Origin of the sequence: Faecalicatena contorta, from assembly GCF_001404335.1 — a bacterium.
In the GTDB taxonomy this organism is placed as follows: domain Bacteria; phylum Bacillota; class Clostridia; order Lachnospirales; family Lachnospiraceae; genus Faecalicatena; species Faecalicatena contortus_B.
In genome coordinates this window covers 1-43,167 of sequence record NZ_CYZU01000047.1, presented here as the reverse complement: position 1 = coordinate 43,167, position 43,167 = coordinate 1, and the positions used below count along the sequence as shown (strand labels likewise).

Annotated in this window: 45 protein-coding genes and 2 pseudogenes; 4 read left to right on the top strand and 43 right to left on the bottom strand. The window is 47.8% G+C overall.

The window, feature by feature from the left end:
* From ARB69_RS26210 to ARB69_RS19145, 24 genes are all read right to left on the bottom strand, one after another.
* A partial coding sequence (locus tag ARB69_RS26210) for a PrgI family protein (protein WP_167702511.1) occupies positions 1-155 on the bottom strand: 155 nt, incomplete at its 3' end.
* Between the two features lie 23 nt (positions 156-178).
* On the bottom strand, positions 179-1,048 hold the full coding sequence (locus ARB69_RS19260) for a VirB6/TrbL-like conjugal transfer protein, CD1112 family (RefSeq protein WP_055154719.1): 870 nt from the start codon (positions 1,046-1,048) through the stop codon (positions 179-181).
* A gap of 12 nt (positions 1,049-1,060) precedes the next feature.
* Positions 1,061-1,276 (bottom strand): Maff2 family mobile element protein, encoded by a 216-nt coding sequence (locus ARB69_RS19255; RefSeq protein WP_017144663.1) that lies wholly within the window; start codon positions 1,274-1,276, stop codon positions 1,061-1,063.
* Positions 1,277-1,385: 109 nt separating this feature from the next.
* Positions 1,386-3,257, bottom strand: a complete 1,872-nt coding sequence (locus tag ARB69_RS19250; RefSeq protein ID WP_330377734.1) for a VirD4-like conjugal transfer protein, CD1115 family — start codon at positions 3,255-3,257, stop codon at positions 1,386-1,388.
* A gap of 23 nt (positions 3,258-3,280) precedes the next feature.
* Positions 3,281-3,772 carry a PcfB family protein gene (locus ARB69_RS19245; RefSeq protein WP_055154717.1) on the bottom strand — a complete coding sequence of 164 codons (492 nt, stop codon included), beginning with the start codon at positions 3,770-3,772 and terminating at the stop codon, positions 3,281-3,283.
* A gap of 64 nt (positions 3,773-3,836) precedes the next feature.
* Positions 3,837-4,649, bottom strand: coding sequence for an ATP-binding protein (locus ARB69_RS19240; protein ID WP_055154716.1), 813 nt, complete (start codon positions 4,647-4,649; stop codon positions 3,837-3,839).
* Entirely contained in the window at positions 4,649-5,467 is an 819-nt protein-coding gene (locus ARB69_RS19235) for a replication initiator protein A (RefSeq protein WP_055154715.1), read from the bottom strand. The genes ARB69_RS19240 and ARB69_RS19235 overlap by 1 nt, the downstream gene beginning before the upstream one ends.
* 10 nt (positions 5,468-5,477) lie before the next feature.
* Entirely contained in the window at positions 5,478-6,299 is an 822-nt protein-coding gene (locus ARB69_RS19230; protein ID WP_242857638.1) for a replication initiator protein A, read from the bottom strand.
* Between the two features lie 52 nt (positions 6,300-6,351).
* Positions 6,352-6,744, bottom strand: a complete 393-nt coding sequence (locus ARB69_RS19225; protein ID WP_055154714.1) for a hypothetical protein — start codon at positions 6,742-6,744, stop codon at positions 6,352-6,354.
* A 13-nt stretch (positions 6,745-6,757) separates the two neighbouring features.
* On the bottom strand, positions 6,758-7,156 hold the full coding sequence (locus ARB69_RS19220; RefSeq protein WP_005344165.1) for a single-stranded DNA-binding protein: 399 nt from the start codon (positions 7,154-7,156) through the stop codon (positions 6,758-6,760).
* A 13-nt stretch (positions 7,157-7,169) separates the two neighbouring features.
* The gene (locus ARB69_RS19215; protein ID WP_044921493.1) at positions 7,170-7,568 is read right to left on the bottom strand and encodes a hypothetical protein; all 399 of its coding nucleotides are present in this window, start codon (positions 7,566-7,568) and stop codon (positions 7,170-7,172) included.
* 126 nt (positions 7,569-7,694) lie between these two features.
* Positions 7,695-8,006, bottom strand: a complete 312-nt coding sequence (locus tag ARB69_RS19210; RefSeq protein WP_055154713.1) for a DUF6050 family protein — start codon at positions 8,004-8,006, stop codon at positions 7,695-7,697.
* A gap of 35 nt (positions 8,007-8,041) precedes the next feature.
* Entirely contained in the window at positions 8,042-8,938 is an 897-nt protein-coding gene (locus ARB69_RS19205) for a ParB/RepB/Spo0J family partition protein (protein WP_055154712.1), read from the bottom strand.
* The gene (locus tag ARB69_RS19200; protein WP_055154711.1) at positions 8,928-9,713 is read right to left on the bottom strand and encodes a ParA family protein; all 786 of its coding nucleotides are present in this window, start codon (positions 9,711-9,713) and stop codon (positions 8,928-8,930) included. Before ARB69_RS19200 ends, ARB69_RS19205 begins: the two co-directional genes overlap by 11 nt.
* A 258-nt stretch (positions 9,714-9,971) precedes the next feature.
* Positions 9,972-10,742: a tyrosine-type recombinase/integrase gene (locus tag ARB69_RS19195; protein ID WP_278313781.1), complete on the bottom strand. Its 771-nt coding sequence runs from the start codon at positions 10,740-10,742 to the stop codon at positions 9,972-9,974.
* Positions 10,743-10,893: 151 nt separating this feature from the next.
* On the bottom strand, positions 10,894-12,171 hold the full coding sequence (locus ARB69_RS19190) for a site-specific integrase (RefSeq protein WP_002566647.1): 1,278 nt from the start codon (positions 12,169-12,171) through the stop codon (positions 10,894-10,896).
* A 79-nt stretch (positions 12,172-12,250) separates the two neighbouring features.
* Positions 12,251-12,454 carry an excisionase gene (locus ARB69_RS19185; protein ID WP_002566648.1) on the bottom strand — a complete coding sequence of 68 codons (204 nt, stop codon included), beginning with the start codon at positions 12,452-12,454 and terminating at the stop codon, positions 12,251-12,253.
* 429 nt (positions 12,455-12,883) lie between these two features.
* Positions 12,884-13,123: a helix-turn-helix domain-containing protein gene (locus tag ARB69_RS19180; protein ID WP_002566649.1), complete on the bottom strand. Its 240-nt coding sequence runs from the start codon at positions 13,121-13,123 to the stop codon at positions 12,884-12,886.
* Positions 13,120-13,563, bottom strand: a complete 444-nt coding sequence (locus tag ARB69_RS19175; RefSeq protein ID WP_002566650.1) for an RNA polymerase sigma factor — start codon at positions 13,561-13,563, stop codon at positions 13,120-13,122. Before ARB69_RS19175 ends, ARB69_RS19180 begins: the two co-directional genes overlap by 4 nt.
* A gap of 588 nt (positions 13,564-14,151) precedes the next feature.
* Positions 14,152-15,189, bottom strand: a complete 1,038-nt coding sequence (locus ARB69_RS19165) for a glycosyl hydrolase (protein ID WP_002566652.1) — start codon at positions 15,187-15,189, stop codon at positions 14,152-14,154.
* Positions 15,167-16,459, bottom strand: coding sequence for a glycosyltransferase family 2 protein (locus tag ARB69_RS19160; protein WP_002566653.1), 1,293 nt, complete (start codon positions 16,457-16,459; stop codon positions 15,167-15,169). Before ARB69_RS19160 ends, ARB69_RS19165 begins: the two co-directional genes overlap by 23 nt.
* 21 nt (positions 16,460-16,480) lie before the next feature.
* Positions 16,481-17,668 (bottom strand): nucleotide sugar dehydrogenase, encoded by a 1,188-nt coding sequence (locus ARB69_RS19155; RefSeq protein WP_002566654.1) that lies wholly within the window; start codon positions 17,666-17,668, stop codon positions 16,481-16,483.
* 28 nt (positions 17,669-17,696) lie between these two features.
* Positions 17,697-17,981: a hypothetical protein gene (locus ARB69_RS19150; protein ID WP_018595755.1), complete on the bottom strand. Its 285-nt coding sequence runs from the start codon at positions 17,979-17,981 to the stop codon at positions 17,697-17,699.
* 336 nt (positions 17,982-18,317) lie between these two features.
* Positions 18,318-19,154: a tyrosine-type recombinase/integrase gene (locus ARB69_RS19145; RefSeq protein WP_002573990.1), complete on the bottom strand. Its 837-nt coding sequence runs from the start codon at positions 19,152-19,154 to the stop codon at positions 18,318-18,320.
* A gap of 377 nt (positions 19,155-19,531) precedes the next feature.
* Here ARB69_RS19145 and ARB69_RS19140 point away from each other — a divergent pair, with 377 nt between their 5' ends.
* Genes ARB69_RS19140 through ARB69_RS19130 form a run of 3 tightly spaced genes read left to right on the top strand, consistent with a single transcriptional unit; the run spans position 19,532 to position 21,524 of the window.
* Positions 19,532-19,861 (top strand): plasmid mobilization protein, encoded by a 330-nt coding sequence (locus ARB69_RS19140; protein WP_002566656.1) that lies wholly within the window; start codon positions 19,532-19,534, stop codon positions 19,859-19,861.
* Positions 19,822-21,156 (top strand): relaxase/mobilization nuclease domain-containing protein, encoded by a 1,335-nt coding sequence (locus ARB69_RS19135; RefSeq protein ID WP_002566657.1) that lies wholly within the window; start codon positions 19,822-19,824, stop codon positions 21,154-21,156. The genes ARB69_RS19140 and ARB69_RS19135 overlap by 40 nt, the downstream gene beginning before the upstream one ends.
* On the top strand, positions 21,153-21,524 hold the full coding sequence (locus ARB69_RS19130) for a cysteine-rich VLP domain-containing protein (protein ID WP_002566658.1): 372 nt from the start codon (positions 21,153-21,155) through the stop codon (positions 21,522-21,524). The genes ARB69_RS19135 and ARB69_RS19130 overlap by 4 nt, the downstream gene beginning before the upstream one ends.
* Positions 21,525-21,699: 175 nt before the next feature.
* Here ARB69_RS19130 and ltrA (ARB69_RS19125) read toward each other — a convergent pair whose 3' ends face one another.
* Both ltrA (ARB69_RS19125) and ARB69_RS26805 read right to left on the bottom strand, forming a co-directional pair.
* Positions 21,700-23,091: a group II intron reverse transcriptase/maturase gene (ltrA, locus tag ARB69_RS19125; RefSeq protein ID WP_055154709.1), complete on the bottom strand. Its 1,392-nt coding sequence runs from the start codon at positions 23,089-23,091 to the stop codon at positions 21,700-21,702.
* Entirely contained in the window at positions 23,069-23,269 is a 201-nt protein-coding gene (locus tag ARB69_RS26805; protein WP_157355672.1) for a hypothetical protein, read from the bottom strand. Before ARB69_RS26805 ends, ltrA (ARB69_RS19125) begins: the two co-directional genes overlap by 23 nt.
* A gap of 375 nt (positions 23,270-23,644) precedes the next feature.
* On the opposite strand from ARB69_RS26805, the gene ARB69_RS19120 reads away from it, so the two are divergent.
* On the top strand, positions 23,645-24,811 hold the full coding sequence (locus tag ARB69_RS19120) for a protein kinase family protein (protein WP_002566659.1): 1,167 nt from the start codon (positions 23,645-23,647) through the stop codon (positions 24,809-24,811).
* Between the two features lie 84 nt (positions 24,812-24,895).
* Here ARB69_RS19120 and ltrA (ARB69_RS19115) read toward each other — a convergent pair whose 3' ends face one another.
* The 17 genes and pseudogenes from ltrA (ARB69_RS19115) to ARB69_RS19045 all read right to left on the bottom strand — a co-directional run bounded on the left by ltrA (ARB69_RS19115) (position 24,896) and on the right by ARB69_RS19045 (position 43,145).
* A complete protein-coding gene (gene ltrA / locus ARB69_RS19115; protein ID WP_002578445.1) occupies positions 24,896-26,176 on the bottom strand; it encodes a group II intron reverse transcriptase/maturase in 1,281 nt (426 codons plus the stop codon).
* Positions 26,177-26,704: 528 nt separating this feature from the next.
* Positions 26,705-26,905: a transposon-transfer assisting family protein gene (locus tag ARB69_RS19110; protein WP_055154708.1), complete on the bottom strand. Its 201-nt coding sequence runs from the start codon at positions 26,903-26,905 to the stop codon at positions 26,705-26,707.
* Between the two features lie 3 nt (positions 26,906-26,908).
* On the bottom strand, positions 26,909-30,409 hold the full coding sequence (locus ARB69_RS19105; RefSeq protein WP_242857637.1) for an LPD25 domain-containing protein: 3,501 nt from the start codon (positions 30,407-30,409) through the stop codon (positions 26,909-26,911).
* Between the two features lie 29 nt (positions 30,410-30,438).
* Positions 30,439-31,569, bottom strand: a complete 1,131-nt coding sequence (locus ARB69_RS28500) for an antirestriction protein ArdA (RefSeq protein ID WP_242857636.1) — start codon at positions 31,567-31,569, stop codon at positions 30,439-30,441.
* Between the two features lie 133 nt (positions 31,570-31,702).
* Positions 31,703-32,302, bottom strand: coding sequence for a helix-turn-helix domain-containing protein (locus ARB69_RS19100; RefSeq protein WP_002566662.1), 600 nt, complete (start codon positions 32,300-32,302; stop codon positions 31,703-31,705).
* Positions 32,303-32,404: 102 nt separating this feature from the next.
* Entirely contained in the window at positions 32,405-32,608 is a 204-nt protein-coding gene (locus tag ARB69_RS19095; RefSeq protein WP_002566663.1) for a hypothetical protein, read from the bottom strand.
* Between the two features lie 49 nt (positions 32,609-32,657).
* Entirely contained in the window at positions 32,658-33,134 is a 477-nt protein-coding gene (locus ARB69_RS19090) for a hypothetical protein (RefSeq protein WP_055154707.1), read from the bottom strand.
* 10 nt (positions 33,135-33,144) lie between these two features.
* Positions 33,145-33,300 (bottom strand): hypothetical protein, encoded by a 156-nt coding sequence (locus ARB69_RS27245; RefSeq protein WP_002566665.1) that lies wholly within the window; start codon positions 33,298-33,300, stop codon positions 33,145-33,147.
* A 209-nt stretch (positions 33,301-33,509) separates the two neighbouring features.
* Positions 33,510-35,600, bottom strand: coding sequence for a DNA topoisomerase 3 (locus tag ARB69_RS19085; RefSeq protein ID WP_055154706.1), 2,091 nt, complete (start codon positions 35,598-35,600; stop codon positions 33,510-33,512).
* Positions 35,597-36,364, bottom strand: coding sequence for a DUF4366 domain-containing protein (locus tag ARB69_RS19080; protein ID WP_002566667.1), 768 nt, complete (start codon positions 36,362-36,364; stop codon positions 35,597-35,599). The genes ARB69_RS19085 and ARB69_RS19080 overlap by 4 nt, the downstream gene beginning before the upstream one ends.
* Positions 36,354-36,617, bottom strand: a complete 264-nt coding sequence (locus ARB69_RS19075) for a DUF4315 family protein (protein ID WP_002566668.1) — start codon at positions 36,615-36,617, stop codon at positions 36,354-36,356. The genes ARB69_RS19080 and ARB69_RS19075 overlap by 11 nt, the downstream gene beginning before the upstream one ends.
* 23 nt (positions 36,618-36,640) lie before the next feature.
* Positions 36,641-38,587 (bottom strand): annotated as a pseudogene (locus ARB69_RS19070) (C40 family peptidase).
* A 31-nt stretch (positions 38,588-38,618) separates the two neighbouring features.
* Positions 38,619-41,030, bottom strand: coding sequence for a VirB4-like conjugal transfer ATPase, CD1110 family (locus ARB69_RS19065; RefSeq protein WP_174518419.1), 2,412 nt, complete (start codon positions 41,028-41,030; stop codon positions 38,619-38,621).
* The gene (locus ARB69_RS26180) at positions 40,927-41,376 is read right to left on the bottom strand and encodes a PrgI family protein (RefSeq protein ID WP_007036732.1); all 450 of its coding nucleotides are present in this window, start codon (positions 41,374-41,376) and stop codon (positions 40,927-40,929) included. Before ARB69_RS26180 ends, ARB69_RS19065 begins: the two co-directional genes overlap by 104 nt.
* A 6-nt stretch (positions 41,377-41,382) precedes the next feature.
* Positions 41,383-41,679, bottom strand: a pseudogene (locus ARB69_RS19055) (MT-A70 family methyltransferase); the annotation flags it as partial.
* Between the two features lie 81 nt (positions 41,680-41,760).
* Positions 41,761-41,946: a hypothetical protein gene (locus ARB69_RS19050; protein WP_055154703.1), complete on the bottom strand. Its 186-nt coding sequence runs from the start codon at positions 41,944-41,946 to the stop codon at positions 41,761-41,763.
* 53 nt (positions 41,947-41,999) lie between these two features.
* Complete coding sequence (locus tag ARB69_RS19045; RefSeq protein ID WP_055154720.1) at positions 42,000-43,145, bottom strand: IS91 family transposase; 1,146 nt, start codon at positions 43,143-43,145, stop codon at positions 42,000-42,002.
* Between the last annotated feature and the right edge of the window lie 22 nt (positions 43,146-43,167).

The following is a 43,167-nucleotide window of genomic DNA, read 5'->3' as shown; positions in this document are numbered from 1 at the left end:
GCGATACTGGAACCGATTGGTTTTCTCATGAACAGATAAAACGGAATTCCCACAACTGCGGCAAGTGAAAAGAAAATCAACTGCCGCTTTGTCAGATTTAACGCTACTTTTGTTTTGACCTTGGTAAGGTCTTTTGGTACTGGTACATACGCCATGGTATGCGCTCCTTTCCTGCCCGTTAGTGGGCATTGAATATCGATTTGCTAAGGCTTCCGGTCTTGAATAATGAAAATGCAAGAATCACGGTATAAGCCGCTACTGAAAACATTGCTGCATGAAGGTCACTGGATATGGTCATTGCATTTACTAAAACTGCATAAATTCCCACACAGACCATCATGAAGAATCCCTGAAATGCCAGTGCGAACAAGCCTTTTAAATAGTTGTTTCCGATATTGCCCCATTCCTTATTGGTCATGGTGGCAAACGGAATTGGTGCTATGGAAGTATAAAGGTAAATTTCTATCATTCTTCCGTACAAAATAACGGTTATGATGATCGACAGAATCCGCATGGTAATACTGATCAGCAGCGTTTCCATGGATAGCAGGAACAAATCCCCTAACTCCATATCCTCCAGGGCATCCACAATTCGTGTAATTGCTTCTGTTGCATCCACCGCAGTGTTTCCTGATATCACCCCGGCGGCATTGTTGACCACATGCTGGCCAACGTCAAAGACCGCCATCGTGATATTGAACGTATTTGTCACCAGATAAATGGCTACATACGCTTTGAAGATCCAGAGAAAAATATTGTAAGTCTCAAATTCATGGAAATTGTTTTTCTGTGTTACCATCGTGATCAATTCATAGCACAGGACAAAGGTGATGATCAGTCCCGCAATGGGGACAATCACCGCTTGGGATATATTCTGAATCAGATTAAAAATCCCTGCATTCCATCCCTGCGGTGTCTGTCCCACCTGCCCGGCTATGGTTCCCACCTGCTCATTGACAGACGTGAACATGTTATCCAAACTTGACTTGATAAGCCCGATCAGGATATCCTTTATCGCTTCCGTAATTCTCTCAATGATGGTGTTCATCTACCACTCCTCTTAAGAGAACAATGTTGCCAGCTGTGGAATCAGGGTAGTTCCCAGCAGCATGATTCCGGCACCAGCCATGAGCTGTTTGATGCCCTGGCTCTTAGCGCCGGGATTGTCATTCCCATATCCTTCCAGAAGGTTTACGACACCCCACACGCCAAGACCTGCACCGATTGCGACTACAAGAGTTTTTAAAGTTGTAATTGCACTGCTAAAAAATGCCATATACATTCACCAAAACTGACTTTTTTCAGGTGTTTACGGGAATGAAAAAACACCGACTAAAAAGCCGGCGCACCTAATGTCAGTTATTCCTTTCCTCATTATTTTTCGTTCATTCCCAAGGTTCCTCCGACAGATCCACCTGAATTACCTCCACCTCTTCTTCGGGTTTCGGTGTGTACTGCGGATTTAACTCTTTTTCTACTTTGTATCGGTTTTTCTCATTTTCATCTGCAAGAAACCGATAGTTTTTGTGTTTCGTGATATCATATTTATCTGAGAAAAATGGTCTGGCTCCACGGATCTGCAAGATACATTTCCCGCCATCCATAACTGCGATCTCATCTTCTGTCATCAGCTGTTTGCCTGTTTTCTGGTAATTCAGTCCAAAGGATTTCTGATTACTCCTCGTCTCCGAAGTGTTATACAGGTCAATAGTTTCCTTACCCAGAAGCTCGCTCATTTCCTTTAAAGTGGTTTTCTCTTTGCCACCAAGGAAAAGTGTAGTATCACAGTTGCCCAGAATGGTATCTGCACTATCCTTGTACATTGCCTTTAACTGGCTCTGTGACTGCAAAATAATAGAAGCAGAGATTTCCCTGCTTCGGATGGTTGCGATCAGCTTGTCAAACTGTGGAATCTGCCCGATGTTGGCAAACTCATCAGCAATGACACGCACATGCACCGGAAGTCTTCCACCATATACATCGTCTGCCTTATCGCAAAGCAGATTGAAAAGCTGTGACTGTAACATGGCAATCACAAAGTTAAATGTGGTATCCGTATCAGACATAATCAGAAACAAGGCTGTTTTCCTGTCCCCAATCTTATCCAGTTCCATTTCATCATAAGACATGATCTCACGAAGCTCTGCGATGTCAAATGGGGCAAGTCTGGCTCCACAGGAAATCAAAATCGATTTTGCAGTTTTGCCGGCGGCCATTTTGTATTTTTTATACTGTCTGACAGCAAAGTGCTGCGGATCTCTTTCTTCCAGTTCCTGGAACATCATATCCACAGGATTCTGGTAAGTTTCATCCTCTTCACGGGTTTCGCTTTCATTCAAAAGATCCAGAAGGGTATTCAGATTTTTTTCCTCTTCATCACCTTCATACCAGATAAAAGCAATCAGTGCTGTATACAGCAATTTCTCTGCTTTCACCCAAAAATCTTCGGAAGCTTTTTCCCCTTCGCCTTTGGTATTAACAATGATTGTTGTAACCAGCTTCAGGATATCTTTTTCAGACCGTATATAGGCAAATGGGTTGTAATGAAGAGACTTGGAAAAATTGATGGTATTCAGAACCTTAATCACATATGGCTCATGCACCACTTTTCCAGCCTTGTTTTTAATAACATTCCCATCTTTATCCCGCTTCGGTGGCCCCTTTGCCAATAACTTGCCACATTCCTCCACTAAACCGCCTTTGGGATCTGTAATGACCATGGAACAGTTCATCTGCATAATTGACGGCTTCACAAAAAACCGTGTCTTACCGGAACCACTGCCGCCGATGACCACTATATTTTTATTTCTTGCATACTTTGGCTGTTTTGGTCTGCTTTCCATAGTCAATGCTTCTGTTGCTGTCAACGGAATATTCATCCAAGGATCTTCCGACATATAAGGTTTGATATCCTCTGCAGTTCCCCATCTGGCTGAACCATACTCGATGCCTTTCCGTAATTTCTTTGCGTCTGCCTGTTTCTGCCAGACCAACACTTTCAGAACGACTGCAACAACAATACCTGCTAGCAGATCTTTCCAGTTATTGCTTAACACAAAACCAGCAAAAATCCGGTCTGCGTGTTCCATTGCATATAAAAGTTTGTTCCCCATATCTTCTCCCGGACTGTTCCGGTAAAGAAAAAATGCCCGGTCTGCATAGAAAGCAGCCAGAGCATAAGGGATATTTGTAAGAACCAGTTTCTTTTTATCCAGGGCGGACAGCTTACCCCCGATTTTATTCTTCCACTTCTGCATCAGAGTTTTACCGCTTTTCTTTTTCATCGACTCTGCTCCTGATGCCGGTTCTTTACTTTGTCCTTCGTCTTCTTTGGCATCATTGACCGGTAAGCTGCAAGACGCTTATGAATGGAAGGCTTATTCGCTTTTTGAATCTGTTTCTGGGAAAACTCACGGAAAGCAGCATTTAGGGCATCCTGATCACGTCCCTTGAAAAATACCAGATAAACCGGAGGATCTTTGCTCTTGTCTTTTTTCAGAGCATAATTGATCCCGTATTTTCTAGCATACCGTTCAAAGGACTTGATATTTTTGTCCGTGATCTCGATATTGACCATCCCGGCATTCTGTTTTGCCAGCTCTTTTACCGTGACCTTTCCCTGTTTCGGCTGATTTTTCTGTGCTTTCTTCTCTACTGATTTCTGCTTTTGATGACGCAGATACGCAACAAGAACCTTTTTCAACAGGTCTGCCGTAATCTTAGTAGCCCGAATACAGAACGTGACCGTTTTCTGAGTTACCTCTTCCTGCATGACTTTTCCCTCCTTTCAGCGATTCAACTGCTGTCCAGATTTGTAATCATGGCAATCACCCCCTTTAATGAAAAAAGACAGATTTACCAGTAATCAGGTTCTGTACCTGTACGAGTTTTTCTGTCCCTTCTTCTTTTCTCTTATCTTCTCCACCACAATAGATGGGAACACACATTTCAAGTATTCTGCTATAAATACGCTGATGGGCAGTATCTAAATCTGTGGATTTCATTTCATTCAGTCCCAGATTCGTTGTTACGATCAGCGGAAGCATTTTACAATAACGGCTGTCTATCACATTATAGACCTGCTCCAAAGCAAACTCGGAATTTCGTTCTATTCCTAAATCATCAATAATCAGCAGCGGATAATCCACAAGATTTTGTATAATCTGGTTCTTATCTGCCTGATAGCTGGTCATTTCATTTAAGATTCTGGAAAAATTCGTCATCATGACACGTTCTCCCTGTTCCAAAAGTGCATTTGCAATACAGCCTGCAAAGAAACTTTTCCCAGTTCCAACTGGTCCCATCAAAAGCAATCCTACATTTTTCCTCTTCATATCTGCCCAGTTTTCTACATACTGCCTGGCGATTAGTATCTTCTGGTTACTTCCATTGTCATTTTCAAATTTCCATTCCCAGAATCTTCTTTCCCGAAGTCCGACGGATTTTCTCTGATAAAGCAGTCGCTGTGCTTCTTCCCGCTGCATCTTTTCATCCAGTTCCTGTCTGGCTTTCACCTCGCATTCACACAAACAGGACACTACATGCTCAAATCCCATCAGACTGACTTTCATCTGTTTTCTTTTTCCACAGATGCCACAATGAAGACATCCCTCTTCATCCAGATAATCTGCTGTTACTTTATTTTCCATCACAGGCTTTCTCCTTCCTGAAATTCATATTTGTCCATTCCTGCCCTGGCACCATCCCGTTCTGCCCAAAGACAGATTGTTGCAAAATGATTCTGATACTCTTTTCCACTGGATTTCATATAAACAGAAAGATGATCAATCCGTTTCTGATAATCCCATGGAAATATTGTCATCAACTCCTGCAGTTCAGCTTCCGACAGAACAACATTTTTAAATCTACCATACTGACTGAATCTTTCTTCCAAAGCGGGAGTATTGCTCTTACTCTTATCAGTATAATTCTTTTCAGTCTTATTTATCTTAGTATTACTTCCATCCAGATTCTTGCAGTCCGGACTTCTATTTTTTTGCGTTCCGGACTTCCAGTTTCTTGCAATCCGGATTTCCAATTTCTTGCAATCTGGATTTCCAGTTTCTGGCGTTCCAGAAGCAAAGTATCTTACTGGCTTTCCTCTGCTCCGTTTCACAAAATTTTTCACATATATGACAGAAGGACGATTATTCCCCTGCCGATACCGCTCGATCAATCCAATCCCATGCACACTATCCAGCTCATATAGAAGCTTTGTCACTGTCGTATGCGACATTCGCAACAGCTCCTGCAATTCTGCAATCGTGTAAATGATATAGACATAACCATCACTGTCAATCCAGCCATTTTTCTTGGATAGGCTGATTCGATCAAGCAGAATTCCGTAAAGGAGCTTTGCGTCTGTAGACAGGCTTGCAAACTCTTTTTCTGTGAACAGAGCTTTTGGTATCCGAAAAAAAGAAAACTGGTCAGATTCTTCTGCTCTGAAATATTCAAAATCTGCCATAGCTTATTTCCTATTCTTCCTCATTATTAAAATCACACCCTGCTGCACTACCTGTTCCATGACACATCTCATTAAACACAAAGTTGAAGCACATCATTAACTCGCTCAGATAATAATTTCTTGCTTCTTTATTGCAGGCATACATATCCTCGATATAAACCTCCTCGTTTCCATTCATTCGTGCGATCGTTTCCAGAACTTTCATAAACTTCTTATTAGAGCAGCACTCATACTGTTCATTTACATATTTCTGAATTTCCAGTACACGTTCAGGCTTTCCATCAAAAACAGATAACACGCCAAATGCCAGATCCATACCAAACTCATAGCCATCGGCTTCTACGGCATCAATATCAAGATTACCTTCTTCATCGTAATAGCCACGCTCTTCCATAGGAGTCAGTGGTGTCTCATATTCATCCAGATATCCCATATCTGCAATTGTTCCCAGAATATCTCTGGATGCTTTCACCATCTTGTCCATGATATTTTCTCTTTCTTCCATCGGCATATTTGCCATAATTCTGTCTAATGTCATCATTGATTCTTCCTCCTTCTCATTTTCATAAATATCATTGATATAAAAGTGGTTCGCCTTTCCATTGTTTGGAACAATACGCACCAGCTTTCCAATCTTAACAAGTTCCTGTACTGCCTGATCTACTCCATATCGAGTCGTATTCAGGTCTTTCTTCATTTCGCTTTTCGGATAGATAACAAACAGATCCCCATTATGATCTAGCCAGCCATTCTGCACCGAAAATTTCAAACGATCCAGAAATAAGCTGTATAAAATCTTTGCTGTATTTGACAGATTTTTGTATTTTTCCATCTAGAACAGCACCTTCGGCACCTGCAGACAATCTACCGGCATATACTCCATCTTACTCATTGATTGTTTCCTCCTTCTGTTTGTACAGCACTTCAGCTGAATTGATATTGATTTCCAACATCCCTACAAATACCTGATAGTACAGCAGGCATATCTGTTCATCCTCCCTTGCCAGATACAATCCTTCCAGTTCATTGGACGGATGTTTCATTCCATATACTGCCTGACAGATATCATGGATTTTCTCACATTCCACACTTCTCAGATGCATCTCCAAAGTATGGTTAAATCTCTGCCAGTCCTCCAATTTCTGATTTACTGACATCATGCACTGGAACAGTTCCGCTGCTTCACATGCTGCTGACAGCACTACATTTTTGTTATTGATACTTCCATCGGCATTTTTCATATGCCCTACCATATACGCCTGATCTACTGAAACCATCTTTTATCCTCCTCTATCTAAACGGCATTTCCTCTTCCATGCCCTCCGGTATCTCTAAAAACCCTTCCGCATCTTCTGGAAACGGTGGTCTGTCAACCATTTTTGCACCTGCAAATTCAATCCGGTTTGCATACACTTCGGTGGTATAGATCTTTTTCCCGGTATCTTTATCTTCATAATTACCCGTGACAATCTCGCCTTCCACCATGACCTTCGTTCCCTGCATCAGATAATCTCTGGCAAATTCTGCTTTCTTTGCAAAAGCCTTTACCGGAATAAAACTGACTTCATCAGAATAATTTCTTCTAACTGCCAGAACAAACTTGGCAATCTTATGAAGTCCTTTTTCATTCTCCACTTCGTTGTATCCGGGATTTCTTACCAATCGCCCGGAAATAACTGTTGTATTCATTGGCTTAACCCTCCTATGCTTTCATTGATTTGTAACAGATACCGATACATGGTCCACATTTTCCATAGGCACATCCGTAACATTCATCTTTTTCCAACTCTTCCTGCTTCATTTCATCAGCAAACATTCCTAACAGCGTTGTGTAAATCTTTTTCATTGCCAGGAACTTTTCTTCTGCTTTTTCCATCTTCTCTTTGTAAAATGGAATCAGTTCACGAAGAACTGGATGGAAACGTTCATTTTCATCATCCCAGGCACAGGTTTTCATCATACAGCGTGGCTGTTTCTCATAATTGCCCAGATAATACGGGCAGAACGTACAACCTCTTTCTTTAACAATTTCTACCGGAATCACTGGCATCTGACTTTTGATTTCCTTTGTTACATGCTTACTTTCAATTCGCTCTCTCATCTAAAAATCCTCCAAGAATATATATTTGCAAAAGGGATTTCCCCCGAATTGCCTGATTTAGGGTACAAAAAAAGAGGCAAGCTTACGATTTTATTTTCGCAAGCCTGCCTCTTATCAAATATTCAATTATTTCCCGATGATATATCGTAAGAAAACGTATACCGCACGGATTACATACACTGGAATCATGATACTTCCAATCAAGGCTCCAATGATGACACTTAATGCAGCCATCCCAAGTGTTGCTGTTATATCCATTCCTTTTGGAATCAGGATTAGCCGCATTTTATGTATTCCAAATGGAAGTCCAGAAAGAAATATCCACCAGAACAAGTCTGTCTGTCCACTGACTTTCATGATGGTGGATACCATCCAGAACCAAAATAGCATAAATGCCAGTGGCAATATTGATTTTTTAATTACATATTCTATCATCATCTTTTTATTCCTTCTGTCCAATTTCACATATCATATTATTGTTTTTCTGCCCATGATGCCAGGAGCATAAATATCACTTCTTCCATCTGAGCCTTTGAATATGACTCCGGAAAATACTGTTTCAGCTTTTTCGCCGGAATCTGTACCTGTACTTTCTCAGTACTTTCATTCATACAAATCTGGTCAATTTCTGAATACGTCAACAACCGCTCTTTTGAAATCTGCTTCAATTCCTTTGCCTGCTTTATGGACGGTACCATATTGTGATTACTCATATACTGAAGCAATATCTGTTGTTCTTCACTTCTCAAATATGAAACTTCAACAGCTGTATTAAAGGGAAGCTTCTTCTCGTCTGCCAGTTCTAAAAGCTCTTCTATTAACTCTGTCAGATGAATGTACCGAAGAATCTGTCTGGAACTATCCCCTGTATTCTGACTGACTTCTTCTGCCGCCAACTTCTTGCCAACTTGGCAAGAAGTTAAATCGGACCGTTTCCCCTGACGCTTTAACGCCTCATATTTCATTTTATAAGCGAATGCCTTTTCGCTGATCAGCAGCTCTTCTCGTTGAATGTTGGAATCTACCATGATCACCGTCGCTTCATCATCTGTAAGATCTTTGATGATAACAGGCATTTTCTCTAATCCCGCAAGTTCACATGCTCGTTTTCGCCTATGACCAGCTACCAGCTCATAACCACCGGACTCTCTCAATCGCACAATACCAGGAACCAACACGCCATATTGTGTAATGCTTTCTGATAATTCTTCCATTTTCTTATCATCTTTTACTTGAAACGGGTGATTTGGAAATGGATGAAGGCTTCCTATTGCTATCTCACAAATTCCATTGTTTGTTTCTTCGTTTGTTCCAAACAACGCATCAAGTGGCTGTAAGGAAATGGGAGTTGCTCTTTTTTTAGATGGCATCTTTCAGCACCTCCTCCGTCACTCTCCGATAAGCTTCTGTAGCTTTGCCTTTCGGATCATAAGAGAAAATACTCTGTCCTTCTCTGACTGCTTCCTTCATTCTTACAGAAAATGGAATATAATTATCAAAGATATGAATTTGACTTCCATATACATTTCTGAGAAGTTCCATATTATTTTTAGCATCATTTGTATGAGCATCGACCATCGTAAACAGAATCCCACCGACTTGTAGCTTCGGATTGATCTGCTTACGGACCTTACCGATCGTTTTTAATAACTGCTGCAATCCTTTGATTGGCAGGTAGGATGCTTCAACCGGAATGAGGACTTCATCTGATGCAGCCAGCGCATTGATCGTAATCATTCCCAATGATGGCATACAATCAATGATGACTGCATCATATTGATCCTTGATACCATATAATATCTGTTTCAATACATATTCTCTACTCATTGCATTTACTAACTGTACTTCCGTACCTGCCAGTCCAATGTTAGAACAGATAATGTCTATCCCCTCTGCCTGATGTCTGATATAGCATTCGGAAGGAATATCTTCATCTTTCATTACTGCATCCATAAGAGCTGTAAGTGTTTCATTACTGTCATCACAATCACGATATCCAAATCCTGCGGATACATCAGACTGCGGATCGGCATCTACAATCAACACTTTCATATTCTTTTGTGCTAATCCTACTGCTAAATTAGCTGTACATGCGGATTTTCCCGTTCCCCCTTTTTGGTTTACAATAGAAATAATTCTAGCCATTTTTTCATCACCTTTCATCGTCGTCAATCAAAAAGAGGACTGAATTAGACAGCCGAAATCTATATTCCGTGCGAGCTAATTCAGTCCTATAATTACAATAATTCTGTTGTTTTTACTCTTGTCTTACACAAATCCATTTCCAGTCTGGATCTGTAATAATTCATAATCTGGAATGACAGCGCTGCCTTATTTTTCCCTTTTCAGGGAGTTAAAAATAAGGACTAAATTAGTGCAACCCCTTGTATTTACTGGAGTTTTCTAACTTGTCCTTATTATAACTCGACCATGAGGTGTTATACGCTCAAACTCATTTCCGCTTTGGTTGATCTGCTTTATTATGCGGTCAATTTCATACTGCACCCGATCCCGGCTTAACGGCTTCCCCTCTTCTGTGCAAAATACATACCTCCTTATATTTACGATCTTCTCTCCCCAGTAGTACTTTTGTGCATCCAATAGTTTTTCAACATCCCGGGTTAATGGAATGTCCCTCCGGGAAGACTTGGTTTTTGGTGTATCCTCATAATATCCTTCCCCCTCCTCATATTTTAATGTTCTGCGAATATGAATCACTCTCTTTTTCTTGTCAATATCAGAAAATTTAAGCCCCCGCAGCTCACCGTTCCGCAATCCAGTTCTAAGTAACATGGAATAGAAATTGAAAAGATAGCTGTCTTTTGCATATTCCATAAACATGTGTTGTTCTTCCTTGGTCATTGCTTTTATGATATGCTCTTCCTTATCACTTGGTACTTCTGCCAACTTTACAGGATTGCGCTCAATAAGTCCATTTTTAAAGGCCTGCTTAAAACATCCACTTAGAATAGCCGCTACTATTTTGATACTGGAAACAGCGTACTCCTCTTCAACCAGATCATTGTAAAGAGTTTGTATGTGCTCACCTCTGATATCGGTAATATACTTTTTGCCTATTTTGCCCTTCACCATGTAACTATATTGTTTCTTATATGTCGAAATAGTTCCTTTTTTGAGTTTATTCTTCTTATAATCATTTAATAGATTTCCAATTATCTCGTTAGATGTTCTTATATGCCGGTATAGCCCTTAACTTCGGGCTTTTCCGGCATTTTTCCTATCGGAAGAACCTCACAAACATTCTTATTACCCCTCATGTTTTCGTTCTCAAACGTAGTACAAACAGTAGTACATTCTGCGTATCTTATGCGGCCTTGGATTCCTGGGCGCTCTCTGACGCAGGCTGCGCGTTGACTGCGGCGGCGGTCTGTGACTTGGCTTGCAGCCGTTCCATTTCCTCCTGTGCGGAATGGAACGTGGCGTGGGCGTAATAGTTCAGCGTCATAACGATATTGGAATGCCCCATAATGTACTGCAATGCCTTGGGGTTCATGCCCGCATTTGCCATTCTGGTACAGAATGTATGCCGCATGGTGTGTGGCGTCATGACCTCCGGCAGCGGTTCCGCATGGAACTTGTTGAACTTCTTGGCAAGGCCCTGAAACATGGAATCATAGTTGACAGCCGCTTTCGGCAGTCCGTCCCGATTTAAGAACAGGAATCCCTTATACCCGTCCACCACAACGCCTTTGCCGTCCTTTCGCCTGTGCAACACACGCTGAAATGCTTTGTAGGCCGCTGCGCTCATAGGCACCTGGCGATAACCGCTGTCTGTCTTTGGCGCTTCGATGTAGTAGCCGTCCTCGGTGCTTCTCAAAAGCTGGTGGTCTACATTCACAAACCGCTTGTCAAAATTCAGGTCGGCAGGCGTCAGGCCGCAGAGTTCGGAAACGCGAAGTCCGGTTTCCAGCAGAATCAATACCTCGTCATAATACTTGGCATAAACGGGGTCACTCTGCATGAAGCCCAAAAGCTCCTTTTCCTGTGCAGGGGTAAGCGGCACCTTTGGTACGGTATCGTCGTTGATAACCTCATTGATCTGGAAGTCAAAGGGATTCTTGCGGAGGCAATCGTCCTGTACGGCCATGTGAAAAATGGCTTTCAGGGAACGCTTGCCGTTGCAGATGGTATGATAGGCCACGCCCTTTTCCTGCATACGCAAGGCCCATTCTTTGGCGTCAGACAGCTTCACGCTGTCGATGCTGGCCCCTCCGATTTTATCCTCGGACAGAAGTTTCATTAACTGCTGGCGGCTCTTATGGGTTCCCCGTTTCACATTGCCCCGCTGCCGGATATACTTTTCATATAGCTGGCACACGGTCATTTTCTTACCGATGGTGTCAATCCCATCGTCAAGGTCTTTTTGTATCTGCTTGATTTTCTCACGCAGAGAAATATCCGGGCGTTTTCCGGCAGGGATTTTGTCCGTAGGGACTAACTTCCATGAGTACACAAACTTCGGTTCTCCAAAGGTATCCGTATATTTGTAGGCGTATCTTCCGTCTGTTCGCTGGCTCTCTCCAGATTTCAAAAGGCGGCCTTTGCTGTCCCGCCTTTTTTCATCTCGTTCTTTTTTTGACATTTCGTCATGCTCCTTTCCATGACGGAAAGAGCCTTGACACGCTTTAAGAGTATTATAGCATAGTCAAGGCTCTTTTTCACTAGATTGTGTCAAGAGAATCAATGATTTTTTCAAATTTTTGCCGTTTGATCTGGATGCGGTTGCCGTTCAAAATCACCCAGCCAGCGGATGGGTTTTCCTCGGCAAGCCGACGCAGTTTGTTTTCTCCAATGCGAAAATATTTCGACGCTTCCTCAATGGTAAGCGTATACTTTTCCCAAATAGGCACATCGTTATTACTCATAATATGGCCTCCTTCTGTTCAAAGCAAAGGTTCCTTGTAAATGTGGGCAAAACACGGACGGCTGGCGGCCCAGCTCCACGGGCTTTTCACCCCCGTGTGGTTCTCACACGGCCCTACCCATTGCCTGTGACGCTTTTAACGCTCGGACTGTGGCTGTAAGGGAGTATCATTGTCCTGCCTGCACGTCATCGCCCATAAGCAGCTACGCTTATTTTGCGGCTGGGTGGTTGTCGCTCCGCTGTTTTCGTAGAAACCAGCATCATGGCGCACCCGCCGTCCGGCTCGGTGTAGACAGAATGTGTCCGTATGCCCTATGACGCGCCGCCATTGTCCTGCGGGCGTATTTGTCAAGGTACATACATCAGCCACCGAGCCGGCGGAAATGCGGAAAGAGAGTAATAAGACATTTCCGTTACCGTGGCCGGGTCGTTACTTCAAGGCAACGATGATGGAATGAATGAGCTTGATTTCCAAACGGTGCTTCATATACTCGTCCACGCACACATAGGGGATGCCGTTGCTGTCATACAAGGTGCGGATGCAGAGCTTGTTTATGTAGTCCTCATAGTACCGCAGCACTTGCTCCATAGCCATTGCATCCCCAGCGTGGGCAGCTTCCATCACCGAAAGGGGAAGAAGCTCTCTGCCGTTGAATGTAGGTTCCTTCATCCGCGTTTACCTCCCTCTGGCATGAACGCCATCAATTTCATACGCAACTGTTTCAGGGTCCTTGTCCTGTGACGCTGTACGGCGCTGCGGGACATTCCCATGAGGCTGCCGATTTCTCCGTCTGCCAAATCCAGAACACAGTGCAAAATCAAAATGCTTTGTTCCTGTTCCGGCAGGCTGGCGAACGCCTCGGCTACAAGCTCGTTGTCGATCAGCAGGTCATACCCATACGACGAAAAAACGTAGCTGTCGCTGGGGTAATCATCCACGACTGAGAGCTTGTCCATTTCCTCTTGTGTCAGAGCATCCAGCGACTTTTCACGTTCGCGGCGATGCGCCATCTCCGACCAGTAGCTTTTAGCCTCATTGCGGAGTACCGCTTTGCAGAAAGCATCATAGCGGTGCCGCAGGATAAAATCATTGCGGGGGATCGTTTCCATCTTTTCACCCCCTTTCTGTGGGGGATTTCGGTGGTTTTCTCCCTTTCCGCCAAAGTTACTGTTGAAAGGCCTCCAGCTACCCGCCAAACACCACTTTTTTAAAAAAATTTTGAAAAAGTGTTTGACCGATAGAGCGGGCCGAAGGAAATAACAAAATTCGCCCGGAAGGGCATAAACCCTCCGGGCGAACAAAAAAATAGTATGATATTTTATTGCATACGCAAATTCATGGTTCCGGCCACATTTCCCACGGGCCGGGGGATGTTTTTTTTAACGGTGTTACTCCCATTTCCGTTGGTCGATATCCCGTTCTACACATGACGGCTCCCTCCTGAAACCGCCAATGGGATCAGCGTTAGGGGGAATTGCTCCCATCCAATACCTTACGAACCGCGGTGTGGTTGCTCGGGGCGATCCGGCTGATGTAATGACGGCCTGATTGCGCAACGTTCCTTTGGTTTGATGTTCCATCTTTCACTTTCTCCATTTTTTTAGAAAATAACTTCGATACAAAATCCAAGGACAACAAACAGTAAAATGCTGATAATCGTTCCAACTCTCGTCATGATCTGATACTTTGTAAACTTCTTATTTCGCACAAATGTAATCCCTCGCATTCTCAATAAATGTATCTAATATCAATTCGCAATCTGTAAACTTGTATTGTCTTGCACTTTCTATATCTTGATTTAAGAAAATAAAACCGATGCATTTATCGTAGGTTCCAAGATAATCAAAAACAGATTGTATGTATTCATTGCGAACTTCATCACTGGTGCTATGCTCCGCGATCTCTCCAAAAATAATTGGCTTATTATATGCTTCCAAATAGTCTCTTTGACCTTCATTTTCATAGAATTGCTGAAAACTCTCACGGGAATCCAATGTGTTATTCAATGTCAATCCGACATAATCAACATACTCATCACCTGGATAATATTTCGTTGTGTATTCGTCTGCCCTGTTGGGAGACCATACCCACTTAACATTGGGAGCATATTCCCTACCCAAGTTCACAATGTGAACCCAAGCGTTTACATATGCGTGAGCATCATCTGTTTGCCAACTGTACCAACCAGATTTGTAAGAGGGCCTCATTTCCATTTCATGCGCTAATCGAACAAAAAGTTCTGTATTGGCTCTGTTATCCGAAGAGAGTTTCTTAAAATATTCAATAATTAAATCATCATAATACCCGTCAGAAACCAATTTTAAGTCCCAGTCGGTAGGCTGCAAAGTGATAAACGCTATATATTTATTGTCGTCTAAACATAAAGAAATCTTGTAATCACTTGTCTGATCAAAACGATCAAACCAAGCTAAAGTATTGATGCTGTCAGCTAAAACATCAGTCTCTTCGGGGCCTTGAACATAAACGCCCAAATATCTTTGTCCCTCTGTAATAGGATAATATTCAGACTCGACAACTGAGGATTCTGTTACAATAGATTCCGTAGTTGGTTCTTCCAGTGTAGCTTGACTATTACTCGGAGCCTCAATAGACGCAATGCTGTCAGAGCCATCGGCCTTCTCGGTATCGACAGGCTGTTCGTTGCAACCAACCCATAATATAAATATAGCAGCCGCGAATATACAAATGCAATTAAGGAACTTCCACTTTATCATTGTCCTCCTCCAATTTCCGGGTGCCCCATTCCATATCGTCAGAGCAGAGCATAAGGCCTAGCAATCGGATAGGAACCATGACAACAGTTAAAACAAGGATGAATACTGGAAGCAGTAATGTATAATACCACTTCACACTTCTCATAACCTTAATATTTCGTGAACCAAAACTAATGATACAACCAAGAAGAATAAAGAGAATGATCTGCCACCATGGAGCGGTATATGCCAATGTTGGAATCGCGCAGCCAAGTATATTTAACACCTTGCAAATTATAGTATTGGCATAAACGCTAACCAGCATCATCGGACTAATCATATCTGACCAGTAAATAAAGCACATCAGCTTGGCGTTTTTTAACATCCAAGGAGTCATTCTCAGATTGTTATACTGTGAACCTTCCGACCATCTTAACTGCTGCCTGATAAATTTTTTCCATTCGGTGGGCGCATCTGTATAAATTACTGAGGTGTCTTGCATAACTGTTTTGTACCCCTTTCGGAGCGTCAGGTTTGTGAGGCTTCTGTCATCGGATACTTCTTTGTGAAATCCCATGAATGTCTCATTCATAAAGTCATACATCACATCTATCAAAATCTGAGTACGGAAAGCAATTGTCCTGCCGGGAAGGCAGCCCACTTTGCCTGTAACGCTCATTGCTTTCATCGTTCCTTCAGCTCTGATCTCTTCAAGCAAATTTGCAAACATGGTTACGAGTTTGCGGTCAGGATCAAGTATTTTCTGTCTGGTTGTAACACCGCCAATTTTTTGATCACAAGCAAAAGGCTTCAGCAACTCGGACAAAGTATCCTCTGTCCATACCGTATCACTATCCACAAGCACTGTTATATCGGAATTCGGATTAATGTGCTCCATTGCCACACGGATCCCATTTCTCTTACCGGCAACAGGTGTATAATAATGCTGAACAGGAGTAAAGCAAATTGGTAAATTCCTGTTGAAATCTACACACAGGTTTTCAAGCCCCTCGTTTTTTGGCCCATTAATGACAACTATAATCTCAGACGGATTCTGGCGTGCTATTTTCATCAGAACACTATAAAATAGATCTAATGGTTCGTCAACGACTGGGAGCAGCACCGATGTAAAATAATTTATTTCTTTATCTTCATAATCATATGGCTTATATCGAATAGCATGGAAAAATACTATTCCCCATCGAATGAAAATGAATGCGAAGAAAAACATAAAGAGGTGAAGGTTATGAGTTTTGATATAATCCTCGACCATCAAGAAAAATGTGTACATTACAATCACCGCCTCGCCGGGTCAATCTCTTCCAAAGATGTCTCTTGTATAAACCTTATACATAACTTCCGAGAGTTCACTGGAAACTCTATTAGCAACAATAACATCACATGAACGCTTAAACTCCGCAAAAGAATGTACAACCTTATAACCCATAAACTCTGCGGCATCGCCTAATAAGGGTTCATATATTACAATTTCTTGTTTTTCTTTGGAAAGCCCCTCCATAACACCCCAAACAGCACTTGAACGGAAATTGTCAGAATTAGACTTTGCCGTTAAGCGGTAAATACCAACTGTGCCAGGATGTTTATTCAGAATTCCCTTTATGACATGGCCTTTTTTGGTGTGGTTTGCCTGACACACAGCGGTAATCAAATTTTCAGGAATATCATGAAAACTTGATTTCAACTGCTTTGTATCTTTCGGGAGGCAATATCCACCATAGCCAAAAGATGGATTGTTATAATGCTTACCAATTCGAGGATCATGACAAATTGCATCTATGATGTTCTTTGTACTTAACCCATTCATTTCTGCAAAGGTATCCAATTCGTTAAAGAACGCAACACGCATGGCTAAATAAGTATTAGCGAAAAGTTTAGCGGCTTCTGCTTCATCAAGCCCTATAATCAAGACGGGAATATCTTCTTTATTTGCGCACTCTTGCAAGATGGTTGAAAAAACCTGTGCATGGATAACCATAGCAGGGTCTGCAATATCTGTACCAACAACAATTCTGGAAGGGTACAAATTGTCGTATAGGGCTTTCGTTTCTCTTAAAAATTCAGGGGAAAATAGAATGTGGCTGGTGTTATATTTTTTTCGCACACTCCTTGTATACCCAACAGGAACCGTACTTTTGATGATCATAATGCAATGATCATTATTTGCCATACAAATTTCTATGGTGGAATCAACCGCATGAGTATCAAAGCTATTGGTTTCATCCTCATAATTAGTAGGTGTTGTAATAATTACATACTCGGCGTCTTTATATGCTATTGCCGTATCTACAGTGGCTGTCAAATTTAGTTTTCTTTCGGCAAAAAACTTTTCGAGATATACGTCCTGAACGGGAGAAATACGGGAATTAACTTTCGCAACCTTTTCTTCATCAATATCAAGCACTATTACTTCATGCTTTTGGCCTAACAGAGTGGCAAGAGATAACCCCACATAACCTGCGCCTACAACAGTAATTTGCATAGCATTCTAACCACCTTTCTATTCAAATTCATTCTCGGCTCGGATGACGTTGCAAACCGCTGCAGTGTTCCGATAGATGCTTCATCAACGTTTCTTTCGCGGCGGATGCATCCGCTTGCTGGGAAAGACCCGTCAGATAAGCCAAGGCGTCATTCCACGTTTTTAGCGAAAAGGCTTCCGAAGGAACATGTAAAAGCTCCCTGGACAGATGGAATTGCTCCCATGGGCTGAGATACCGCAAATCCGACAGATACCCACATCCGGCCTTCTGGGCCAAGCACTCCAACAATTCTACCGACCATCTTTCTTCCACTTTATTCACCTCCTGCCATTTCAAAGGGAATATCCTAACCACAAACTTTCCTTTTCTGAACGATTCAATTACCGCAGAATAATGATTCTGGGGTAATCGTTACTGCTTCTAGGAAGAAAATTATTATTTTAATCAACTAAGGGCGTTCTGACAGGCATAAAAAGCAGACCTGCGCACATATTTCGCGGTGCAGGTCTATTTTTCGTATTTATTTTGCTGTTCTATATGTAATAAATGGTTGAAAATCTGCTCTGATACACTTATAATAGAGCTAATCAGTTCTACTTGTAACTGAGCAAGGGGGCCATGGAACCACAGAATCATTATTCCGTGGTGCTATGAGATCAGATGCATCCGCTGTAAGGTTCGCTCATGTTCCCGTGTGCCCATAGCTACATAGATACGCGTGGTGTCCACGGAGGCGTGTCCTAAAATATCCGCAAGATATGCCAGATTCTTTTTGATGGCATAATAGCATTTTGCAAACAAGTGCCGCAAATTGTGGGGAAAGACCTTTTCAGGATTTACCCGCGCCGCCCGGCACAGCTTTTTCATATCATGACAGATATTGCTTCGATCTAAGGGCTTTCCGGTACGGGTGCAGAACAGATACCCCGTTCGGATGCCTTTTTCTTTGGCATAGGCGTTCAATTTCCGGCACAGCTCTTTTGTCAAGAGAATGGTGCGGATTTTGCCTTTCATGCGGATTTCCGCTTTTCCTTTGTGCAATGCCTCCACAGTCAGAAAGGAAAGCTCACTGACCCGGATTCCGGTGGTGCAAATGGCAAGCATCACATGATACAGGCGGCTGTCCTTTTTCCTTTTGGCAGCGTCTAACAAGCGGTGGTATTCCGCTTCGGTCAAATCTCGGCTGTCATCCACAAATACCGTATGCTGGATTTTCAAAAACCTCACCTTGCAGGCCGCCAGCCCCAGGTAGTCCAGATAGGAATGAATGGCGGACAGCTTGGCATTTACGGTGCGGGCATGGTGGCTCTGTTGCAGTTGCTCTCGATATTCCAGCACCTTTGCTTTTGTAGGTTCTTCCCCCTGTAAAAATGAAAGAAACCAAACCAACTCACGAACATACTTTTGTATGGTTGCGTGAGATTTTTCATGTTCGGTCAAGTAGATGCGGTACTCCCGCAAGATTTCATTGTAATTTTGTTTCATCGTGTTTTACCTCTTCTAAATTGATAGTATGAAAGTAGTATGACAGAATCTTTTATACCGTATTCTCTGCAAAGGTAAAACAAAAGAACGGGTAAGTTTAACGATGTGCTGTAGACACGGACCGTCAAGCGAACGCGTCAAACGGATTCGGCATTTGTTTATCATTTGTTGTATGGAGGCCAAGGGCCTCTTATTTTTTTGCAAATTTTTCTTTCCAAAGCGCTATTTTGCGGGTAGTTTGATGGCTTCTCAGAGTATTAGGAGTGGAGGAAAAGAAAAACAGCAAGCATAGGGAGTGTAGCCACACTCCCGGCAAACGGCTTCCCGTTTGTATCTTGGGGAAGTCCCCAAACCCCTGAATGAACGGAGGTGAACCAATGGCAAACCGAAAACGGAAATTTGTGCTGCGCGTCCCAGTGACGCCGGAGGAACGGGCGCTGATCCAACAGAAGATGGCCCAGCTTGGCACAAAGAACTTTTCTGCCTACGCCCGGAAAATGTTGATCGACGGCTATATCGTCCATATCGACACCGGCCCCGTCCGGGCGCAGACCGCAGAGCTGCAAAAAATCGGCGTCAACATCAACCAGATTGCAAGGCGTATCAACAGTACCGGGACTGTGTACGCGCAGGACTTGGAGGACATCAAGGGGGCGCTGGCACAGATATGGCAGTTACAAAGATCCATCCTATCAAGTCAACGCTGAAAAAGGCGCTGGACTACATCGAGAACCCGGACAAGACCGATGAAAAGCTGTTCGTTTCTTCCTATGGCTGTTCCTATGAAACGGCGGATATAGAATTTCAAATGCTGCTGGATCAGGCGTACCAAAAGGGAAACAATCTGGCACATCACCTGATACAAGCCTTTGAACCGGGGGAAACCACGGCGGAGCAGGCCCACGAGATCGGGCGGCAGCTTGCCGATGAAGTGCTGCAAGGCAAATACCCCTATGTGATTACCACCCACATTGACAAGGGCCACCTGCATAACCACATCATTATCTGCGCCGTGGATATGGCGAACCAGCGCAAGTACATTTCCAACCGTCAGAGCTACGCCTTTATCCGGCGCACCAGCGACCGGCTGTGCAAGGAACACGGCCTGTCTGTGGTAAAGCCCGGCAAGGACAAGGGCAAGACCTATGCCGAGTGGGACGCACAGAAAAAGGGCAAGAGCTGGAAAGCAAAACTAAAAATTGCTATCGACGCGGCCATCCCGCAGTCCAAAGATTTTGACAGCTTTTTGCAGCTCATGGAGGCGCAGGGCTATGAAGTCAAACAGGGCAAGTTTATTTCATTCCGCGCCCCCGGACAGGAACGCTTCACCCGCTGCAAGACCTTGGGGGAGGATTACACCGAGGAACGGATCACCCAGCGAATCAAGGGCATTGCCATCGACCGAGGGCCGCGCAGAAGAAGCGCCGGGGAAATCTCCCTGCGGATCGCCTTGGAGGACAGTATCAAGGCCCAGCAGTCGGCGGGCTATGCGCGGTGGGCGAAGCTGCACAACTTGAAACAGGCCGCCAACTCCTTAAACTTCATCACGGAACACCAGATTGACAGCTACGAGGGCTTGGAAAGCAGGCTGGCCGAGATCAGCGCGGTGGGCGACGCGGCGGCCTCCGCCCTGAAAGACGCAGAACGCCGCCTTGGGGATATGGCGCTGCTGATAAAAAACCTCTCCGCCTACAAGCAGCTCCGGCCTGTGGTGCTGGAACTGCGAAATGTCAAAGACAAGGCCGCGTTCCAGCGGCAGCATGAAAGCCAACTGATATTGTATGAGGCGGCGGCAAAGGCGCTCAAAGAGGCTGGGATCACAAAGCTCCCCAACCTGTACGCCCTCAAAACCGAGTATAAAAAGCTGGACGCAGAACGGGAACGGCTGTCCGCACAATACAGCGAAGCGAAACAAAAATTGAAAGAATACGGCATTGTCAAACAGAATGTGGACAGCATTTTGCGGACAGCGCCGGGAAAGGAGCTTACGCAGGAACGATGAATATACCGAGAATGAGTTACCCCCAATACCGCAAGGCCCGCAGGCTCACCCATGAGTGCTGCAACTACTGTAACGGAAACTGCCTCCTGCTGGACGATGGGGAGGAATGTGTCTGTGTGCAGAGTATTTCCTATTCGCTGCTGTGCCGGTGGTTCAAGGTGGCCGTCCTGCCGCTGGACGCGGCCCTGTGCGCCGAAATCACCAAAGGCCGGGATGATATCAAACGCTGCACCGTCTGCGGGGCGGCCTTTACGCCCAACTCCAACCGGGCCAAATACTGCCCGGATTGTGCGGTGCAGGTACGCCGAAAGAAAGAGGCGGAACGCCAGCGGAAAAGATACCTCCTGTCTACGCATTTAGGACGGTAAAAATACACGGAAATCAAGGGCTTTTCCGCATGGACAGCAGGCAGATGGATAAAGTTATCCTGTTCCCCGCAAAACGGGGTTCTAAATGCGGGAAAATGGACAAAATCGAGTAGGAGGGAGTGATTAACTCCCGTCCTCTCACACCACCGTGCATACCGTTCGGTACACGGCGGTTTCAACGGTTGACGTGCACGGACTGATAGGCTGTGGCTAAATCATAATAGCCTCTGTTTATCAGTCTTTCTTTTGTCATTGCCATATTTACCGCTACCGTTTGTGTGGTAAACCAATAGCCTCTTCGGCTGTTCCCTGCCTTCCATGCCAATTCTTTCGGCACTCCCATTTTCAGCAGGTTCTTTACCTTCGTTTTCGGTTTCTTCCATTGTTTCCATATACACATTCGGATTCTGTGATATAGCCATTGGTTCAGTCCCTCTATTCGGTTCTTCATATCTGCTACTCCATAATAATTCAGCCAGCCCCGCATATACACCTTTATCTTTTCTAACGATGGGCGTATGCTCTGAACAGACCTTCGGGAACTAAGGTCTTTCAGTTTTGACTTCATTTTCTTCCATGACTTCCCATGAACTCGGACATAAATGCCCTTTCCGTTCTTTCCCAATGTGAAGCCAAGGAACTTAAAATTTCGGATTGCAAATACACTTACTACACGGCTTTTCTTCTGGTTCACCTGCAATTTCAGCGTCCCTTCCAGATATTTCGTGCTTGTTTCCAGAAGTCTCTTTGCGGCTCTCTCACTTTTAGCTAACAATACTATATCATCTGCGTAACGTACAAAAGCCACTCCTCGTTTCTCGTACTCCTGGTCGAACTCGTTCAGATAGACATTTGCCAGCAGCGGGGATAGATTTCCTCCTTGCGGCGATCCTTCCTCTGTCTCCATGACTACACCGTTTTCCATGACACCACTCTTTAGGTATCTCTTTATCCATTGGATAACCCTTTCATCCTTTACATCTCTGCGCAGGATATTTAATAGCATTTCTTGGTTCAGAGTATCAAAGTATTTCGACAGGTCCAATGCAACGGCATGGGTGTATCCCTGTTCTGCATACTCTTTTACCTTTAAAATGGCGTCCCTGGCGCTTCTTCCCGGCCGATACCCATAGCTGTTCTCCGAGAACAGCGCCTCATAGACTGGCATTAACTGCTGTCCTATGGCTTGCTGGAAGATACGGTCTTTCACGGTTGGAATGCCCAGCTTTCGCATTCCTCCCTCTGGCTTGGGAATCTCTACTCGTCTTACTGGGTCGGGGGTGTATTTTCCCCTTTTGATTCTCTCTATCAGTTCCTTTTGATTTTCCCTTAGGCAGTCACCTGTTTCCTCTACGGTCATTCCGTCGATTCCCGGCGCTCCCTTATTCGCCTTTACTCTCTTAAAAGCTCTGTTTAAGTTGTCCTTATTCAGTATCTTCTCTAAGAGTTCCGGCTGTGCACTGTCTCTTTCCTTCCATATCCGGCGGAAAGAACGGTGCGCTCTCACATACCCTTCACGTTCCGCGCTGTCTCTTTGTGAGCAGCTATCTCTGTTTTCTGTACCCAATGTTCTTTCCTCCTTTCCCGGTTGTACTAAAGACTCCTGTTGATTCGGTCCTTCGTCTCTCGACTACTACGACCTCTGCTGACTTCTGTACGTTCAGCACTACCTCACGATAGTGGTTATCCCTTTCAGGACATTCCGCACAGACCTCCCCGGGTACCACACGTTTCTTTCTCTCCATCTATCTGCCACATTTACCATACATGATTCCGTGTGGTTATTGGGCTTCGACTTGTTTGGCAGCCTTACCCTCACGCATGGCCTGATGTGATTTCTGTTCGTCAGACCAGAGATTTGCCCATGGGTTAGTATGTTCCCCATATCCAGCTTCCTTCAGATTCCACCTCACGATGGACACCCTTGCCTTCGGCTATATCCTTCCCACCACCGGGCGGATTCCGGACTTGCACCGGTTAGAAACGTGCGCCGCCGGGCGCACCAAGAAATGCCGGACGCAGAGGCAATACAGCCCCGCGCCCGGCGTTTTGGATAATTGCCGATTATGTAATTGCATGATATAATACAGTAAAACAAAGCGGGAAACGGTGGAACTTGTATGAATATTGAAAACTATATTGAATCACAGTACAGAGAATTATTATCATGTAGTCAAATAAATGTGGAATACTCCGATTTATATAAATCATTTAGAAATCAAAAACTTCGGGAAATACTTATGACCTTACATCATGATCTGGTTGGACTTTTTAGAACAATGAACGAAAGGCTACCAACTGGGGAACATGAAGCACACTTTTGGGCAGAACCGAGCAGAGATTTAATTAAGAGAATCGAAATTATATTCAGCTTAGTAAGTTCACTAAAAGCAACGCCTTTAGCCTTTCAAATAGACCCATACTATTTAGAGTTACTTACACGCTGTCGAGATTTCCTTAGTTCAAGTGGAGGCAGTTCATTACCGCCCAATATGGCAAAGGTCGAATTATATTATACACTTCCTATTTTTTTACCTCTTAGTAGCATAACCATTTCACATAAGCAACAAGATTTTACATTTGATTTGAAGCTGATCGGAAGCGGTTCTTATGCTAATGTTTATAAATATAAGGACACTTTTTATAATCGGCCTTTTATTTTAAAGCGTGCAAAAAAGGAACTTACAGATAAAGAAATGGCCCGTTTCAAAAGAGAATTTGATGTAATGAATGATCTATCTTCTCCATACATACTTGAAGTTTACTGCTACAATCCAGATAAAAATGAGTATATTATGGAATATATGGATTATACACTGGACGGATATATCGCTGCTCATAACTCCACCTTAACAATTATACAGCGAAAAGGAATTGCCCAACAAATATTACGCGCTTTTGATTATCTTCATTCAAAAGGACATCTGCATCGTGATATAAGCCCTAAAAATATTTTGATAAAAGAGTACGACGATACCCTTGTAGTTAAACTTTCAGATTTTGGACTTGTAAAAATTCCTGATAGTACGCTAACAACGGTTAATACGGAGTTCAAGGGTTATTTTAATGATCCTGCACTGGTTGTCGAGGGGTTTAACACTTATGGCATAGTTCACGAAACTTATGCTCTCACCAGAGTTATTTATTTTGTAATGACAGGTAAAACTAATACTGAAAAAATTACGAATCAGAATTTACGAAATTTTGTTGAGAGAGGATTGAACCCGGATAAAACCAAAAGATTTCAAAATATTCGCGATATGATTTCAGCGTTTAAGACCATATAATCGAGTAGGAGGAAGGCGATTATTTCGCCTTCCGACCTCTCACACCACCGTACGTACCGTTCGGTATACGGCGGTTCAATCAACTTAACATGTAACAGCCTTTTCGGCGTAGTAGTCTTCCATGGATACAAGACCAAACTTAGCTAGTCTCTCTTTACTGATACAAATGTGGAGATTCCAGCTTCTGCACACTCTGGCATATCCTTTGGCATATGAAATGCCATGTGCCGCATTTGGCGGCAGACCAAGTTTGATAAGATTCTTTTCCCTGTTCTTTGGCGTTTTCCAGTGTTTCCATATGCACATGCGCAGTCGATACCGAATCTGTCCGTCCATTTTTGCGCACAGCCTTTTCATGCTTCCGATTTTGAAATAATTTATCCACCCTCGGATAAGCCGGTTGAGTTTCCCAATTTTATAACCATTGCCCACTCCCCAGCTCCTGCTTGTATATTTCTTCATCTGCGCCTTGAACTTTGCTGCCGCTTTCGGGTGTGGTCTGGCTTTGTACCCTTTGGCAAATGAGTCATAGTAAAATCCAAACCCCAGATACTTAATGCCCTTTGGTTTATCAACCCTGCTCTTTTCCGCGTTCACTTTCAGTCCAAGCTTTTCCTCTATAAACCGAGCCACGCTCTTCATTACCCGCTCTGCCGCCTGTCTGCTCCCGACCATTATAATAAGGTCATCTGCATACCGGACGAAATCCAGCCTCCTTGCTTCCAGTTCTTTGTCCAGCTCATTTAACATGATATTTGCTAACAGCGGCGAGATATTTCCACCCTGCGGTGTGCCGACTACCGTATCTTCATACTCATCATCAATCATTACGCCGCTGACCAGAATCTTTCTTACCACCGATATGACATCTCCGTCCTTTATTGTCCGTCCGAAAATCGTCATCAGCTTGTCATGGTCTACTGTGTCAAAGAATTTCGCTAGGTCGATATCCACTATCCAGTTGTGTCCGTCATTCATCATTTCCAATGCTTTAAGGACTGCCTGCTGTGCACACCGCTTGGGTCTGAATCCATAGCTGTGGTCGTGAAACTGCTCCTCAAATATCGGGGTAAGCACCTGTGCCACCGCCTGCTGTACAAAGCGGTCTACTGCTGTTGGCACTCCAAGATTTCTTGTACCACCATCGGGTTTGGGTATCTCCACCCTGCGGACTGGCTTCGGCTTATACTTCCTCGTCCGCAACTGTTCCTTAATGTTTTCGCCGTTTTCCGAAAGATATGCGCCAAGTTCTTCAACGGTCATCCCGTCCACGCCTGCCGCTCCTTTATTCCTTACGACTTGCAGATACGCCGCATTTAGATTATCCCTGCTTAATATCTGCTCCATGAGACTGCTTGTGTCCATGCGTTGTTTCCTTTCTGCCCCTTTTGCCTTTGCCGCCTTTGAAGTCATCGACAGGCGTATGCTCCGGCTACGAAGTGGAACGTACTTCAACTGATTGATTGTTCAGCCCTTCGCTCCGTCCCCATTACAGGAACTTCCTCACTACTATGGCTTCTGCTGACTTCTCACAATTCGTTGTTACTACGGCTAATGAGACCGCCTGTGAGACCTCCCCAGTTAAGGTGCGTGTTCTTTTCCTCCATGTACCTGCCGCATTTACTCGTACTTCCGGCAACCTTTTGGACTTCAGTGCCTTTTGCCACCTTATCCGTATTTCCGAGCCTTATATGCGGTTCCTGTCCGTCAGGTCAGAGGTTTGCTTACAGCTTCTTTCAGATTCCGTCTCACGGCGGACACCCTTGCTGTTCGGCTATGTGCTTCGTTGTTGCCTACGCGCACTTGGGACTTTCACCCATTAGAAAACGCCCATGCTGGGCAAACAAAATGCCGGACGCAAGGGCCATATAGCCCTCGCGCCCGGCGTTTTGCTTACTCGTCTGTGAAGTGGAACCGCTGCGCCGCAAAGTCGGCGTCGCTCATGGCGTCCAGCTTATCGGCGGTCTGGCAGGCCAGCGTAGCCATTTCCTTGTCCATATCCGGCAGAACTGTCCGGAGATTTGCTGCTGTCCTGCGGCGTTCGGCATTATGATACAGACAGAGCAGGTTTTCTTCTTCCACGGTGAAATACATTCCTCATACCTCCATTTCTTTTGATTTTTCCCACGCCGGGGACTTCTTTTTCTGTTCCTCCTTGGCGGCGGCAAGCTGCGCCCGGATGGACGGTTTCTTTGGTTTTTGTGTTGTCCTGCGCGTTTGCTTGGGCTTTTTGGCCTCCGCCTTGGCTGCCTCGGCCACATCCAAAAGGGAAATCTGTTCCCCTGCTTTTGCCTTTGCTTCCAGTTCCTCCATAGACGGGGCGTTGTTCATCATGCCGTCGATCATGTTGTAGTTCTGCTCGGTGGACATTTCAGCGGTTTTGATGTGGCTGTCCTGCTGGGCCGGGATGGCAAAGGCCCTTGTGCCGTTTGCCATAATAAGATACTTGCCGTCCTCCGACTGGTGGTGGAATCCATACCCGGCAGCCTCCATCTGTTCCCGGCTCCTGTCGGTCAGATAGAAACGTCCCCTCGGCGTCTGGATTTGTTCGCCGGTCATGCACTCGTCCGGCGTGAGCTGCTTTTCCGGCTGGGAGAAGAACTCCGGCACCTGCCGGTAGTCGGCCCCCTCGTCCACATAGTAGGCCGTCTGTTCCCCGTCCTGCCGGAACACCACAATATCCCCCATAGAGAGGGAACGTCCCTTGTAATCGGCGGGATGTTCCATATTGAAGCGGCGGTAAATCTCGTCCAGTGTGGTGTCCTTATCCAGCGGCGCGGTGTAGACAAGCTGGTAATTCTTCCTGTCCACCAAAAGCCCGTCCGCCTGCAAGTCCTCATAGGAACGGTAGCGGAAGTCGCGCCCCTCCGGGCCGGGCGGCACTTGGTAGATGGAAAAGTTAGGCTGCGCCGGGGCATAGGAACCAGAGTCAATATATTCCTCCACCGTCAGCCCGGCAGTGGCGGCTTCCTGTTCCAGCTCGGTCTTGACCTGCGCCTTATAGTCCTGCAAGCTCTTATCAAAGTCGAAAAGCTGCGGCGGCTCCGGTAACGATTCTCCCTGATTGAGAAGCGGACGGCACTCTCTTACATACTCCACCAAGGCGTCCAAATAGGCGGTCTGCTCTGGCAACAGGGGATCGCCGGATCGTAAAAGGTGTTGGGCCTCCTGTTCCATACGGGAAAGGTTGCAGTGCTGTTTGAGATATGGGACAAAGGTATGCAGCAGCATATCCCGCTGGGCCTTGTCCGCTTCCCATGCCTCCGGCCCCTCATGGTGCAGCACATGGTTTTTCCAGCTTTCATCCTGTTCGTAGTATTCGTGGCAGCCCCGGATATGCTGAATCAGGGAACCGTCCCCATCGCCAAAGTCCTGCCGCCCCTCGTAGTTGTCCGGCTGGCCCTGCATGGTAAAGTCAATGCGGAACCTGGTCTTGTCGTACCAGCTTCCCGTATAGCCCGGCTGTTCTCGGCCGCGGCGTTGGGCCTCGTCCAGTGACTGAAAAACAGCGTCGGCCTCATGTAATGGCATTTGCTGGCCATCTTTTAAGTGGGGGCTTTCACTCCAAAGAATCGTGACAATCGGCTCGGCTTCCGGGTCACAGGCGATGGTCTGTTCCGCCCTGGCAACGGCCATCTCACTTACAATCTGGCTTTTTACAACGTCATCCATCTTGCCGTGTTGAAGTTCATACCCCTGTTCACATAGGTGGTTGATCAGCCCTATGATTTTTTGCGGGTCGTTCACGGCGTCGGCATAGTCCATAATCAACTTCCGTTCTTCCCTTCCCAAAAGCGGGGCGCTTTGTTCGGCCAGCGCGATCAGGGCGGCCGCCCGGTCAGCCGGGGATACATCCGGCATCAAGGGATTGCCGTTCAAAATACCGTCGATTCCGTTCCATGCCTGCGGCTGGGGAATGGCGTTGGCCTGCTTGGCGGCTTCCAGAAAACCGTCCAGCGCGTCGCCGGTCAGGGGTTCCATCGTCCCAGCCGGTAGCTCATGGGCAGCAAGGATTTCCTTTCCAGCTTCCATAAGGGACAGGTCGGGATTGTCAAGCTGGCCTCCGTCCAGCTCCTTGTAGTCAGGGCCATATAGCGTGTAGTCATAACCGTTTTCCGATGTCTGGATATACAGGTAATCGCCGCTTTCCAGACGGTAGGCGGCTTCCTGCGGGGCCTCGGCCTTTTCCAGTGAACCGTCCCCGGCAATGGTAAAGCCCTGTTCCTGCGCCGCCTCCTTGGTTCCCTGTGATACCTCGCCGGTGGATTTTAAATCCGCTTCAATGAGGGTTTGCAGCATGGCTTTTACGCTGTCGGTCATTTCCTGCTGTTGCTTGGGGGGCAACTTGGAAAATGCACTGCCTGGGTCTGGCTGCTCAGCGGCCTGTTCCAGCGGTGCGGTTTGCGGCTGTTCCTGCTGGGCCTGCCGTTCTTTCTGAAGCTGGGCAAGGTGGCCGTCAATGGTGGTAATCAGTTCATGGGCGGTGGCCCGGATGGTTTCAAGGGAGGCTTTCAGCTCTTTCAAGTCCTTGCCGGAACTCCAACCGGCCACATAGCCAAAGGAATAATCGGAGGTATCCAGCCCGTAGTACTGGCAAACGGCATAAGCCACGCTTTCGGCCTGCACTTCGCGGGTGCGGCTGTCGGGGCGGTCGGCCTGCTCTATGGCCAGGGCTTCCGGGTCGATGGCGTGGAGCTTGGAATGGGCGATCTCATGGATGGCCGTCTTTAGGGTCTGTAATTCGCTCATGCCCTCCTGAATGGCGATCCGCTGTTCTGCCAAGTGGTAGTAGCCGTGGGAGCCGCCGGGGATGTCCTCAAAGGACATCGGGACGGGGGAGGTCTGTTCCAGCGCCTTGAAAAATTCCTCGTACCGTTCCACGCTGCCGGTCAGTTCTTCCATGCCGATAGAGGGCAGCGGCCCGCCCTCGGTCTGGCTTACATCAAAGACGGACACGATTTTGAAGGCCGGAACTTGGATTTCCTGTACCTCGGTGACTGGCTTTCCATCCTGGCCTATCACCACCTTGCCCTGGGCGTCCAGCTTCGGCACTTCCTTCTTTGCTTTGAACGGGGCCGGGGCCAGGATCTTGATGGCTTTTTCGCCTTTCTTCACATTGCGGTGAAACTCGTCCCGCCACTTATTGTAGCCCGCTACCAGCTGGCCCCCCTGCATAGCAATCAAGAGGGTGTTATTGAAGCTGTAACTGTGGAACTTCGCTATGGAGGTGAGATAGGCTTTGTAGCGTTCACTCTCAAACAGCTCCTGTATGCCGATTTCCAGCCGGTCGGTGATTTCTTTCATACGGTCGGTACTGTTCTGACTGTTTAATAGAATGGGGGTGACAGGCTGCGGGGCCTTTGCGGGAGCTGCCGTCTCCGGCTGCACCTTGCTTTCCTCCCGCATAATTTCCGGCGCAGGATAGGCCATCACCCGGTATTCTTCCGGCACTGGCTGGCCCTCATGGACGCGCTGCCATTTGTCCCCGGTTCGCAGAAGATACCCGTACTCGGTGAATGTGCCTTGTTCCCCCTGGGCAATAAACTGGCCCAGCCGTTCCGTGTCAATGGCCGGTTTCCATTCATCGGGAATCACCATCAGGCCCGAATGATTCAGGTAGTAATCCCCTAAGGTGCGGTAGTCTTTGGCGTCAATGAGAATAAAGCAATCGGTATTTTGTAATAGTCGATGACCTGCCCGATGGTCTGAAATTTCTCCAGGGACTGCATGACGGCGTTTAACTGCGACCGTTCCACAGCATCCAACTTTTGAAGCTGCACGGCAAGGAAGTTCAGTTCGTCCACACTGGCGGATTGTATCAAGTCCTCCGGCAGTTCCAGCGGATGCCCCTCCGGGGCAGAAACACCGGCAATGAAACAATCCTGCTGGTTGTCGGCGGTGATATGGATTTCGTTTAAGGCGGCCTGCACCTGTTCGGCGGTCGTTGGCAGGGAAAGCCAGCAGCCATGTGGTTCGTCGGATTGTGCTTCGGCGTGGTTATCAAGAAAAATGGAACATACTTCGTTCACGGAGGCTCTCCGTTCCGGGGTGGTGTTGAACGTTGGCGGCTGCATGGGTTCCTCCTGTGTGGGAAGCTCTGCGGCTTTTGCCGGTTCCTCCCCTTCGATGGTGTAGCCGGGGAGCAGACAGCCGTTGACCTTGAAATAGTCGGCGTATTCCTTAGGGATAGCCGGGGAAATTTCCGTAAAGTAATGGGCGTGTGCCTTGATACGGCCATTCAGGTACTTGTCCAGTGCTTCCCGGCTGGCAAAGACTTTCCGATCCTGTCCGGCAATCTTGGCCTGCCGGTAGCTGCCCGGCGCGTTGGTGCGCAGGCTCCAGCTTAATGTCCAGGAGTAAGGGACGGAGGTTTGGGCGGCGCTGTCGTACCGGGTGTTCTCTGAAATGGAGTAATACATCTGGTAAACCATGTTGCTGCGGATATGCCGGTAGTTGTCCGGCTGCTCCCACTGGTTGGAAGTGTGCGTGACGGGAAGCGTCCGGGCATATTCCAGGACTTTGTCCAGAAACAGGGTTCTTCCGGCCTGTTTCTCCCATGCGGCGGCCTGCGCTTTCAAACGGTCAAACACTTCCTGTTCTGCGGCGGCGCTTTCCGCCCGCAGAGAAAGAAGCTCCGCAAGGGGCAACTTTACCGCTTCGGAGAGATCGGCCTTGCCGCTTTCAAAGTAAATCCGGCGCTCGATCCGCATCGTGCTGGCCGGTTCTAAATCGTCATGGTCATAAGAGCTATAAGACATTTGGTGTCACATCCTTCCTAAAAAATGGCATAAGAAAAGCAGGAAACCGTTTCAAAGATTTCCTGCTGGGTTGTGCCGCCGGTGGGCGGCTGGTATTTAGTTGTGAATAAGAGGGGCCTACACGGCCTTTGTTTTATTTAACCTTCCAAATATGCCGCCAATATTTCAAACTTAATAGAATCGCGCAGATTGCAGTAATCACATCTGCCAGAAGATACGTCACTCCAACCTGCTCCAAAGGAATGATGCGCGGCAAAAAGAAAACAGAGAAAATCATGGAAAGACCAAGTATAATCTGCAATGCTTCAAGCCTATGCTTTTTCCCCATATCCTTTGATGTGATAAACAGCAATACAAGACCAACCGCCAAAATGGCTAACCAATAGTACGGGAAGTCTGTACCATACAGACCGGAAGAATAGCCGTCCCAGCCAGCATTCATCAGTATGACAGCCCCCCACCTGCCAAAAAGCATCTTGGCATTTCGCTGCTTAGTACTTAATTTTTGTTCCTGCGTCTCTTGTTCCTCGGCATAGGTTTGAGGATCAACCAATTCAGAAATGCTCATTTCAAAGAGAGAAGCCAGTTCCGATAAGTTTTTAGATGTCGGTTCACTGGTTCCTGCTTCCCACTTTGCAACAGCTTGACGGCTGATGCCCAACTGATCGGCAACATACTCTTGGGACATTTTTAGTTGTGTACGCCTGGCTTTAATGTTTTCGCTCAGTGCCATGTTCACGCCCTCCTTTCAGATTTCATCATACATCAACATTCCGGTTGCAGGCTACCAACTAAAACGCAACCGTAGGTTGCAAGAGCCAGGCCATACAGAAATTTAAGAATCCGGCAGCTCACTCAGCATGTTTATGGTGCGGTAAATTTCTCCGCAGGCAGGGCACTTCCAGTCCAGATTACTCTTTTTCGCTTTCTTATGAAGATGCTCTAATTCCGCTTGGTGGCATTTGGGGCATATGGTTGGAAGCTCTGCCCATAACCGTTTCAGCAAACGGACTTCGTTCTCCCGGCTGTTCGTATACATTGTTCCTCCTGGTCTAAGCCGTTCTTAAAATCAAACAGATCGACTACCTTTATGTGTCATATTCAATGAGATATATTTGATTGGAGCTTTGATCATAAATTGCAAAGGTAAAATTAAAGGAAAAACGTTGGAACAACTCGGAATCATCATATGGATTCCTACTTTCCGAATGGCGGTCATAAAAATAATAGTATCCGTCCTGTATTTCCGGTATAGATACTTCATCATCGTATGGCTGGTATAGGAAAGTATCTAAGTTTTCGGGAAGTGGAAGTGTATGCCAGGTTTCACTTTCTTCCATTTGTTCACCGATGGAATCATCGGGATACTGTACCACTGTGTAGGAAACACCATCTCCATGAAATCCACCATGCGTATCCTTGTGGGAAACAACTTTCCCTATCGTTAAGTCAATCCCGCTTTGTCTGGACAGTGCTGCCAGATTATTTTCCCGGCTACATAGAACAAAGGTCAGTGAAAACAAAAGCAATGCGATTGCGCTAAAAATAAGTATCCATTTTTTCATAACCATCCGCCTACCTTTTCGTTGTCATATTTCCAAAGCCAGCCAGTGCCGCTCCCATCAAAAGGCCCAGCGGGAGGTCCTTCAACAAAATTCCAAAAATCAGGCCAAGCCCCATCCCAATCGCAGCCATACCATTCAAACGTGATTTTTTATCCGGTTGTTTCATCGGTTCCTCTTTTGCATGACATACTCCTTGCGCATATTATAGCAGGGATACCCGATGTTGAAAAGCAAATCTGAATCCATTGCGCACAAACGGGGGTTCATGAGACAGGGGGATTGAAGCCTTCCCAAAGTGAAAATTCCCGCCCGGCAGAATGGCCGGGACAGGGAGTTTACCGGGAGTGTGGCTACACTCCCTATGCTTGCTGTTTTTTAGTTTTTGCCCCTCTGTTCCACGCGGTAGTTCACATACTTGCCGCCGATATCGGCCAAAAGCACCGTGCCGTCGTAGGTCTTGCCGGTTTTCAGAGAGAGCAGTCCCTTTACCTTTGCCTTTCCGTCTCCCAGCAGAGCGGCGGCGATTTTCGAGGTGAACGCTTTGCCCCGTTCCTCAAAAAATCGGTCATTCTTCCACATGACAAACTGGCAGGCCCGGTTTCCGCAGGAATAGTTTTTCTTGCCCTCGTAGACGCTCTCCCCACAACGGGGGCATTTGCCGATAGCCACACGCTCATCCTGAAACAACTTCTGTGCGTCCTCGCTGATCTGCGAATAGCCCACAATCAGGCTCCTTGTCATTTCTGCAATGTCATGCATGAAGTCCTCCGGGTCGGCCTGACCTTTGGCAATGGCCGTCAGCTTCGTTTCCCATTCAGACGTAAGCTGGGGAGAGGTCAGCACATCCGGAAGGACGCAGGCAAGGTTATGGCCGTCCCTGGTGGGAAGAAGCTGCTTGCCTTTTCGTTCCACAAAGCCCATCTGCACCAGCTTTTCCAGAATGGAGGCGCGGGTGGCCGGGGTTCCCAAACCTTGGCGTTCGGCGTCCTCCGGCATATCCTTGGCCCCGGCCCGTTCCATAGCCGAAAGTAGCGTGTCCTCGGTGTAGGGCTTCGGGGGCGCGGTGTAATGCTCGGTGATGCTGGCCTCCGCCTTGTCAAAGGTCTGGCCCTCGGTGATCTCAGGCAGTACCCGCGCCAGCTCCGGCGCGTTCTCGTTGGCATCGGCCTTAAAGCAAGTACGGAAACGGAGGTCAATCTCTTTCCAGCCCGGCGTCAGGATGGTTTTGCCCTTGGCGGTAAACTCTTTCCCGGCACAGGTGAAAGTGGCGGTGACGGCCTCAAACACATGAGGCGCGGCCACGGCGCACAGGAGCTTGCAGCACACAAGGGAGAGAAGTTTTTTCTCCCCCTCGGTCAGCCCGTCAAAGCCTTTCTGCACAAACTCCATCGTGGGGATGATGGCGTGGTGGTCGCTCACCTTTTTGCTGTTCAGCACCCGGCCCAACTGCGGGGAGAGGTCAAGCCCCTTTGCAAAGGGGAGCAACGGCCAGAGGCCGGACACAAGGCTTTCCGCTGTGGGCTGCATATCGTCGGTAAGGTGCTGGCTGTCTGTTCTCGGATAGGTCAGCCGCTTCTTTTCATAAAGCTGCTGGGCATAGTCTAGGGTCTGCTTGGCGGTAAAGCCAAAGAGCCGGTTAGCCTCCCGCTGCAAGGTGGTAAGGTCATAGAGGCGGGGCGGTTTCTCCGTTTTTTGCTCCCGCTTGACGGAAACACAAACAGCCTGTGCCCCAGCGCAAGCCGCCTTAGCCGCCTCCGCATCGTCAGGACTTGTAAAGCGGTCGCTGGCCGCCTCCATGCCGCCCGCCGCGATATGGACAACGTGGTATTTCTCTTTCTTGAAATTGCCGATTTGGCTTTCCCGGTCAACCAGCATTTTGAGGGTGGGTGTCTGCACCCGGCCCACGGTCAGGGTCTTGTGGTAGAGGATGGAGAAAAGCCGTATGGCGTTGATCCCCACCAGCCAATCCGCCTGCGCCCGGCAAAGAGCCGACTGATACAGGCTGTCGTAGTCTGCCCCCGGTTTTAGATGGGCAAAGCCGTCCTTGATGGCCCCGTCCTCCATGCTGGAAATCCAAAGACGTTTGAACGGCTTTTTGCAGCCCGCCATCTGGTAGACGAAACGGAAAATGAGTTCTCCCTCTCGCCCGGCGTCTGTGGCGCACACAAGGCTCTCCACGTCGGTGCGCTCTATCAGGGAACGTAAGATTTCAAACTGCTTTTTCTTCTCGTCCGGGATGATGTACTGCCACTGCTGCGGGATAATCGGCAGGTCGTCATAGCGCCATTTTTTGAACCGCTCGTCATAGGCCCCGGCGTCGGCAAGGGAAACCAGGTGGCCGATACACCAGCTCACCAGATAGCCGTTTCCCTCTAAGTAGCCGTCCTGTTTTTTCTCCGCTCCAATCACTGCCGCAATGCTGCGGGCCACGCTCGGTTTCTCTGCAATCACTAACTGAATACTCATTCCTCATCCTCCTTGTTTGGTTCAGGTGCTTCTTTCTCGATCAACCAATCTTCCCCCGGCTCTTGGGTGTCATCTGGCTCCGGGGCTTCTTCCTCGTCGTCCTCGTCCTCCCCAAAGTCGTACTCGTCCAGATCGTCGCCGCCCTTGATGTCCGCTTTTGGCTTGCGGAACTTGAAGAAGTAAAGAGCCGCGCCGCCGCCTGCCAGAACGACCGCCAGGAACACCACAAGGCCGCCTATGCCGTTTGGCTTTTCCTCCTGCGGCTTGGCTTCCTCCGGCTTGTGTTCTTCCGGCTCCGGCCCGGTGCAGGCGTTCATGTTGTTTTTACACACCGGGCAATTCGTATTGACAGCCCCGGCCTCACACTTGGTTGTGCAGGTACAGTGTTCCGGCTTGGTCTCGCCGTCCTTCAACAGTGCTTGCAGGTCGGCATCGTCCACTTGGTTTAAGAAATGCACCGCCGTTTCCTTGTCCTCGTTGGCCCGGTCGATCAAGATATAGAAGTAATTCCCGGCCTTGGTGGTGACGGTGATCAACTGCTTATCCCCGAAAAAATCATCCACCAGCGCCGCATTGCCCTTGGGTGTGACGGGTACGTCCTCCGGCTCCATCTCGATCCCCCCGGTGGTGGGTTTTTCCGTTTCCTCCGGCAATGGCTGCGGGTGAGGGTCAACACCTCCGGCGTAGGCGGTGACGGAAACAGCCGCCATGCAAAGCACAGCGGCCAGTGTTGCGGTGAACATGCGAATGGCTTTATTCTTCATCGGCGGTTTCCTCCTGTTCGTCCTGCTCAAAATCCGGCTGCGGGGCTGGGGGTGCCTGCAACGCGCCATCCCGGACAAAGGCGGCAAATTCCTGGGGCGTCATGTGCAGGTCCCGCACAAGCTGGACAATCTGCAAGTTTTCCTGTTCCGTCTTGGCCGCTTCCAGATCCCGAAGCTGCTTTTGCAGCGCCGCGATCTTGTCCTTGGTTTTCTCAATGTCCTTTTCAATGCGTTCCAATTTGTTCATTGCCATAGTCAAACACTCCTTTCTGGCGTTTAAGGTAAACGCCCGTAACAATAAAAATGCTGTTGCCAGTAGCTTGAATTTAGGTTCGTGTAACTGATTGGATCGCCGCAGTGCAGCATCACCGAATTGCCCACATACAGCCCCACATGGGACATCCCGGCGGTGTCGTAGGTGCCGACGAAAAATACCAGGTCGCCGGGCCTTGCCTGTTCCGGTGAAACGGGGGTGCAGAGACTGTAAAGCCCCTGCGCCGTCTGCCGTCCCACATTCCAGCCGGAATGATTGACCACCCAGCTAATAAAGCCGGAACAATCAAAGCTGGTGCTGGGGGAGCTGCCGCCCCAGACATAGGGAAAGCCAACATACTTTTCCGCCTCCGCGATCATGGCCGCAAAGGCTTCATCCTTTAGCGCCTCCGGTGGGATTTCATAGTAGGTCGGCTCTTTAATGGTGGAGGCATTGGGATAGCTGCCGCTTGGAAAGAGGTCTGGCCGGTTGCCCAGCGTCTGCATATAGGCGGCGTACAGGCTTAATGCTTCCTCGTCCATGAGGGAGACGGGCAGGTGGGATAAATCCCTGTTTTCCAGCGTCACGTTGCAGATGTAATAGGTGTAGGGAACTTCTTCCTCGTACTCGTTCCCCTCGCTGTCCGTACTCGTTTCGGTGCGGTAGCGGATTTCCGTCTCAACCGTCTGGGTCAGGATATATTGCTGCTCAAAGAGCATGGCAAGGTCGCCCTATACTTCCTCCAAGGTGAACACGCCGTTATGCAGCGCGGAGAGGATAGAGGTCAGTACATAGGGGTCATGGCCGATCTCGTCCAGCTCAAAACGGTACTCGTCGTAGCCGGGATGCAGGGTTTCGTAGTGGTCCAATTCGTACTGTAAATCAGCTTCCATCCCGGCGTAGGCAGCCTCGGCTCCCAGCATATCGCTGTCCTCCGAGAGATAGGAGGTGGCCGCAAGTCCCGTCCCGGCACTGCCAAACATGGCGGTGCAGGATTGCAGGCCCCCCATCAGAAACAGGAGCATGAGGCCCACGCCGCCAATCAGCAGCGCCCCTTTCCAGTGACGGGCCACAAGGGACGCGGCCTGTTTACCTTTCTCTGCGGCTTTCCTGGCGGCTGATGCGGTGGTCTTGGCACTGCCTGCCGCGCCCCGGCCCGCCGCCCGTGCGGCCTTGGCGTATTCCCGTTTGATGTGCTGTTTCTGCCAGAGGCGGGAAATGGGATTCGTGACCGCCTGCGCCAGTTCCGGGTTGTCCCGCAGGGATTTTTGATACACAAACTCGGCATTGGCGGCCATGGATTTTCGTTCCGCCTTGGCTGCGGCCCGGTAGGGTTTCAGCTTATTCCGCCGTCTGGCGTTTCTCAGGGCCTTGCCCGCTTGGCGCTCGGCCAGTTCTTCCGCCTTATGGCCGCTCTCCACACCCACATTTTCCTGCTCCACCTCATGGATTTTTCCGTGGAGGTATAGCCCCGCCTCCTGCACCGGGCGGCTGGCCGGATTGGGTTTGAGCTTTGGCGGATGTTTCTCCACTTTCTCAAAGTGAAGTTTGCTTCTGGCCTTTCCCTTGGCTTCGTTGTAGACGGTTTCCTTGGTAATCACGCGCCTGTTCGGGAGGGCGCTTTTTGCTGTATCCAGCCGGTCGGCCCGTTTCTCCGCCTGTTTGATATACGGGGCCAGTTCCGGGGAGGCCCGTTCCTCGGCGGTAAATTGCAGTCGGGAGGCCGGGCCGCTGGCTTCCTTTGCCATACGCTCTCCATGCCGGGCCGCCTGCTTTGCCTTATGCCGGTCGCGGATGTCCACAGCCCGTTCCAGCGCCTTTTCCGCTGTACCATCCGGCTTGGCCGTGTATTCCGGTTCGGCCTCCCGGCTGGAAATGTTCATGCTCTCGCCGGTGGTCTGGTTGTCCAGTGTAAGCCCAGCGCGGGTCATGCGCTGCGTCACCTTATCACGGGGTTTTAAGGGCTTCATGGTGCGCCACCTCCTTTTGCGGCCCCGCACCTCATACCGTGGCCCTCTCGCCTAAGCGGGTGGTCATGATCTGGTAAAGCTGGGTGTGCTTTGGGATAGGATTCTTAAAGGGCAAAACTACATTCTCGTAAATCAAAAGCCCCTCGCCGGGTTCGGAATTTTCCACATACCGTAATTGCTGGGGGGATAGGTTCAATCGCTCCGCAAGGATGTGCCGGTCGCCGGACGCCTGGTTGAGCAGGCAGATGAAGTCCGAATTTTCCAAAATATTTTCAATCTCCGGCGATAAAAGCAGATCCTTGACGTTCTGCGTGGCACCTGTGGGGATGCCGCCCCACTTACGAAAACGCTTCCAAATCTCGCAGGAAAAGGCCGCTGTCTGTTCCTCCCGCAACAGCAGATGAAATTCATCACAAAAGAACCAGGTGGCCTTGCCCTGGCTGCGATTTTGCGTCACCCGGCCCCAAATTTGGTCTTGGACGATCAGCATCCCGATTTTCTTTAGCTGCTTGCCCAGCTCCTTGATGTCAAAGGCCACAATGCGGCTTTCAATGTCCACATTGGTGCGGTGGTTAAACACGTTTAAGCTGCCGTTCACATACAGGTCAAGGGCTTGGGCCACCCGGTCGGCCTCCGGGATGTGCTGGTCTAACAAGGCTTTGTGCAGGTCGGAGAGGATGGGCATGTTCTCCGGGCGTGGGTCTGCCAGATAGGGCCGGTAGATCACCTGCACCGCCCGGTCAATGACCGTCTTTTCGATGGCGTCCAGCCTGTTCTTGCCGCCCATCACCAGTTCACAAAACGACAAAACAAAGTCGGATTTTAGGGCCAGCGGGCTTTCATCCTCGCTGTAATTTAAGTTGATGTCCAGCGGGTTCACATAGGATTTGCTGGTGGGCGACAGCTTCACCACCTGTCCATGCAGCCGTTTTACAAGGGGATAATACTCGGCCTCCGGGTCACATACATACACGTCATCCGGCGTACAGAGGAACACACTCAAAATTTCGGATTTGCAGCTCATGGACTTGCCGCTTCCTGGCGTACCCAGCTTTAAACCGTTGGGACAGCGCGCCCGCTTCCGGTCAAGCATAATCATGTTGCCGGTCTTGGCATTGACGCCGTAATACATGGCCTCTCCATCCTGAAACAGCTCCTGCGTTACAAAGGGGACGAACACGGCCACGCTGGAAGTGGTCAGAGAACGCTCAATCTGGATGTGGCTGGCCCCTAATGGGAGGCTGCTCATAAGGCCCTGCTCCTGCTGGTAGTCCAGCCGTACAATGGAACAGTTGTATTTCTGTGCCACGCCTGCGGCCCAAAACACATCGTTTTCCAGCGCCTGCCGGGTGTCGGCGGTATTGAGGACAAGAAAGGTGAGCTGAAACATCCGTTCATTCCGGCTTTGCAGGGTCTTTAGCAGCTCCTTGGCGTCCTGCCCGTAGGTGGCAAGGTCGCTGGGAAGGATGTCCATATCGTAGCCGCTGCGGACAGCCCTCTTTTGCTCCTGAATCTTCATGGCGTCCAGGTCGGTAATCTTGCGCTTCACCGTCTTGATGGCCTTGCTCTGGTCGATGGCCTGCACATGGAGGTTCACCACAATGCCGTTTTCCGTATTGAGAAAGTCGGCCAGCATTTCATCCGACAGCTCCGGGGACAGGATGTTTAAGAAGCTGACAGCCCCGTACTTGCCTCCCAGCCCGAACATCCGGGCGTTCCCGAAACGGAACGACGACGGGGCGATAAAATCCTTGGTGGAGAGGCCGGAGGAAGCCAGCCACTTCCAATCGAAGGAAAACGGCTCCCCGTCCGGGTGGAACATGCGGTGCATGACTTCCAGCCGGGCCGTTGCGTCCAGCCCCCACGCCACGGCCCCCATGCTCTTGAAATAGCCCAACAGGTCGGTTTCAATGCGGTGCAGTCTGGCACGGGCCAGTTTCAGGCTGTCAGCCTCAATGGTGTAGGTGAGAAACTTCCGCTTTACCAGTCCGTTGTTCCCGCTGACGAGCTGGTCTTTTAGGATGGCGGAATACTCCGTGCGGATGTCGTCAAAGGCATCGCCCTGCGCCCGGATTTCAAGGCTCTTGGCGTACTGCCTGGGGTCGATCTTGTGGTTGAGAAAGGAAAACTGGATGTGGATGGAGGCATCCAGATAGTTGTAAAGGTCGCACAGGCTTTCAAAGATGGCCGCCTTGGTGTCCGCCTGGGCAAGCTGATAGCTGATGTCTGAAAACTCGATGCACTTGGAAAACCTGCGGGGCGTCAGACGGCAAACCCCATCTGGATACATGGCCTCGTAGGGGATACTCTCCTGGGCGGAGTGGGGCTTTCCGTCGCCCTTATACCTGCGGATGACGGCCTGAATTTCTTTTTGCTCGGCACGGGTGAGCCTGACCGGCGCTTTTGCGCTCGTTTCGTTTCTTTGCTTTTTGAACAATGGCATTTACCTCCTGTTCCATCTGGAATTGCCGCACAAGGGCGGTGTAAGCGTTGTTGGTCTGGTAGGGCCGTTCCTTGGGCTGAAAAAAGCAACACTCCAGGATTTGGTGTACCACCACTTCCAGGGGCTGGCCGTGGCGCTCATACAGCGCCAGCAGAAAGCCCGGAAGCATGGCAAACACCATAAGGAGCGCCGCCGCACTGGTGGGGATGCGGCCCCGGATCAACAAAAAAAGCGGGACACCGACCAGCAGCGCACCGCCAAAACAAATGAGCTGGCGTTTCGTCAGCCCGAATACCACCTTGGATTTCACCTTGGTAAAATCCTTGGGGACAGTGACATAAGCCAAATAAAATCACCTCGTTTCTGGTGCGGACAGGGAAAAATCGCTGTCCACTTCGTTGCCCCAAACATCCCAGCCAGGGGTTTTCTGTCTGGCAAACAGTTCTGCGCGGGGCAGGTCACCCGCAAGCTCGATGATTTTCTCGCGGGTGATGTCGGGTTTCTTGCTGTGTTCCTCAATGGGGGAAATGATAAACTGATGGACGCTGCGGGAATAGCGTTTGGGGTGTCCCCGCTTGGCAAGCAGGCAGATTTCCGCATTGCCCCTTGTCCAGTGCCCCAGCCCGTAAAACCAGGTGGGGCTTTTCTTGTATAATAGGAAAGTTCGCCAAATGGCGAACCAATTGATAAAAAAAGCCCGCAAAATGCGGGCAAAGCAAACAGACGGTGGTTAAAAAAGGTCAATATAAAAGCCTTCTTCAAATTCATCGTCATCCAGGTCATTATCCTCCGTAAGAAATTCATGCATATCAAGCAGATCAGAATCAGACATAGTTCTGACCAGTTTGGCTGTCATTCCTTCCGGCGGGTTTTGAATATATTTTTGCCGTAGTTCCTCTAAAAATTTTGAATCCATGAGAAGCCTCCTGTCTGTTAATAAGATAAGTATGGTACAGACAGGTGGAAAAATCAAGCAGAACGGCATTTTACTTTTGCCATTGCCCTTTCATATAATTCTTCCAGAGAAACACGGCGATGATTGTAATAAAGCTCTACGAACTGCATTTCGTGGCTGCATTGTGTACATTTGAGTGGGTCATAGCCAAAAGACAGAAGGATGTCTTCACGCCATTTATTAAAAGTTTTCATCAGGCGGTGCCTGGATTTTGGAACAGCCTTCCAAAGTGATTTATCTTTATCACGGTGCCTGGAATAAAGACCATAGTAACGTGTCATTTTAAAGTTTTTTTCCGGGATGTGCTGAATCAGGAGCTTTATAAAATCTATAACAGGAAGAGTCCTTTTTACAAAGGCATTGTCTTCGTGGCGGTTATAGTGAAATGTGACATTAGTGCCATCATAGGAATCAATCCGTTTCAGGGCAATGACGGGGCGGCCGAGATAACGGCTGATATATTTAATGACCGCATCCGTATCACAGAGATTTGGTTTGGCATAAACATAAAAACCATTTTTATCCTTATGGTAGATAAGAGCTTTCGTTTTTTTAAAAGAAGGTCCAATGCGGGCTTCGAGAAGATTGAGAAGAGCTGTCTGAAAGGACTTTCTTAAGAGGGTATAATTAAAATGCTTGACGACCCGCCAGAAGCCGTCATCCGAGAATCCCCCTTCCGAAATGAGGCAGTGGATATGAGGATTCCATTCCAGGGGACGCCCAAAAGTGTGAAGGACGCAGACGATGCCGGGAACAAAGTTTTTAGATTTGTTGAGATTATGGAACATACGCAGGACAACACTGCGGACAGCCTGGAAAAGGCAGTCAAGAAGAGAGCGGTCATCCAGAAAAAAGTGCCGTAATTCTTCATCAATGGTAAAGACACAATGCCGGTGAGTACAGCGTATTAGTTTAAAGGCCATTTGAGTGGAGCGTTCCTGGGAGTATTTGACCCCGCAGGTAGGACAGAAACGGCTTTTGCAGCGAAAAGGAACGAACTTCAAGTTGCCGCAGTGAGGGCAGGCATACATGGAGCCGCCAAAGGAAGGGTCACCACAATAAATCATCTTAGAGATATTTTCCATTTCAACATCTCTGGGATGAAGGGTATATTGAATGATTTCGTAATTGTCTTTAAAAATCTCTTGTAAGATGTTCATGAGATAATTATGAATCAGATAG

Excerpts from the sequence above, each read along its gene's own strand:
- ARB69_RS19260 (WP_055154719.1), bottom strand. The coding sequence starts at position 1,048 with ATGAACACCATCATTGAGAGAATTACGGAAGCGATAAAGGATATCCTG.
- ARB69_RS19255 (WP_017144663.1), bottom strand. The coding sequence starts at position 1,276 with ATGGCATTTTTTAGCAGTGCAATTACAACTTTAAAAACTCTTGTAGTC.
- ARB69_RS19250 (WP_330377734.1), bottom strand. The coding sequence starts at position 3,257 with ATGCAGAAGTGGAAGAATAAAATCGGGGGTAAGCTGTCCGCCCTGGAT.
- ARB69_RS19245 (WP_055154717.1), bottom strand. The coding sequence starts at position 3,772 with ATGCAGGAAGAGGTAACTCAGAAAACGGTCACGTTCTGTATTCGGGCT.
- ARB69_RS19240 (WP_055154716.1), bottom strand. The coding sequence starts at position 4,649 with ATGGAAAATAAAGTAACAGCAGATTATCTGGATGAAGAGGGATGTCTT.
- ARB69_RS19235 (WP_055154715.1), bottom strand. The coding sequence starts at position 5,467 with ATGGCAGATTTTGAATATTTCAGAGCAGAAGAATCTGACCAGTTTTCT.
- ARB69_RS19230 (WP_242857638.1), bottom strand. The coding sequence starts at position 6,299 with ATGGAAAAATACAAAAATCTGTCAAATACAGCAAAGATTTTATACAGC.
- ARB69_RS19225 (WP_055154714.1), bottom strand. The coding sequence starts at position 6,744 with ATGGTTTCAGTAGATCAGGCGTATATGGTAGGGCATATGAAAAATGCC.
- ARB69_RS19220 (WP_005344165.1), bottom strand. The coding sequence starts at position 7,156 with ATGAATACAACAGTTATTTCCGGGCGATTGGTAAGAAATCCCGGATAC.
- ARB69_RS19215 (WP_044921493.1), bottom strand. The coding sequence starts at position 7,568 with ATGAGAGAGCGAATTGAAAGTAAGCATGTAACAAAGGAAATCAAAAGT.
- ARB69_RS19210 (WP_055154713.1), bottom strand. The coding sequence starts at position 8,006 with ATGATGATAGAATATGTAATTAAAAAATCAATATTGCCACTGGCATTT.
- ARB69_RS19205 (WP_055154712.1), bottom strand. The coding sequence starts at position 8,938 with ATGCCATCTAAAAAAAGAGCAACTCCCATTTCCTTACAGCCACTTGAT.
- ARB69_RS19200 (WP_055154711.1), bottom strand. The coding sequence starts at position 9,713 with ATGGCTAGAATTATTTCTATTGTAAACCAAAAAGGGGGAACGGGAAAA.
- ARB69_RS19190 (WP_002566647.1), bottom strand. The coding sequence starts at position 12,171 with ATGTCAAAAAAAGAACGAGATGAAAAAAGGCGGGACAGCAAAGGCCGC.
- ARB69_RS19185 (WP_002566648.1), bottom strand. The coding sequence starts at position 12,454 with ATGAGTAATAACGATGTGCCTATTTGGGAAAAGTATACGCTTACCATT.
- ARB69_RS19180 (WP_002566649.1), bottom strand. The coding sequence starts at position 13,123 with ATGAAGGAACCTACATTCAACGGCAGAGAGCTTCTTCCCCTTTCGGTG.
- ARB69_RS19175 (WP_002566650.1), bottom strand. The coding sequence starts at position 13,563 with ATGGAAACGATCCCCCGCAATGATTTTATCCTGCGGCACCGCTATGAT.
- ARB69_RS19165 (WP_002566652.1), bottom strand. The coding sequence starts at position 15,189 with ATGATAAAGTGGAAGTTCCTTAATTGCATTTGTATATTCGCGGCTGCT.
- ARB69_RS19160 (WP_002566653.1), bottom strand. The coding sequence starts at position 16,459 with ATGTACACATTTTTCTTGATGGTCGAGGATTATATCAAAACTCATAAC.
- ARB69_RS19155 (WP_002566654.1), bottom strand. The coding sequence starts at position 17,668 with ATGCAAATTACTGTTGTAGGCGCAGGTTATGTGGGGTTATCTCTTGCC.
- ARB69_RS19145 (WP_002573990.1), bottom strand. The coding sequence starts at position 19,154 with ATGAAACAAAATTACAATGAAATCTTGCGGGAGTACCGCATCTACTTG.
- ARB69_RS19140 (WP_002566656.1), top strand. The coding sequence starts at position 19,532 with ATGGCAAACCGAAAACGGAAATTTGTGCTGCGCGTCCCAGTGACGCCG.
- ARB69_RS19135 (WP_002566657.1), top strand. The coding sequence starts at position 19,822 with ATGGCAGTTACAAAGATCCATCCTATCAAGTCAACGCTGAAAAAGGCG.
- ARB69_RS19130 (WP_002566658.1), top strand. The coding sequence starts at position 21,153 with ATGAATATACCGAGAATGAGTTACCCCCAATACCGCAAGGCCCGCAGG.
- ARB69_RS26805 (WP_157355672.1), bottom strand. The coding sequence starts at position 23,269 with ATGGAGAGAAAGAAACGTGTGGTACCCGGGGAGGTCTGTGCGGAATGT.
- ARB69_RS19120 (WP_002566659.1), top strand. The coding sequence starts at position 23,645 with ATGAATATTGAAAACTATATTGAATCACAGTACAGAGAATTATTATCA.
- ltrA (WP_002578445.1), bottom strand. The coding sequence starts at position 26,176 with ATGGACACAAGCAGTCTCATGGAGCAGATATTAAGCAGGGATAATCTA.
- ARB69_RS19110 (WP_055154708.1), bottom strand. The coding sequence starts at position 26,905 with ATGTATTTCACCGTGGAAGAAGAAAACCTGCTCTGTCTGTATCATAAT.
- ARB69_RS19105 (WP_242857637.1), bottom strand. The coding sequence starts at position 30,409 with ATGGTGATTCCCGATGAATGGAAACCGGCCATTGACACGGAACGGCTG.
- ARB69_RS28500 (WP_242857636.1), bottom strand. The coding sequence starts at position 31,569 with ATGTCTTATAGCTCTTATGACCATGACGATTTAGAACCGGCCAGCACG.
- ARB69_RS19100 (WP_002566662.1), bottom strand. The coding sequence starts at position 32,302 with ATGGCACTGAGCGAAAACATTAAAGCCAGGCGTACACAACTAAAAATG.
- ARB69_RS19095 (WP_002566663.1), bottom strand. The coding sequence starts at position 32,608 with ATGTATACGAACAGCCGGGAGAACGAAGTCCGTTTGCTGAAACGGTTA.
- ARB69_RS19090 (WP_055154707.1), bottom strand. The coding sequence starts at position 33,134 with ATGAAAAAATGGATACTTATTTTTAGCGCAATCGCATTGCTTTTGTTT.
- ARB69_RS27245 (WP_002566665.1), bottom strand. The coding sequence starts at position 33,300 with ATGAAACAACCGGATAAAAAATCACGTTTGAATGGTATGGCTGCGATT.
- ARB69_RS19085 (WP_055154706.1), bottom strand. The coding sequence starts at position 35,600 with ATGAGTATTCAGTTAGTGATTGCAGAGAAACCGAGCGTGGCCCGCAGC.
- ARB69_RS19080 (WP_002566667.1), bottom strand. The coding sequence starts at position 36,364 with ATGAAGAATAAAGCCATTCGCATGTTCACCGCAACACTGGCCGCTGTG.
- ARB69_RS19075 (WP_002566668.1), bottom strand. The coding sequence starts at position 36,617 with ATGGCAATGAACAAATTGGAACGCATTGAAAAGGACATTGAGAAAACC.
- ARB69_RS19065 (WP_174518419.1), bottom strand. The coding sequence starts at position 41,030 with ATGCCATTGTTCAAAAAGCAAAGAAACGAAACGAGCGCAAAAGCGCCG.
- ARB69_RS19050 (WP_055154703.1), bottom strand. The coding sequence starts at position 41,946 with ATGGATTCAAAATTTTTAGAGGAACTACGGCAAAAATATATTCAAAAC.
- ARB69_RS19045 (WP_055154720.1), bottom strand. The coding sequence starts at position 43,145 with ATGAACATCTTACAAGAGATTTTTAAAGACAATTACGAAATCATTCAA.